The sequence below is a fragment of the Amycolatopsis samaneae genome (assembly GCF_039541975.1).
GTDB lineage: Bacteria > Actinomycetota > Actinomycetes > Mycobacteriales > Pseudonocardiaceae > Amycolatopsis > Amycolatopsis samaneae.
The window spans coordinates 279910-335754 of sequence record NZ_BAABHG010000009.1 but is presented as its reverse complement, the minus strand read 5'-3'; the positions used below and the strand labels follow the sequence as shown (position 1 = coordinate 335754).

The window sequence follows — 55845 nt, the reverse complement described above, 5'->3', positions numbered from 1 at the left end:
TGAACGTCGACTACTTCGACGTGCGCGAGCACATCCCCGCGGGCACCCCGACCGTCTACACCGGGCCGCTGGACCGCTACTTCGGCTACTCGGCGGGCCGGTTCACCTGGCGCACCGTCGACTTCGAGTCCGAGGTCGCGGAGACCGGCGACTACCAGGGCACCTCGGTCGTCAACTACAACGACGGGGACGTCCCCTACACCCGCATCATCGAGTTCCGCCACTTCCACCCGGAGCGGGACTACCCGAAGGACAAGACGATCATCTTCCGTGAGTTCTCCCGCTTCGCCGGTGAGAACGACGAGCCGTACTACCCGATCAACACCCCGGAGAACCGCGAGAAGCTCGAGGCCTACCGCGAGCTGGCGAAGACCGAGGCGCGGGAGCGGAACGTGCTCTTCGGCGGACGGCTGGGTACCTACAAGTACCTCGACATGCACATGGCGATCGGGTCGGCGCTCTCGGCGTTCGACAACAAGATCGCGCCGCACCTGACCGACGGCGCGCCGCTCGACGGGTCCCTCGATGCTTGAGAAGGGCACCCCGACGGGCGAGGTGGCCGTCCTCGCGAAGGCGCAGAGCTTTCTGAAGAGTGACATCTCGGTGAAAGCCGCGCGCGGCCTTTCCCACTTCGGCGAGCACAGCGCCGGATGGTTCGCGATTGGCCTGATCGGCGCCGCGGTCGACAAGAAGCGACGTAAGGACTGGCTGGTCGCGGCGGGTGGCGTGGTGGGCGCGCATGCCGCGTCGATCGCGGTGAAACGCGTGGTCAGGCGGCCGCGGCCGGACGACCCGAGCGTCGAGGTTCTGGTCGGTACGCCGAGCAAGCTGAGCTTCCCGTCTTCGCACGCGACGTCCACCACGGCGGCGGCGGTGCTCTACTCCGGATTGACCGGGCGTAACCTGGTGCCCGCCTTGGTACCGCCGATGCTGGCTTCCCGGCTCGTGCTCGGCGTGCACTACCCGACCGACGTCCTGGCCGGAGCGGCCCTGGGAGGCCTGGTCGGTGGTCTAATTCGACGAAAGCTGAAGAAGCGATCATGAGCGAAACGACCGAGCGAATAGAAGACAGCGGTGACGTGCCCGCCGCCGAGTCCGGGAGCTCCACCGAGGAGACCCCGGCCCCGGCTGCACCCGCCACCGCGGCCAAGGGGCCCTTGGGGCTGGTCGGCGGGATCGTCAAGACGGCCCGGCCGAAGCAGTGGGTGAAGAACGTCCTCGTCTTCGCGGCGCCGTTCTTCGCCTTCTCCAAGTCGACCGACCGGGCCGGGCTGCTCTTCGCCGCCGCGATCGCCTTCGTGGCGTTCTCGCTGGTGGCTTCCTCGGTCTATCTCATCAACGACGCGATCGACGTCGAGGCCGACCGCGCGCACCCGACCAAGCGCAACCGGCCCATCGCGGCGGGCATCGTGCCCGTCCCGGTGGCCTTCGCGTCGGCCGCGGTGTTCTTCCTGGTCGGCCTCGGCATCTCGTTCGTGGCGAGCTGGCAGCTCGCCGTCGTGCTGGCGGTGTACGAGGCCGTCCAGCTCGCCTACTGCTTCGGGCTCAAGCACCAGCCGGTGATCGACCTCGCCATCGTCAGCTCGGGCTTCCTGATGCGCACGATCGCCGGTGGTGTCGCGGCCGCGGTCCCGATGTCGCAGTGGTTCCTGCTGGTCACCGCGTTCGGCTCGCTGTTCATGGTGGCGGGCAAGCGGTACGCGGAGGTCATGCTCTTCGAGCGCACCGGCGCGAAGATCCGCTCCTCGCTGAAGAAGTACTCGGCGAGCTACCTGCGGTTCGTCTGGGCGACCTCCGCGGCGATCCTGATCATGTCCTACTGCCTGTGGGCGTTCGAGATCCGCCAGCACGAGCACAACTCGGTGTGGGCGGTCGTCTCGATGGTCCCGTTCGTGGTCGCGGTGCTGCGCTACGCGGTCGACGTCGACAGCGGGAACGGGGGCGAGCCCGAGGAGATCGTGCTGCGTGACCGCATCCTCCAGGTGCTCGGCGGGGTACTGGTCATCACCCTGTTCCTGTCCTTCTACCTGTAGGTAATCAACAGCTCCTGTACAGCGTTCACACAGGAAGCGGGCTCACCCTCGATGGTGGGCCCGGGGCGAAACGCCGGGTCCGGTGAACTCAGGGAGCTCGTGATGACCAACCCCGCCGACCCGCAGCGCGAACCCACGCCGGGTGCCGTACCACCGCCCGCGGGTGCCGATCACCCCACGGCGGACCAGCCCACCGTCGAACAGCCGCCGGCGGCCGCCGGACGGGTGTCCCCGCCCGCCGCACAGCCCGCGGCCGGACAGCCGGTCGCCGACGCGGCCTCCGAGCAGGCATCGCCCAGCTCGCCACCGCCACCAGCGGCCGGTGCGACGCCGCCGCCACCGCCTGGCGTCTGGGGCGCTCCGGCCGCGACACCGGGACCTCGGCAGCCCGGAGGGTTCCGGCGGTTCGCCGGGCACCGCGCGACCCAGCTGGTCGCGGTCGGGGTGCTCGGTCTGGTGGTCGGGGGCGGGGTCGTCGGCATCATCGCCGCCTCGACCCACCACAACGGACCGCGCCCCGGCGTCGCCCGCATGCATCACCCGCGTGACGGTGGCGGTTTCCGCGGCCACGGCAACCCCGCCCCCGGCCAGAACGGTCCGGGCCAGCCCGGCCGCGGCGGCACCGAAACCCCAGGCCAAGGCGGCTGACTCCGCTGGTCCGTGAATGCCACCTTGAGGGACTCAGAGTCCCTCAATGTGGCATTCACGGACTTTGGTGCCGCGGTGTCGAGCGACCACGGGGATTAAGAAGCCGACAGGTCACGAGAAGATCACGATCATTGTGTACGGTGTCCCGTGATGGACACCACCACCGCCGCGACGCCCAGGTTCCTCCTGTCGACGTCCGTCGTGGCGAGAGCGCGTCCCTGGCTGCTGCCCGCCGGGGCCGCGGCGGCGTCCACGGCGGTCTTCTCGCTGGTCAGCGGCCATCTCATCGACGACAGCTACGTCACGCTGTCGTACGCGAAGAACCTCGCCTTCCACGGTCACTGGGGCCTGGTCGAGCAGGGCACCGCCAACACCGCGACCTCGCCGCTGAACGTACTGGCCCTCGCGACGGTGACCTTCCTGGCGCGAGACGCGGTCCTCGCCGCCGGGATCGTCTTCGTGCTGAGCCAGGTCGTGCTGGTGCTCGGGTTGCGGCGCGCCGCGGCCGGCGCGGGGGTCGCGCCCGCGCTCGCGCCGCTCGCGTTCGCGATGCTGCTGGTGAACCCGCTGCTGCTGTCCTCGGTGGGGCTGGAGGTCGCGCTCGGCGCCGCCGGGGCGAGCTGGCTGGTGGTGTTCGCCGTCGAACGCCGTCCGGTCGCGCTCGGGTTCGTCGCGGGCCTGCTGGTGCTCGTCCGGATCGACCTGCTGCTCGTCGCGCTCGTCGTGTTCCTGGCCCGCCGCCGGTTCTGGGCCGGTGTCTGGCGTACCGCGCTCACCCTGCTCGCGGTCACCGTGCCGTGGTTCGCGTTCAGCTGGAGCGTCCTCGGCTCCGCGGTGCCGGACACGCTGGTCATCAAGATCGCCCAGCCGCCGTGGGGAGAGTTCAGCTTCGTCAACGGCCCGCTGCTCTACTTTCGTAGTTTTCCCGCCGCCGCAACGCTTTCCTTCCTGCCGCTGCTGCTCGGTGGCGTCGCGGGTCTACTGTGGACGGTCAAGGTGCGGGCCGGGTCGGCGCGGGCCCGCGCACTGGCGCCGTTCGCCGCGCTGGCCGTCGCGGGCGTGGTGCACTACCTCGCCTACTCCTGGCTCGGGGTGCCGCCGTATCACTGGTACTACGCGCCGAGCATCGTCGGCGCGACGATCTTCCTCGCCGCCGTCCTGTGCGAAGCACCGCAGCGGTCCCGTGCCTGGGCGGCGATCGGCGCCGGTGCGCTCGTGCTGGCCGGCGCCGCCGTGTACGCGCTGCCCGGGCTGCCGCGCCGGTTCGCGCCGATCACCAGCAACCACGCGGCGTCGGCGGAATACCGGAAGATCGGGCAACAGCTCGGCGCGCTGGCCAAGGGGCGGAAGGTCGAGAGCGCCGGTGAGGCGGGCGCGCTGGCCTACGCCTGTGACTGCCAGCTCGTGGACCAGTACTCCGACCGCGGCGCCGTCGACCCGGCGATCGCGGCGACGAAGAGTCGCAGTGGCGATCTGGCGCGCGCGTTGCTGGAGGCCAACTTCCACAACTTCGACCACAGCGTCGCCCCCGCGACCCCCGACCTCGTGCTCGCCACGACCCGCCGCGCGGCGCCGCCGGGCGCGCTGGCGAGCTGGACGATCGACTCGCCGTGGGTGGGCACGCAACGGCTGTACCTGGCGCCCGCGAACGCGTCCCGGTGACCGTTTTCGTTGGTACCTTTGAAGGGGGTGCGACGGACACTCCCGGAATTGACCCAGGGGGTTGGGCCAATGGAGGCCGTCCGGAGATACTTTCGCAACGAGCGCCGGGCATTCGCCAGCATCATCCTGCTCCTCCGCCGCCGCAAGGACGTGCCCGCCGACGGCGTGGCCCTGCCGTATTCGGGACCGCGTACGCCGATGCTCATCGTGTTCGCCGTGGTTTCGCTCGTCGAGACCGGCCTGCTGTTCCTGATCGACCTCGGGATCGTGACCGACCTCGTCCTGCTGGTGCTCGGCCTCTACTCGGTGCTGTTCGTCTTCGGCGTCTTCGCCGCGTCGGTGACCCGTCCGCACGTCGTCTCGCCGCGAGAGGTGTGGATACGGGCGGGCGCCTTCTACGACGTGCGCGTCCCGCTCGCCGACGTGCTTACCCTGCGACGGCACAAGCAGACCCATCCGCCCACCGTGCGGCCCTTCACCGGCGACGAGCTGATCATGCACGAGGACTACGACACCAACCTGGTGCTCGAACTCCGCGAGCCGGTCACCGTGACGCGCCCGCTCGGCGGCACCGAATCGGTGCGGGTGATCCGGTACTACGCCGAGGATCCCGACGTCGCCGTGCGTGCCTTCGACGGGTTCACGCCGCGACAGGCTGCTTGAGCCCGAGCTCCGCCGAGGCGAGCCGGCTCCGGGTGTACCTGAGGCCGCCGACGATCGCGGCGACGGTGACGAGCGTGTCGAGGACCGGCACGGAGTCCACCGGCAGGGTGTAGGCCATCGCGACGACGACGCAGCCGAGCGCCAGGTTGCCCACGCCCCACCACAGCGTGACGACGCGCCACAGCCGCCGGACCTCGGCGTCCTCGGCCCACCGCCGTTCCATCGGTTCGGTGCGGCCGGGCGCCATCGTCCGCGCGGCGTGGTAGATGAACGGCCGCTGCCCGACGGCGAGGCTGACGAGCATCCAGCCGCCCACCAGCAGCCCGAACCAGGCGCTGCGGATCAGCAGCAACCGGGGATCGCCGGAGATCAGTGACACCGCCACGTTGACCACGAGCATCGCGAGCACGAACGTGCCCAGCGGGTCGATCCGGCGCTCCCGCAGCGCCACCCAGCCGACGCGCAGTGCCGGGGGCAGCCCGCCGAGCAGCAGCGCCCAGAGCGCGTCGACCCCGAACGCGCGGAGCCCGTAGAACACCGCCATCGGCACGATGAGGTCTCGGACCAGGGGCAGGAAGCGGGAAGTGTTCGTCATGCCCACCAGGGTGTCCCCGGGAGGGGGACCGGCACATCGACGCGCGGGTTGGTCCGCGCGCCCCTCGGGTGGATCCCCGCGTCAACCCGGGGATTGAGCCCGTCCGGGCTCAGCGTTGCCGGGCGCGGGCGACCTTCAGCGGCGCGAGGACGTCACGCAGGAACACCGCCGAGCCGTCCGCGAAACCGAACCGGAGCACCGGGCGTGGCGGGAAGCTGCGTCCCGGGTGGAGCGCGTCCAGCCCGGTCACGGCCCGGGTGTCGAACTCCTCGCCCGTGGTGAACGGCCCGCTCGCGCCGCCCTCGGCCAGCAGCTTGGCCGGATAGACGACCGCGAGCCGCTGGTTCGTCCAGGTCAGCCGCGCTTCCCCGGCCCCGGCCGCGAAGTGGTCGGCCAGCAGCACGGCGAGCTGTCCCCGCTCCCGCGCGACGGCCCAGTACCCCAGCGCGGGATCGTCGGTCCAGTCCTCCTCCGGCACCGCACCGGGCACCGGCCAGCGCGGCGGCGCGCCGCTCACCTTCGGTGTCTCGCGTGCCGCGGTGTACGGGACGTGGAGTTCGGCGCCGAGCCGTAGCCCGACGTGGCCGTACAGCGGCGGGCAGCCCAGCCGCAGCACTTCGCCCGGCCGCAGCCAGCACTGCGTGAGCTCGCGCTCGACGATCTTGTCGACCTCGGTGGCGGTCCGGACCGCGAGGTCCATCAGCCCGCCCCGTTCGTCCGCGCGAGCAGCCAGGAGAACATCGCGGGATCCTCGACGTCGAAAAGGAAGTCGAGGCCCGAACCGTCCACAAGGGACATGCGGAGGCACGGCCTGCCGCGTAGCTTCCCGCCGTGCCGCGCCGTCGCGACCCCGGCGACACGGGCCGCGGGCAGCTCCGCGGCCACCGTCATCTCGTGCCGGGGCACCGGCTCGCCCTCCCGGTTGTCGCCGTAGGTCTTCGTCCGGTCGGTGATGATCCCGGCGATGTCCTTGCCCGCCTTGGCCAGCCCCTTGCCGAACCCGACCGCCTTCGCCACGAACGACTTCTCCGCCGGGGGTGCCGGCTCCGGCTCGGGCGGCACGAACCGGTGCAGCACCACGAGCCGGGACGAGGTCAGCGCCCAGAGCCGTCCCGCCGGACCGGCGGGGGTCAGCTCGCGCAGGAACGTGTGCGCCAGCACGCCTTCCCGCTCGCCGAACGCCACGACCTGCGGGGGCGGCGGCCGGTCGGGACCACTGTCGTCCCCGCCGCCGAGCATCGCGTCGACGGCGTCGCCCGCGAATCCCGCGACGCCAGAGCCGAGCTTGCGCAGCGCACTCCGCTCCGGCCGTCCCAGCGGCGTCAGGCCACGGATGTGGTAGTTCACCACCCGGCCGTAGGCGGCCCAGAGCAGCCGTTCACCGGGGTGCAGCGACGCCGCGGCCTGGGTGGCCGGGCCGAGCGGATCCGCGAGATTCATCCAGCCACCACCAACGCCCTCTTGACGGCACTCGGGACCGGCTCCGGGCGAACCCGGTCAGATCGGCAGCTTGCGGAAGATCGGACGCGGCACGTGCCGCAGCACCGACATCACCCAGCGGAACGGCGGCGGGGACCACACGAGGTCCTTGCCCGCGCGGGCGGCGGCGACGGAGAGCTCGGCGACCTGCTCGGCGGTCCGCGTCAGCGGGGCGTCCTTGAGCCCGTCGGTCATCTTGGTCCGCACCTGACCCGAGCGGACGACGGTCACCTTGACGCCGTGCGGCGCGAGCGCCTCGCCGAGGCCGAGGTAGAAGCCGTCGAACCCGGCCTTGGTCGAGCCGTAGACGAAGTTCGACCGCCGGACGCGCTCGCCTGCCACCGAGGACAGCGCGATCACCGTCCCGTGCCCCTGCGCCTTGAGCTTCTCCGAGAGCGCGACGCCGACCGAAACCGCGGCGGTGTAGTTCACCGTCGCCGCCTCGACGGCCTTCGCGTGGTCCTGCCAGAGCTCCTCGGCGTCCCCGAGCAGCCCGAAGGCAACGACCGCGACGTCGATGTCCCCGGCCTCGAACGCCTTGTCCAGCACCGCCGGATGGGTGGCCGTGGCCGTCGCGTCGAAGTCCACAGTGGACACCTCGGCGCCCTTGTCCTTCAGGCGCTGCGCCGCGGCCTCCAGCCGGGGCGAGGGCCGCGCGGCCAGCACGACCCGCAGCGGGCGCTCGGCGAGGTACTTCTCCGCGATCGCCAGCGCGATGTCGGACGTGCCGCCGAGCAGCAGCAGGGACTGGGGATTGCCAACCGCGTCGATCACAGTTCGAGCCTCCGGCTCATGTCAGAGGCGAAAACGCCTTCGGGGTCGATGGAAGCGCGGACCTTGCGCCATTCGTCCAGCCGCGGGTACATCTTCGCGAAGGTCTCGGGCGAGGTCCGCGAGTCCTTGGCCGTGTACAACCGCCCGCCGGCGGCCAGCACCATTTCGTCCAGCTCGGTGCACAGCGCGCTCAGCCCGGACTTGATCGGGAAGTCGAGGCAGACCATCCAGCCGGTGTCGGGGAACGACAGCGGCGCCCGGTTGCCCGCGCCCATCTGCTTGAAGACGTTGAGCGCCGAGTAGTGCCCGGAGTGCGCGACCTTCTCCACGATCCGGCGGAGATCCTCGTTCGCGCCGATCGGGGTGCTGAACTGGTACTGGAGGAAGCCCTTGCTGCCGTAGCCGCGGTTCCACTCCCCGACCAGGTCGAGCATGTGATAGAAGGCGGTGATGTTCTGGATCGCGCCCCGGCCCCGCTTCGGGGTCGACCGGTAGTAGAACTCGCCGATCGCGCTCAGCGAGAGCTTGTTCATCAGGCCGTTCGGGAACACGTCCGGCACCGTGAGCAGCTGCGGCGCGGAGAACTTCAGCGGCTCGGCCCGCAGCTTCGGCGGCAGGTCGTCGAGCTTGGCGAGCGAGCCGCGGGCGAAGGCGCCCCGGCCGAGCTTGCGGCCCTTGTTGATCGTGTCGAACCAGACCGACGAGTAGGTGTAGTCGTCGTCGGAGCCGTCGCTGATGAGGGCGAGGGTGCCGTCGAGGTCGTCGGTGCGATCGTTGTCGACGACGAAGTAGGCCGATTCGGTCCTGGTCATCCGGATCGTGGCGCGCACGATGATGCCGGTGAGCCCGATCCCGGCCACGGTCGCCCAGAACAGCTCCGACTCGGGGCCCTCCGGGGTCAGCGTGCGGACCCGCCCGTCCGCGGTGACCAGGTCCATCGAGACGACGTGGTTGCCGAAGCTGCCCGCGCTGTGGTGGTTCTTGCCGTGGATGTCGTTGGCGATCGCGCCGCCGATGGTGACCTGGCGGGTGCCGGGCAGCACCGGGACCCACAGGCCGTACGGCAGCGCCTCGCGCATCAGCTGGTCGAGGCTGACCCCGGCGTCGGCGACGACGAGCCCGCTGTCCGGATCGATCGAGTGGATCCGGTTCAGCGCGGTCATGTCGACCACGAGGCCGCCCGCGTTCTGCGCCGGGTCGCCGTAGGAGCGGCCGAGCCCGCGCGCGATGACACCGCGTTCGCCCGCCCGCGTCACGGCGCGCGCGATAACCTCGACATCGGGAGTGCTCAGCACGTCGGCGATGGTCGGTGACGTCCTCGCCCAGCCGGTGAGCGTCTTCCGCTGTGTCTCGGGTGCTTGGGTCACCCGACCAGGGTAGCCACGCCGAACGCCGCCCGGAACGTGACCCTGAAGAGGCCGCTTCTACACTTTGCGCATCAAGGCACAAGCGCCCAGGTGGTTGAAAGCCGACCGCGAATCGAAGCCGACGAGGTAACAGCAGTGGTGGCGACAGATCCGCAAGCCGACGCGACGGCAGTGCCGCCGTCGAGCCCGGGGCTGCTCGGGCAGCTCATCCGCTTCGCCCTCATCGGGGGATTCTGCGCCCTCGTCGACCTGGGGACCTACTCGCTGCTGCGCGCGCTCGGGATGGACGCGACACCGTGGGTGGACATCGCGCGCGCGATCAGCTTCGTCGTGGGCACGACCACGGCGTTCTTCCTGAACCGGCGGTTCACCTTCGCCGGGGGCAGGCGGGGCGGCGGTGCCCAGGTCGGCGGGTTCGTGCTGCTCTACGCTGTGACGTTCTTCGTCGCGGTCGGGATGAACCGGTGGATGCTGCACCTGCTGCCCGAGTCGGCGTGGAAGGCCACATTAGGTTGGGTGATCTCGCAGGCAACCGCCACGGTGATCAATTTCGTCATGCTCAAGTGGGTCGTTTTCCGTGAACACCCGGTAAAGGAGAACTGAGGATTCTTATGCCCGGTAAAGCAGTAGCCACCGGACAGGCCCCGAGCGTCGACGTGAAGGTGGCTGGAGAGACCACGTTCACCGAGCACACTCCGCAGGGCAGGCTGACCGCGCAGCGAGGTCTGTACGCGGGTCCGGCACCGATCGTGAGCAAGGACCTGTACGCGGAGCTGGAGTGGGGCTCGGCGGTGCGGGATCGCACCGGCGCGACGGTCGAGCCGTCGTCCAGGCTGACGGGGAACACGTACTTCGGCCGGTTCCCGGCCAGTTACTGGCAGCGGTGGACCACGGTGTCCGAGGTCTCGGTCGAGGCGGTCGTCACCGGGGACGGCCAGCTGACGGTCGGCGCCTCCGACGTCGAGGGCGAGCCGCGGGTCGTGGCCGCGGAGCTCGTGTCCGGCGCGAAGCAGCGGCTGGTCACCCTGACCACGAAGCTGGACAAGTTCTACGACGGCGGCGCGCTGTGGCTGGACGTGGAGACCGAGGGCGGGCAGACGCTGCGGATCGAGCGGGTCCGCTGGACGGTCGAGGCGCCGGAGAAGATCCGGCCGACCGCCGTGACGATCTGCACGATGAACCGCGCGGACGACTGCCTGAAGAACCTGCAGGCGCTGGCCGCGGACGTGTCGTCGCTGGAGACGCTGGACGCGATCTACGTCGCCGACCAGGGCACCGACCTGGTCGAGTCCCGTGACGGCTTCGAGCAGGTCGCGAAGGACCTCGGCCAGAAGCTGCACTACATCAAGCAGCCGAACCTCGGCGGCGCGGGCGGGTTCACGCGCGGGCTGTACGAGGTGGCCGGGCACACCGCCACCGAGCACGCGAACGTGCTGTTCATGGACGACGACGTGCTGCTGGAGCCGGATCTGGTGATCCGGATGACCGCCTTCTCGAACCGGCAGGCGAACCCGATCATCGTCGGTGGGCAGATGCTCAACCTGCTGCACCCGAACCAGCTGCACGTGGGCGCGGAGTACGCGAACCTCAACGCGCTGGAGCCGGGCAAGCCGGTCGAGCACTCGCTGGAGACCGCGGACCTGCTCGGGATCGACGAGGACACGCTGAAGCCGAACCGGCAGGACCGGCGGCTCGACGCGGGCTACAACGGCTGGTGGTCGTGCCTGATCCCGTACGAGGTGGTCAAGGCGATCGGGTACCCGATGCCGTTCTTCTTCCAGTGGGACGACGCGGAGTACTCCTACCGGGCGCGGGCGGCGGGCTTCCCGACCGTGACGCTGCCGGGCGCTGGCGTGTGGCACGCGGACTTCCACTGGAAGGACTGGGACGAGTGGCACCGGTACTTCAACCTGCGCAACTCGATCATCACCGCGGCGCTGCACTCGCCGTTCAACCTGAACCTGCTCTCGCGGGTGCTGGTGGCGCAGATCATCCGGTACCTGCTCGGGATGCAGTACGGGCTGACCGCGACGCTGCTCAAGGCGGTCGAGGACTTCCTGGAGGGCCCGGAGATCCTGCGTGACGGCGGGGTCGCGGCGATGCAGGAGATCCGCCGGATCCGGGACGCCTACCCGGAGACCAAGCGGCACAAGGCCACCGACGTCCCCGGCATCGCCTCCAACGACATCGGCATCATCAACGCCGCGCCCCGGCCGAGCATGCAGCGGCTGGTGCTGGTCAAGCGGATCCTCGACCGGGCGCTCGGCCGCACCCGGTTCTCCCTCGGCGCGATCCCGAACGACGAGGCCCACTGGTGGCACATCGCGCAGTTCGACACCGCCGTGGTGACGGACGCGAACCAGGAGGGCGTGCGGGTCCGGTCCTACGACAAGGCGAAGATGCTCGAACTCGCCCGTCGCAGCGCCAAGGTCATCAACCGCCTTCGCAAGGAGGGCGCCGCCGTCCAGGAGCAGTACAAGCGCGCCATGCCCGAGCTGACCGCGCGGGAGAACTGGACCAGGCTCTACGGGCTCTGAGCCACCGCTTCACCACGCACGAAGGCCATCGCCGGATCCCCGGGGATGGCCTTCGGCGTGTCCGGGAACCCGGCCCGCGCGGCGAACTACGCGTGCAGCCCGAAGACGGTCGATTTGCGGTTGAGGTCGTCGAGATAGGCGGCGGCGACGTGCGCGAAGTTGATCGCGACCGTCGAGCCGTCCTTGGTCCGGACGGTGCTCACCGAGCCCGTCTTGACCAGGTCGGTGAGACTTTCCTGGAGCTGACCGGTCTCTTCACCGTCGAGCGCGAACAGCAGCGGTTCGCCGCCGGTGGCCAGGTGCAGCACGAGCGCGGGTTTGGGGTCTGCCATGGGTCCATGGCACCAGCGCCCGATCATCCCGGCAAGCCGGTTCGCGCAGAGCTGAGCGGTCCCGGCGTCCGGCTGCGGAGCCGATCGCCCGTGGTCTACGGTTTCCCGGAGAGCCGGACAGATTCGCAGGGGGCAGAAGGCGATGCCGCATTCGTTCTCGTTGTCGCTGGCAGCGGTGGACATCCTGACCGAGCTGCACAAACTCGGGCGGGCGCCCGTCCCGTTCCAGGTGCCGCACGTCGGGACGACGATCGAGGAGCGGGCGACGATCCGCGACGCGGTGCTGCGCGATCTCGACGGCCGCGGCATGCTCCGGCGGGGCAGGCTCGACGCCGACATCGAGCTGGCGCTGGCCACCTTCGTCCGCAGCGACCTCGCCATCACCGCCGCCGCCCAGCTCGACGACCGCCAGCTGTTCGCGAGGGTCGCCTCGAACGGGCGCTTCGCGGTGCTGGTCCGCCAGGACGAGAACCTGCTCGTGTTCGAGGAGACCAGGCCGACCGGGATCGTGCCCGCGATCGTCGACCTGCTGCCGCTGACCCCGGCCGCGCCGGGCCAGTCGGTGACCATCGCCCGCCCCGCGCCGCAGCCGCAGACCCCGCGTCGCCAGGACGATGGTTACGATCCGTTCGCCGGGGTGAACGCTCCGCGATCGCAGGGTGCCAGTTCGCAGTTGCGCATGGTCGAGCGGATCTTCGAGAAGCCGAAGCAGCGCATCGGCCAGTTCACCGCCTACGTCCGGGGCGGCGACGGCAAGGAGAGCGGGCTGTCCACACTGGCCTGGTTCGACACCGAGGCCGGTCGCTACCTGATGACCAGCAACGACGCCGCCGACGGGCAGCGGTGGCTCACCTACGCGCCGGCCGACAACGCGCGGATCGCCCAGCAGCTCTACTCCCAGCTCGACGGCCGGTTCTGAGCCGGGGAACCGATCCCGCGGCGGCCGCGTCGTACCTTCCGGCGCCAGGGCCGGTGACCAGGTGAATCGGGGCGAAAGCCCGTTGCGCAGCGTGCCCGGCTAGTAGACTGCGGGGCGCAGACGCACAGGCGAGGATGTGGGGCGGCGATGAGTTTCCAGGCTGACGGCGGCGGCACGGGGGGCGGCAAGAGCCTCTTCGATCAGATCAACCCGTTCAGCTCCGGCGGCATGAGCATCGGCGCCATCCAGGGGGTCACCTCCGAGACCCAGAAGCTCGTCGACGCGGCCAAGAGCGGTGGGTTCAAGATCAGCGCGGAAGGCGTCGAGCCGCTGCGCAAGGCCCTCACCGACATGGCCACCAAGCTGGACGGGATGAGCAGGGCGCAGCTCGACCTCGAGCAGGCACCGCAGCTGGGTGGGCACGCGTACGGCAAGACCGTTTCGGCCCATGACCAGAAGACCGCGGCCGAAGGCGCCAACTCGGCGAAGGCGGTGCTGGAGCAGCTCAGCCAGACCCTCCGGCAGGCCGACGAGGCGCTCGCGAGGGCGGCCGGACAGTACAAAGAGACTGAGCAGCAGGCCGCCGATCTCGTGAAGAAACAGGGCTGAGGGAATGTCGAAACTGTCCTTGCGTTCCGTCGTTCCGCTGGTCGCGGGCGTCTTCCTGCTGGCGGGATGCTCTGATTCCCAGCAGGGCACCGCGCTGCCGGGTCCCGGGGCGCCCTCGTCCGGCGCGTCCGCGAGCGGTACCTCCGCACCCGCACCCGGCGGGGGCGGGACCGCTTCCCTCGATCCCTGCGCACTCATCGGCACCGCCGATCTCGCGCAGTACGGCAAGTTCACCGGGCCGACGAAGTCCGACCTCGGCAGCGGCGCGCGTGGCTGCGGTTTCCTCCGGGAACGCGCCAGCGCGAGCGACGAGCGGCTGACCGTCAGCGTGAACGTGCGGGACCAGCAGAGCATCGACACGGTCAACGACAGCGGTGGCGGGAAGATCAACGGGCACCAGGGCGACCGGAAGGCGGTCCAGGCGCCGTCGCCGCCGAACGGATGCACGCTGGCACTCGCCGTCGGCACCACCTCGCGGGTGGACGTCGCGATCGTGTCCACGGATCCGACCAAGGCCTGCGACATCGCCTCGAAGGTCGCCGACATCGTCGAACCGAAGCTACCCAAGGCGTAGGGGGATCAGATGACATCGAAGACGCGCGATCTGTCCCAGCGCGAAGTCGCCGAGCTGTCCCCGGCGCAGCGCGACGACTACTTCCAGAAGAAGGCCGCCGAGGGCGTCGACAAGGACAACTGGCTGTTCGGGGCCATCCAGGGCTGGATCGCCTCGGGGCAGGCGGCGCAGCAGTCGACCAAGGTCGGCGACGACAACGTCAAGAACCTCACCTCCGGCCGGGACGTCGAATACGTCCAGGGCCTGCAACCGTCCAATGCGGACTACCTGGGCCAGAAGCACGAGCAGCTCAAGGACTACCTCGACAAGGACCTCGACGTCTCGCAGGTTTCGAACCTCTCGAACGCGTACTTCGACATCCACAAGGCGTTCGAAGAGTTCTCGACGACGATCAACGACGCGGTCACCAAGTCGAAGGGCACCTGGGAGGGCAACGCGGCGTCGAACGCGCAGGGCTACTTCGCCAGCCTGGGTAAATGGGCCGACGCCAACTCGCAGAACGCGAAACTGGCGTCAGAGACCATCTACGACCAGAGCACCGCCGCGGCCAGCGCCAAGAACAGCATGCCCAAGCCGATCCCCTTCAACTGGGGCGACGAGTTCAAGTCGTGGTTCACCTCGAACCCGCTCGATCTGGGCGACAACATCGACAAGTCGATCCAGAAGCAGAAGGACAGCGACAAGGCGCACGAGGAAGCCGCGCGCGTCATGTCGGGCTACGACAAGCAGCTCTACACCGCCGCGTCGAAGCAGCCGGTGTTCGCCGAGCCCCCGAAGTTCAGCGTCGGCGGCGGGGGTGACGACAAGACGGGGCCGTCGGGCAAGGAGCACGACAAGGGCAACGGGAACGGCGGCGTCAACCTCCCTGGCGGCAACGGTTTCAGCGGGAACACCGGCGGTGGCCCCGGTGGGGGCGGCTCGTCGATCCCCGGCGGCGGCGGATTCCACGTCCCCGGTGGTGGTTCGTCGATCCCCAGCACGCCCGGCTCGATCACCGGCTCGGGTCACCTGCCGGTGGGCAGCACCACCCCGTCCGGCTTCACGCCACCGAACACCTCGATGCCGATATCGAACAACCCCAACACCTCGATGCCCATGGGCGGGCCGATGCCGATGGGCATGGGACCGATGGGTGGCATGGGCGGCGGCGAATCCGACTACAACAGCAAGGTCGGCCGCGGTGGCGGCTTCGGTCCCGGTGGGAGTTCCGGGTCGACGCCCGGTGCCGGCGCGAGTTCGGGCGCCGCGCGGCCGGGCGGCATCGGTGCCGCCGAGACCGCGGCGGGCCGCGGTATGGGTGGTCTCGGTTCCGGCGCGGGTGGCCGCGGTGGCATGGGATCCGGCGGTATGGGCGGTGCCCGCGGCCAGCGTGGTGAGGGTGACGAGGACACCGAGCACCAGCGGCCGACCTACCTCGTCGAGGGGGACCCGGACGAGGTCTTCGGCACCGACATGCGGACCGCGCCCCCGGTCATCGGCGAATAGCGTTCCCGCACGAGGCCGCCCCGTCCCTTACCGGACCGGGCGGTCTCGTCGTCCCCATGACCGGGAGTCCGGCGAAGGCCGCTACCGCCTCGCGTTTCGAATGACCACAGTGGACAGACGACGGTCAGTAGCGGAAGAACTTCTCCTGCCGCCCCTGGCGGACCAGCTTCAGCCACTGCAGGAACGCCTTCGGATCCCGCTTCACGCCGACGAAGTAGAGACCGAAACGGATCACTTCGAGCGCGCCGATCTTGCGCATGCCCGGCTGGGAAAGCAGGTAACCCCGGTTGCGGTAGGTGTAGTAGCGCTTGACCTCGTTCTCCGGGTCCTGCGCGTGGAACTTCCCGCCGAGCATCGGCTTGAACTCGTCCGAGCCGTCCGGGTGCAGGTAGGTCGCCTTGAGCGAGGTGCCGAACGGCAGCCCGGACCGCGCCAGCCGCCGGTGCAGCTCGACCTCGTCGCCGCGGAAGAACAGCCGCAGATCCGGCACGCCCACGACGTCCAAAGTGGACGCGCGGAACAGGGCGCCGTTCATCAGCGAGGCGATGCCGGGCAGGAAGTCCGTGCCGAGCTCGGCCGAGGACCGTTTCCAGGTGAGACCGCGGCGCAGCGGGAAGGCGAGCTTCGCCGGCGCGTCGATGTTCGCCACCACCGGGGAAATCTCGGCGAGACCGCGTTTCTCGGCCTCGTCCAGCAGTGTCGCGAGCACGTGTTCGTCGGCGGGGCGGCCGTCGTCGTCGGCCAGCCAGATCCACTCCGCGCCGAGCGACAGCGCGTGCAGCATGCCGAGCGCGAACCCGCCGGCGCCGCCGAGGTTCCGGTGCGAGGGCAGGTACGTGCAGGGCAGCGGGTACCCCTCGACGATGTCGCGCGCGGACTGGTCCGGCCCGTTGTCGACCACCACAAGGTGATCGACCGCGCGGGTCTGGGCGGCGATGACCTTGAGCGAGTCCGCGAGCAGTTCGCGCCGGTGCCGCGTGACCACCACGCCGACGACGGCGCCCTCGGGCAGCTGCCGGGTCTCGCTGGCCATCTACTCTCCGCCGTTCGTCGTCGTCACCGGCTCGATGCCGAAGCGCTCCAGGGTTTCCTGGCTCATGTTCTCGAAGGGATCGCGGCCCTTGTACCCGGTGAGGACGTCTCGCAGCGAACCGCGTTGCTTGATGTGGCCTTCGTCCATCCAGAGCGCGGAGTCGCACAGCTCGAACAGGAACTCGTCCGAGTGACTGGCGAACACCAGGATGCCGGAACGCTTGACCAGGTCCTTGAGCCGGTCGCGGGCCTTGTTGAGGAACGCCGCGTCGACCGCGCCGATGCCCTCGTCCAGGATCAGGATCTCCGGGTCGATCGAGGTCACCACGCCCAGCGCCAGCCGCACCCGCATACCCGTCGAGTACGTGCGCAGCGGCATCTTCAGGTAGTCGCCGAGCTCGGTGAACTCGGCGATGTCGTCGACCCGCTTCTCCATCTCCTTGGCGGTCATGCCGAGGAACAGACCGCGGATGATGATGTTCTCCTCGCCGGAGATCTCCGGGTCCATCCCGATGCCGAGGTCGAAGACGGGCGCGATCTTGCCGACGATCCGCGCCGAACCGCGAGTTGGCTCGTAGATCCCGGCGAGCAGCCGCAGCAGCGTCGACTTCCCGGCGCCGTTGTGCCCGACCAGGCCGACCCGGTCGCCTTCCCGCAGGGTCAGGCTCACGTCGTGCAGGGCCTCGATGATCGGGACCTTGGTGTCGGTGCCGATCCTGCCGCCGACCTTGCCGAGGACCTTCTTCTTCATCGACCGCGTCTTGGCGTCGAAGATCGGGAAATCCACGAACGCGTTGTGGACGTCAATGCTGACCATGTGTCACACCCAATACGAGACGCGGGCACGGTAGTTGCGCATCGCGACGAGCGCGAGCGCCCAGCCGACGATGGTGATCGAACCGACCACGATCCAGTTGCCGACGGTGAAGGTCTGTCCGAGCAGCGGCGCGCGGACCACCTGCATGAAGTGGTAGAGCGGGTTCGCCTGGATGATCGGCAGGACGACGTTCGAGAGGCCTTCGCGCGTCCCGCCCGCGAGCAGCTGGTCCACCGGCCAGACGATCGGCGTGCCGTAGAACATCAGCTGGATCAGCGAGTTGATCACCTGCGGGATGTCGCGGAAGCGGGTCGAGACGATGCCGAGCAGCAGGGTCACCCAGCCCGCGTTGAGCGCCAGCAGGAGGAAACCGGGGATCGCGAGGAAGATGTTCCAGCTGAGCCCGGGGTGGCAGAGGTGGGCGGCGTCGCAGGCACCGTGCTGGGTACCCAGCGAATACGGGCTGTCGAGGGTGGCGAAGAAGATCGCCACCACGATCACGTAGACGATCAGGTTGTGCGCCAGCAGCAGCGTCTGGCGCCACACCGTCCGCAGCGCGTACACGCTCAGCGGCGCCGGGAGCTGCTTGATCAGCCCCTCGTTCGCGATGAACGTCTCCATGCCCTCGGAGAGGCAGCCGCTGATGAAGCCCCAGATGATGAAGCCGGTGGACAGGTAGGGCAGGAACACCCCGATCGACAGGTGGAACAGCTGCGAGTACAGCAGTCCGAGGCCCAGCGCGATGACGGCCTGGCTGATGGTGATCCAGAACGGCCCGATCACCGACCGGCGGTAACGCTGCTTGATGTCCTGCCAGCCCAGGTGGCCCCACAGTTCACGAGCGCGGAACCCCGCCTTGATATCGGCGAAAGCACGCGTGAACGTCTTGCTGTCCGACACCGGCGGGACCGGTGTCACAACGCTGGATTCGGCTGTGTGAACCGTGCTGGTCGCATGCACGTGGACGAGGGTACCGATGGGGTGAGCGGCGTTTGGTTCGCCCCGCCTTGTCGGCGTAACCGCAGCGTTTCCGGCGCGACACGAAGAGTGTTCCCCGGCGTCCTTCCGGGCACACCTTCGGGCGAGCCCGGCGAATCGGGCACCGGCCTTCCTACGGTGGGGAAATGACTCTCGAAAGCAAGCCGTTCCAGGTCGACATCCCACAGGACCGGCTCGACGACCTCGCCGCGCGGCTGGCGAACACCCGGTGGCCGGACCAGCCCGCCGGGCTCGGCTGGCGGCTCGGCGCGCCGGTCGGTTACGTCCGCGAACTGGCCGAGTACTGGCGGCTGGACTTCGACTGGCGGGCGCGGGAGCGGTGGCTCAACGGGGTTCCGCAGTGGACGACGACGATCGACGGCGCGAACGTCCACTTCGCGCACCTGCGCTCACCGGAACCGGACGCGGTGCCGCTGCTGCTCACCCACGGCTGGCCGGGGTCCTACGTCGAGTTCCTCGACCTCGCCCGGCCGCTGGCGGACCCGAGGGCGTACGGCGCCGATCCCGCCGACGCCTTCCACGTCGTCGTGCCGTCGATCCCGGGGTTCGGGTTCTCCGGGCCGCCCGAGGACCCGGACTGGGGGCCCGAGCGGGTCGCGGACGCGTTCGCCGCGCTGATGAGCGGGCTGGGGTACGCGCGGTTCTGCGCGCACGGCGGCGACTGGGGCGCGATCATCACCCGGCACCTCGGGGTGCGGCATCCGGAGCGGCTGCACGGCGCGCACCTGACCACCATGCTCGGCGCGGTCGCGAAGACCCCGACCGATCTGGAGGGGCTCGGCGGGGACGACCTCGCGTGCGCGGAGCGGTCACTGGCGAAGTTCACGCGGTTCACCCGGGACGGCATGGGCCACGTGTTCATCCAGGGGACCAGGGCGCAAACGCTTTCCTACGGCCTGACCGACTCGCCCGCCGGGCAGCTCGCGTGGATCGCCGAGAAGTTCCGGGGCTTCTCGAGCGTCCCCGAAGGCAGTGCCGACGCCGTGGACCGCGACACCCTGCTCACCAACGTCGCGATCTACTGGTTCACCGCGACCGCGAACTCGTCGGCGCGGATCTACCAGAGCGCGCTCGCCGCGGTGGGCGCCCAGCCGTCGTCGACCGTGCCGACCGCCGTCACGCACTTCGCGGACGACACGACCCTGCCGGTACGGGCGCTGGCCGAACGCACCGACCGGATCGTGCGCTGGACGGAGTTCGACCGGGGCGGCCACTTCCCCGGACTGGAGCAGCCGGACCTGCTGCTGGGCGATCTCCGGGCGTTCTTCCGCGAGGTCGCGCGGCGCTAGCGAAGGTCCCTTGCTCCCGCCTGGGGCACTGGGCCGAAGCGCTGTTAAGGCCACCTTACGGGCGTCTGACGCCCGTAAGGTGGCCTTAACGGCAAGTGAATGACTACAGGTACTGGCCGGTGCCGGAGATGCCGTGGCCGTGGCCCTCGCCACCCGGCACGGCCGCCGAGCCCGTCGAGCCGGCGGGCAGCCCGCGGCGCATCTGTTCGAGCTGCACCCGCGCGGCCATCTGCTGCGCGAACAACGCGGTCTGGATGCCGGAGAACAGCCCCTCCAGCCAGCCGACGAGCTGGGCCTGCGCGATCCGCAGCTCGGCGTCCGACGGCGTGGAGTCCTCGGTGAACGGGTGGACCAGCCGCTCCAGCTCGTTCTGCAGCTCCGGCGCGAGGGCCTGCTCCAGCTCACGGACGGAGGTCTGGTGGATCTCGCGCAGCCGGTTGCGGCTCGCGTCGTCGAGCGGCGCGGCGCGGACCTCCTCCAGCAGCTGCTTGATCATCGTGCCGATCCGCATCACCTTGGCGGGTTCCTCGATGAGCTCGCCGACACCGTCCGCTTCGGCGCCCTCGCCGTCGGGCGAGAGCCGCGCGGTGCCCACCGGGGTGCCGTCCGGGCCCACGACCACCACGTGCGGTGTGGACTCGGCGCCGGCGTCACCGGCCGTGCTGGTTTCCCGGGGGTTGGGCTCGGTCATGTGCTCCATCCTGACGTGCGGCCGACACGTCGGCGCATCGGGTGTTCGTGTCCGTCTCCGAGCGTAGCGGCAAACCCTCCGTGATGTGGCCTTCTGCCCAACCCCGGGCGCGACGCGGAATGGCACGTCCGTACGGTGTCACCATGGCGTTCGACGTCGCTCGTATCCGTGGCTTGTTCCCCGCGCTGGGTGACGGCTGGATTCACTTCGACGGCGCCGCCGGAATGCTGGTCCCCGAGCAGGTCGCTTCGGCCGTGTCCACCGCGATGCGGGCCCCGGTTTCCGGGCCGGGCGGGGCTTTCCCCGCTTCCCAGCGCGCGGAAAGCATCGTCACCGCGGCGCGGCGCGCGGTCGCCGATCTGGTCGGCGCCGATCCGGGCGCGGTCGTGCTCGGGCCGAGCGCGCCGGTGCTGTTGCGCCGCCTCGTCGACGCGCTCGCCGAACGCTGGACGATCGGCGACGAGGTCGTCGTGTCCCGGCTCGACGAACAGGCGAACCTGGCACCGTGGCAGCGCGCCGCGAAACGCGTCGGCGCGGTCGTGCGCTGGGGCGAGATCGACATCGAAACCTGCGAACTGCCCGCGTGGCAGTACGAGAACCTGGTCACCGCGCGGACCAAGGCGGTCACGGTCACCTGTGCCTCGGGTTCGGTCGGGACGCGGCCGGACGTGCCGACGGTGATCGAGTTCGCCAAGCGCGTCGGCGCGCTGGTGGTGGTCGACGCCACCTACGCCGCGCCGTTCGTGCCGCTCGACCTCAACGCGCTCGGCGCCGACGTGCTCGTCGTGTCCGCGCAGGCCTGGGGCGGGCCCTCGGTCGGCGCGCTGGTGTTCCGCGATCCGGAGATGCTGGAACGCGTGCCGTCGGTGTCCCTCGACCCGCTCGCCCGCGGTGCCGCGCGGCTGGAACTCGGCCCGCATGCGTACCCGCTGCTCGCCGGGCTCATCGCCTCGATCGACTACCTCGCCGGGCTCGACGACGCGGCCTCCGGCTCCCGCCGCGAGCGGCTGGTCACCTCGCTCGGCTCGGCGAAGTCCTATCACGCCGGTCTGCTCGCGCAGTTGTCCACCGAACTGCGCTCGATGCGGCACGTGATGGTCATCGGCGACGCGATGCGGCGCATCCCGGCGCTGGCGTTCGCGATCGCGGGACGGAAGGCGCCGGAGGTCGCGGAGTACCTGGCGTCGCAGGGTTTGTGCGCCTTCGCCGACGACGGGACGAGCGGTGTCTTCGCGTCGCTCGGTGTCGGCGAGGTCGGGGGAGCGGTGCGGATCGGGCTCGCGCACTACTCCAACGTGTTCGAGATCAACCAGCTCGTTCGCGTCCTGGAAGAACTGCGGTAAGCGTTCCCCGTGCCCGCGGGGCTGGGCCGCGGTCGCTGAGCACCGGCCACCGGGTGCCGACGTGTTTCCCCGCGCCGGCGGGGATGAGCCAGGATCCGCGGTGTCGCGTCCGCGATTCCGGCGCCGTTCCCCGCACGAGCGGGGCCGAACCCGGGCACGGTCGTCCTGGCCGGGCGGTCGGCTCACGTACCCAGCGGGTCGGCCGGTAACCGACCGCCCAGGTACGCGAGCCGACCGTCCGGGTACGCGAGCCGACCGTCCGGGTACGCGAGCCGACCGTCCGGGTACGTGGCGGAAGTGCTTGTGTGGTCAGGATTTCGCGGCGAGCAGGACCTTGCCGAACACCGAGCCGTCCTCCAGCGCGCGGTGCGCGTCGGCGGCTTCGGCCATCGGCACGACCTGGCCCACGATCGGCTTGACCGAGCCCTGTTCCACCAGCGGCCACAGCCGCGCGCGCACGTCGGCCACGATCGCCGCCTTCTGCTCCAGCGGACGGGCGCGCAGGCCAGCGGCGAAAACGCTGGCACGCTTGCCCAGCAGCTTCCCCACGTTCAGCTCGCCCTTGACGCCGCCCTGCATCCCGATGATCACCAGCCGCCCGTCCATCGCCAGCGCACTGAGGTTGCGGTCCACATAGGACGCTCCCATGTTGTCGAGGATGACGTCCGCTCCGCCGGTGTGCTTCTTGAGCACCTCGACGAAGTCCTCGTCGCGGTAGTTGATGGTGATGTCGGCGCCGAGCTGGCGGCAGCTCTCCAGCCGCTCGGCCGAGCCCGCGGTGACCGCGACCGTCGCGCCGAGGGCCTTGCCGACCTGGATCGCGTGCGTGCCGATCCCGCCCGCGCCGCCGTGCACCAGCAGGACGTCACCCTCGCCGAGCTTCCCGTGCATCACGACGTTCGCCCACACCGTGCACGCGACCTCGGGCAGCCCGGCCGCGGCGATCGTGTCGACCTCGCCGGGGATCGGCAGCAGCTGTCCGGCGGGGACCGCGACCTTCTCCGCGTAGCCGCCACCGGCGAGCAGCGCGCACACCTCGTCGCCGACCTGCCAGCCTTCGACGCCCTCGCCGAGTTCGGCGATCGTGCCCGAGCACTCCAGGCCGAGGATCTCGCTGGCGCCCGGCGGCGGTGGGTACACGCCGATCCGCTGCAACAGGTCCGCCCGGTTCACCGCGCTCGCCGTGACGTCGAGCAGGACTTCGCCGGGGCCGGGTGACGGATCGGGTACGTCGGTCCATTCGAGAACTTCGGGTCCACCGGGCTCACGGATAGCGATCGCGTACATGGTGTCGACTGTATACCGGCAGTGCGTAAGTGCGCCGAATGCAGCATTGACGTTGCGGACACCGCGAACAAAGGTGTCACCATGTCACATAACCGAAGAAGAAGACTTGTCGCGCCGGTGGCCCTCGCCGCCTGCGCCACGCTCGCTCTGGGGGCGACACCGGCCGCGGCCACCGGGCAACCGGACGGACCCGCGCTCGCGAAGCAGCTCGTCAAGAAGGTCGGCGTCGACGGGATCAACCGGCACCTCGTCGCCTTCCAGCGGTTCGCCGACACCAACAACGGCACACGGGCCGCGAGCACCGAGGGACACAAGAAGTCCGCGGAGTACATCGCCACCAAGCTGGCGGCCGCCGGGTACGACGTCACCCGCCAGGAATTCCCCTTCACCTACAGCGAGACCCTCGCCGAGAAGCTGGCTGTCGCCGGCCAGGCCGTGCCGGTCATCGCGATGGAGTACACGAAGTCGACGCCCGTCGGCGGCGTCACCGCACCGCTCGCGGTCGTCCCGGTCACCGCCGCGACGGGCTGCGCGGCCGCCGACTACGGCGACGTCACCGGCAAGATCGCCCTGATCAAGCGTGGTGGCTGCTCGTTCGCACAGAAGCAGCAGGCCGCCGCGGCGGCGGGCGCGACCGGCGCGATCGTCTACAACAACGAGGACGGTGCGCTCAACGGGACGCTCGGCAGCCCCGCGGACGCCAAGATCCCGACCGGCGGGATCACCCAGGCCGCCGGGGAAGCGCTTGCCAAACAGGGCGGCGCGTCGGTGACCCTGGAACTGCGCGCCTTCCAGGAGGCGCGGACCAGCTACAACGTCATCGCCGAGACCAAGACCGGGCGCAAGGACAACGTCGTGATGCTCGGCGCCCACCTCGACAGCGTCCCGGCCGGGCCGGGGATCAACGACAACGGGACCGGGTCGGCGACCCTGCTCGAAACGGCGTTGCAGCTCGGCAGCAAGCCGAAGGTCAACAACGCGGTCCGGTTCGGGTTCTGGAGCGCCGAGGAGTTCGGGCTCGTCGGCTCGAAGTACTACGTCCGCTCGCTCGGCTTCGAGCAGCAGCTCGACCTCGCGCTGTACCTGAACTTCGACATGATCGGCTCGCCGAACGCCGGGTACTTCGCCTACGACGGTGACAACTCCGACAACGTCGGCGCGGGCCCCGGCCCGTACGGCTCGGCGCAGATCGAGAAGACCTTCGTCGACTACCTCGGTTCGAAGGGCGTCCAGGTGGAGGGCACCGACTTCACCGGCCGTTCCGACTACGGCGAGTTCATCGCCAACGGCATCCCGGCGGGCGGGCTCGACACCGGCGCGGAGGGACTCAAGACCGCCGCGCAGGCCGCGAAGTGGGGCGGCAAGGCGGGCGTCGCGTACGACCCGTGCTACCACCAGGCCTGCGACAACCTCGGCAACATCGACCGCGTCGCGCTCGACCGCAACGCCGACGGCGTGGCGTGGGCGCTCGGCGTCTACGCGACCAGCACCGAGACCGTCAACGGCGTCGCGCCGGGCAAGGCCGTCAAGGCCAAGGCCCAGCGAGCCGCCGAACGAGGCGCGCAGCGGCACTCCCTGGCGGCCCCCTCGGGCAACATGGACCCGCACCACACCGCCGCCTGAACACCGCTCAACGGTCCGTGGGGGCCTCCTTGAGGGACCTAGGTCCCTCAAGGAGGCCCCCACGGACCTTCACGTCAGCCCAGATCGCGGGCGGAGAACGTGTCGCAGCTGGCCGGCTTGCCGGTCTGGAACCCGGTCGTGAACCACTTCTCCCGCTGCTTCGACGTGCCGTGGGTGAACTTCGACCGGTCCACCTGGCCCCCGCCGAGCTTGCTCTGGATGTAGTCGTCCCCGATCCGCGACGCGGTGTCCAGCGCGCGGCTGATGTCGTCCTTCGTGATGTCGGTGATCAACGGTTTCCCGTTCTTCGACGGCGTCTTCGTCGCGTGGTTCGCCCACACCCCGGCGTAGCAGTCGGCCTGCAGCTCCAGCCGCACCGAACCGGACGTCGGCCCGGAACCGCCGCCCTTCTTCGACGCGCCGGTCAGGTTCTGCACGTGGTGGCCGTACTCGTGCGCCAGCACGTAGGCCTCGGGGAACGGTCCGCCCTGCGCGCCGAAACGCGTCTTGAGATCGTTGAAGAACGTCAGGTCGATGTAGACCTGCGAATCCGCGGGGCAGTAGAACGGCCCGGTGTCCGAGGTCGCGCTGCCGCAGCCGCCGGTCCGCACCCCACCGCTGAAGAAGTTCGTCGGCGCCTTCCGGTAGGTCTGGCCGGACCGCGCGAACTCCTGCGTCCAGTAGTCCTGGATCGAGTTGATCGTCGCGACCACCGCGCAGTCGTGGTTGCGGTTCGCGTCCGCGCCCGTCTTGCACTGGCTCGCCAGCTTCGAGTCGTCGAGCTGCTGACCCGACCGCACATCACCGAGACCGAGTCCCCCGCCGCCACTGCTGACATGGCCGGGACTCGCGCCGCCGAACTGCGAGATCAGGAAGTAGATGACCAGCCCGACCAGCCCGACCCCGCCGCCACCGATCGCCAGCCGGCCGCCGACCCCGCCGCCACCACCGCCGCTGCCCCGCAGGTCCTGGACCTCGGAGGTGTCCAGACCCGCGTCGTCGTCGAATCGCACGGCACAAGAGTAGTCGCGGATCCCGCGGCGGCCAGGACATCCGCCGAAGTGGCCCGGACACGCGCCTGGGTGCGGCCACGCGCTGATGGCCGCACCCAGGGTTACCGAGGTTTCACTGTCACAAAAGTGCTTCTGATCGGTTGGCCGCACCCGGGCCGGCGCACTGGCACTGCCGCCGCGGACACCGAGACCACGGCGAGATCCAGGCCGGAACGGCGCCGAATGCGCGAGAAGAATGCCGAGCGCATCGAAGAAGCCCACGCTCTCCAGCTGTTCACAATCACGACCGAACCGGTAGGACACCGTGCCGGCCGTGGGGACACAGCAGGCGGTCAACCGCGAGGATCACCCACCACGCAACCACCTGACCTCTCCCGGGTGGAGATCCGGCAGCGGCGCGCCCCTGCGACGTGCCCTGTACCGGACCGGCCATCCGCTGTAAAGCAGAATGCGCCTTTCCCGGCTGACTCTCAACCTTTTCGTAACCCCCCTTCGGGGGATATCGCCGCGCGCCGCACACCGGACCACCCGGGCCCTGAACAACGTTCTACCCTGCGTTGATGACCGACGACGAGCCGACGGGCCGCTGGCTGAGCGACACCGAAATGGCCGCCTGGCGCTCCTACATCGTCGCCACCCTCCGGCTCCGTCACCGCCTGCACCGCGAACTCGCCGAACGCCACGACATCTCCCTCGCCGACTACGAGGTCCTCGTCTGCATCTCCCTGCAACCCGGCAACCGCATCCGCATGACCGAACTCGCCGCGATGCTCGGCTCCACCAAAAGCCGCCTCTCCCACCAGATCAGCCGCCTCGAAACCGGCGGCATCGTCCGCCGCGCCCGCGACCCCGAGGACAAACGCGGCGTCGTCACCGAGCTCACCGAAACCGGCGAAACCCTCCTCCGCACCGCCGCCCCCACCCACGTCGAAGGCGTCCGCGACCACCTCATCGACCACCTCACCCCCGACGAACAAGCCGTCATCGGCGCCGCCTTCACCCGAGTCCTCGAACACCTGGACGACCTCGAAGGCAGGCGCGATACCCTGAGCCCCTAGGGAAGCGTGGCAGAGCGGCCGAATGCACTCGCCTTGAAAGCGAGCGTGGGGCAACCCACCGGGGGTTCAAATCCCTCCGCTTCCGCCATGGGATGCCTGTGTCCGCGGAAAGCGCGGACCCCTCTGGCGTCCGCCTCTGCCCCGGGGGTCGAACCCCCGGACCCCCGCCAGGGAGGCTTCGCCCCCTGGACCCCCACCAGGAGGGGCTCCGCCCCCCTGGACCCCCCGTGGTGGGTGGGGACGTTGCGTTCGATTGTCGCCTTGTCGTCTAGGTCAGCATCAGGGTTGCTAGGGCGCCTGTCAGGAAGAGGTAGAGGGCGGTTTTGGCGGCGGATTTGCTGGTAAGAATGAGTTTCATGCCCTGAGTTGTACGGTGGCGCGGCCGCCGGGGATAGGGCCTGTGCGGACGGTCGGGGCGGGACCTCCCGGAGCGGAGGTGGTGCGCTAGCGGGGAGGCGCGGACGGTGACTCGTGAGAGCGAAGGCGAGCGGCACGACGATCTCAGTGGGGTGGTGCGGAATGTGCGTCGGCGGACGGAGGCGGTGCGCAGCAGGCTCGCCAACCATCCGCTGACGCGGGCCTACCTCGAGGCCGGGGTGCGGCTGCTCGACCGGGAGTTCTTCGCGGAGGAGACACCCGCGGAGGGGTTCACCCGGCCGCTGTCCACACTGACCCGCGAGAACGTCATCGCCGAGGTCGCCAACGGACCCGCCGAGCTGCCCCGCCACGGCACCCCCGGCTCCTTCCGCGACCGCTGGGCCTACTTCCCCGACTACCTCTCCGACCTCGCCCGCTACACCCTGCGCATCCAGCGCTGGTCCCCGCACCACCTCTCCGACCAGGCCACCCCCGCACTGTCCGACGGGGACTTCGTCGCCGCGATCGAGGAAATCGCCTACCGCGACATGGCCTCGATCGCCGGCGGCGCCGCCACCGCGCTGCGCTTCCGCTTCCTGCTCACCGCGCTCACCGGCCAGGACGAACAACTGCGCGAAGCCATGACGACGGTCTACCGCGACATCACCACGCGCTGGGCGGCCATGTGCGAATCGGTGCTCGAGGCACGCGGGCTGCGGCTGCGGCCCGGCGTCACCTTCGAGGACCTCACGGTCCTGCTCACCGCGCTGGCCGAAGGGCTCGCGCTGCGTGTCTCCGGCGACCCCGAGGCGCGGATCCTCGACCACGACAACCGGCGTTCGGTACTCGGCGTCGCGGCGATGGCGATGTTCGCCGGCTGCGTCGACCCCGGCGACGGCCGCGCGCTCACCGAGGTCGTCGCCGAACTGGCCGAGCGGGACCACCGCCCGGCGCACTGAGTCTCAGGGTTTCTTGAGTTCCTTCAACGCCATCCGCGCCCGGACCTCCGGGCGGCGCAGCGGCGGCACCGTCGTGGGCGGCTGACGGCGCGCGGGCAGCTGCTCCAGCAGGTTCGCGGTGATCTCGGCGATCTGCGCGACAGCGGCCTCGAACGGCTCGCGCGTCGCGTCCGAGACGGACTGCACACCGCTCACCTTGCGGACGTACTGCCGCGCCGCCGCCTCGATTTCCTCACTCGTCGCAGACGGCTGCAAACCACGCAAAGTGGTGATGTTTCGGCACATACCGAACAGGGTACGTGTCCGATGTCGTGGATTCCGCCCTTCGGATCACACAGACGGGTTGTGGCCAGCGAGCCTCGTTGACGTCCCGACACGAGGTTGGGCAGTCTCGGAGAAGTGCAGCTCAGACCGCGTTCTCTCCGCTTGAACCGTTCCGCGCCCACAACGGAAGCCCCGGACACCCCGATTCCGGAACAGGCCTGGCACCGCGTCCCCGCCGACGAACTGCTCACGCTGGTCGCCCACGTCTTCCTCGCGCACGGCTTCCCCGAGTCCCGCGCCCGCATGGCCGCCGAGGCGCTGTGCCACGGCGATCTCACCGGCACCCCGCAGCACGGGGTCGCCGAACTCACCCGGACCCACCTGCCGCTGCTGGAAAGCGGTTTCGTCCGGCCACGCGCGGAACCGCTGATGATCGCCGACCGCGGCGCGGCGGCCCTCATCGACTACCGCCGCGCACCGGGCCTGTGGGCCGTCGGCGACGCCATGGACCGCGCGGTCACCCGTGCCGGCCGCTTCGGCGCCGGACTGGTTTCGCTGCGCGGCATCGGCCCGTTCGGCCGGGCCGGTCACCACGCGGCACGGGCGCTGCCGCACGCGATGATCGGGCTGGTCCTCGCCGCCGCCACCGATCCGGACCTGCCGGTCAACCCGCTGGGCATGGCGGCCCCCGCCGGGGCGTACCCCGAGTTCGTCTTCGACATGGACACCCCGACCCCGACCACCGGCGGCGATCCGGCGATGGCCGGGTTCGCGCTGCTCGTCGAGGTCCTCGCCGGGGTGCTGTCCGGCGTCGCCGACCACGAGCACGACACCGGGCTGCTGGTGCTCGCGATCGCCCCGACGACGCTGCGCAGCGCCGACGGCTTCTACCGCGCCGCCAGCGCGCTCTTCGGCAGCCTGCTCGGCTGGCAGGGCGGCGCGCCGATCCGCTACCCGGGCTGGCACGAGGCGCAGTACCTCGACCAGTGCCGGGCGCTGGGCGTCCCGCTGAGCGCGCCGGTACGGCGGGAGCTGGACAAGCTCGCCACGTCGCTCGGGCGGCCGCCGCTGACCAGCGTCGGCTAGGGGCGCGACGTGGTCTGGCGGTAGAGCGCGGCGACGTCCTCGTCGAAGTAGCTGCTGTAGGACGTGTCGGGGTCGTCGCCGCCGTACTGGAAGCCGCCGATCACGCCGACCACCGTGCCCAGCCGGGTCTTCGGGTCCTGCTGGGCGACCCACGGGCCGCCGCTGGTCCCGTTCGGGAAGCCGGCGCAGTCGACCCGCAGCTGGTAGGTGTCCTGCTGGGACGTGGTGTTCTGGCAGACGGCGGGGACGTCGGCCTCGTCGGGGTAACCGGTCAGGGTGATGGCCTGGACGAAGGCGCCGCCGGTGGCCAGCTTGTTCGCGCCCGTCACGCTTTCCAGCGTTTTCGGGTTGCCCGCCTGGTGCGCGGTCGCGAACCCGACGTCGAGATCCGGGTCGGACGAGGCCGCCCAGCCCGGCGCGACCAGCTCGTTGCCCACGTCCCAGTACCCGAACGGCGCGACGCCGTTGTGGAAACCGGGGGCGAAAGTGATGCCGGAGATGTAGTCGCCGCCCTCGCCGTTGTGGATGCAGTGCGCGGCGGTGAGCAGGACGTCGCCCTGCTCGCTGTGGACGACGCTCGCGGTGCAGTAGTGCGCGCCGTCGACGAACAGCGCGCCGACCGCGGGGCTGGACACCGGGGGCAGCTGCGACTTCGCCCCGCTCCCGGCCGGGGTGGCGGCCACCGCGGAGCCGTCCTCGGCGATCGGGTTCGGCGAGGAGGAGGTCGCGACGATGGTGACCACGACCGCGCCGAGCGCCAGCACGACGACGAGCGCGAGCAACAACGCGGAGCGCCGCACTGGTTCCCCCTCTCGGAGACGATCACCCGCTGTCGAATCCACGTCACCATATTCTGACCGGCCTCGGACAGCGAACGCGAAGAACCCACAGGAAGCTCACAGTTGACATACCACTAGTATCTGTAACCACGGAGTAACACCTTTGACGCACGGGAGTTGGCGATGAAGCGGTTCACGGGCAAGGTCGCGGTGATCACCGGAGCGGGATCGGGTATCGGTAGGGCGCTCGCGCTGGAGCTGTCCCGCCGCGGCGCCAGGGTCGCGCTGTCCGATGTGGACGGTGAAAGGGCGGCGGCCACCGCGGAGCTGGCGGGGTCCGGCGCGCGCTCCTACCGGCTCGACGTCGCCGACCGGGCCGCCGTGCTCGCGCACGCCGAGGAGGTCGTCGCCGACTTCGGCCAGGTCAACCTCGTGGTGAACAACGCGGGTGTGGCGCTCGGCGCGACCGTCGAGGAGATGTCGTGGGAGGACTACGACTGGCTGCTGGGCATCAACCTCGGGGGCGTGGTCAACGGGACCAAGGCGTTCCTCCCGCACCTGATCGCCTCCGGGGACGGGCACGTCGTGAACGTCTCCAGCGTCTTCGGCTTCATCGGCGTGCCGACGCAGAGCGCGTACAACGCCGCGAAGTTCGCCGTGCGCGGATTCACCGAATCGTTGCGCCAGGAAATGCTCATCGCCGGTCACCCGGTCGGGGTCAGCTGTGTGCATCCCGGCGGGATCAAGACGAACATCGTGCGCGATTCCCGGAATGCCGGTGGGGAGGACTCCGAGGAGGCCGCGGCGGGATTCGAGAAGATCGCGCGGACCACCCCGGAGAAGGCCGCGCAGACCATCGTGCGCGGGGTCGAACGCGGTTCCGCGCGGATTCTCATCGGGCCGGACGCCTATGTGCTGGACGCGATCCCGCGTGTGCTCGGCTCGGCCTACCAGCGGCCGGCCGCGATGCTGGCGCGGTTGGGACTCAAGCGGATGGGTGGTCATTGACCCACGGCCGGCCGAATCCGGAAATGGGTTCACCGGTGCTCCCCACGCGATCGGGCGGGTAGCCGGGAACGGCGTGAGAGAGCATGATGAAGGGTCGCGACGTCACACGATTGAGTTACTTTCCGACGTTTTCGCCGGAAAGGCACCAGAATGCTGACGTCCAGACGAGCTTTGCCGTGCCCTGTGTTTGTCCCGGAGGTCCCCCATGCCGCGTACCGCGCAGCGCAGTGCGGCCCGCCCCGCGCCCGCCGACGCCGCTGAGCTGATCGACCGGACCGGGATCATCGCGGCCAGCCTGCCCCAGCGCAGGCGCAGCGCCGACGGGGAGCCGGAGCCGGCGCCGATCTACACGCGCCAGCCGGTGTGCGACCAGGACCTGCGGCCGAAGTCGGTGGTGATCCGGCGCCGCCGCGCGCGGATGTGGCTCGGCGGTGCCGCGGCGTTCGCGCTGCTCGTGGTCGGCTGGTTCGGCGGCGGGATGCTCGGTGGTCTCTCCTCGTCGGAGGACACGGCGCTCGACCCGAGGCCGGCCGTCGCGGTCCAGCCCGCTCCCGCTCCCGCGCAGCCGTCCGCCGCCCCGGCCGTCCAGCCGGAGCCGCGCGTCGAGCACACGCCACCGGTCACCGTCTACGTCCCGGTCCCGGCGCCGCCCCGGCAGCTCCCGGCCGCGAAGAAGTCGCTGCCGCCGCGTCCGGCGCCGGTCCGCTCCGAGGAGCCGCGTGCCGAGACGCCGCCGGTCGCGAGCGAGAGCCCCAAACCGAAGCAGCAGGACACGGTCAAGGAGTTCGTGAAGCCGTTCATGGACAGCATGAACAAGATGCTCGGCCGCCACTGAGTTCCCCGTTCGGGGCCTCCCTCATTCCGTCCAGCGGTACTCGTGCTCCGGGCGGCCGGTCGCGCCGTAGCGCAGCCGCATCCGCACCGCGCCGGACTCCGCGAGCGCGGTGAGGTAGCGCTGCGCGGTCGCCCGCGCCATGCCCAGCTCGCCGGCGACCTCCGCCGCGGACAGCGGCCCGTCCGCCTGCCGCAGCAGGTCCGAAACCAGCCGGGACGTCGCCGTCGACTGGCCCTTCGGCGCCGCGGTGCGGTCCTGCTCGTGCAGCACGCGGAACGCGCGGTCGACGTCGTCCTGGCCGAGCGCGCGGTCCCCGTCGACCAGGCCGCGGTAGCGCGCGTAACCGGCCAGCCGGTCCGCGAGCTGGCGCGTGGTGAACGGCTTGATCAGGTAGTTCAGCGCGCCCGCCCGGATCGCCGCCCGGACCGAGGCGGTGTCCGTCGCCGCGGACAGCACGATCGTGTCGGTGCGCAGGTCCGGGAGCACCGACAGGCCCGGCTCGTCGGGCAGGTAGATGTCGAGCAGCACCAGGTCCGGCGCCAGCTCCCGCACGCGGGCGCGGGCCTCGGCGGCGGTGTGCGCGGTGCCGACCACGGCGAACCCCGCCACCTCCTCGACGAAGCCCGCGTGCACCCCGGCGACCCGGAAGTCGTCGTCGACGATGAGCGTGCGGATCATGCTTGTCCCTCCCGCAGGATGTTCGGCAGTTTCGCGACGAACAGCGCGCCGCCCTCGGCGTTCCCGGCGCCGGCGAGCCAGACGTCCCCGCCGCGCGCGCGGGCCGCCTGCCGGGTCAGCGCGAGGCCGAGTCCGTGGCCGGGTGCGATCTTGGTGGTGACGCCCTCCTCGAACACGGTGTCGCGCAGTTCCTCCGGCACCCCGGGCCCACTGTCCACAACGGACACGTGCAGTGTGGTGCCCTCGGCGAGCAGGCCGACCTCGACGGTGGCGGGGCGGCGAGGGCCCATCCGCGCGGCGTGCAGCGCGTTGTCGACGAGGTTGCCGATGACGGTGTTCGCCGCGATCGGGTCGGTCAGCGTGCCCGGCACCCATGAATCGTCGGACAGCGTCAGCGCCATGCCCTTTTCCTGTGCCTGCTCGGTTTTCGCCAGCAGCAGCGCCTGCAGGTACGGGTCGGCGACCGCGTCGCTCACCTCGCTCGGCCGCGCCGAGGTCGTCTCGGTCAGCGTCTGCAGGTAGTCGACGGCCTCGGCGTGGTGCCCGAGCTGGAGCAGCCCCGACAGCGTGTGCAGCCGGTTGGCGTACTCGTGGCGCTGCGCGCGCAGGCCGTCGGACAGCGCGCGGATGCCGTCGAGCTCGCGGGTGAGGGTGTCGAGATCGGTGCGGTCGCGGAAGGTCAGCACCGTGCCGATGTCGCGCTCGTCGCGCCGCACCGCCCGTGAGTTGATCACGAGCACCCGGTTGCCCGCCACGGCGAGGAGGTTGTCCACCGGGCGTCCTTCGTGGACGGCCTTGTGCACGCGCGGGGAAAGCTCCAGTTCGGACAGTCGCGCGCCGACCGGGAGTTCGGTGCCCAGCAGGCGTTCGGCCTCGGTGTTGCGCACGGTCACCTTGTTGTCCGCGTCGACGGCGAGCATCCCCTCGCCGATCCCGTGCAGGACGGCCTCGCGTTCGTAGAGCAGTTCGGTCAGTTCGTGCGGTTCCAGGCCGTGGGTCAGCCGCCGCAGCCGCCGGTTGAGCAGCGCGGACGCCCCGGCGCCGAGCAGCAGCGCGCCACCAGCGAACGCGAGGACGCTCAGGAGCAGCTTGTCGAAGTCGCCGGTGAGATCGGTGATCTCGAAACCGACGCTGACCTCCCCGACGACGCGATCTCCTTGCCGGATCGGGGTTTTGCTCCGCACCGAGAGCCCGAGCTTGCCCCGCTCGACCGCGCTGACGACGTTCCTGCCCGCCAGCGCCTCGTCGGCGGGCGTGGAGACCTTCTTGCCCACCTCGGCCGGGAGCGGGTGCGCGATCCGGATGCCCTTGTCGTCGGTGATCACCACGAACAGTGGTGCGTCCTTCACGGTGGAATCGGTGTAGCTCCGGACCCAGCGTTCGAGGTCGTCGGTGGGCTTCCGCGCGGCGGCCGCCACGACGACCTGGGGGTCGGTGGCGAACGAGCGGGCGATGGCGAGCGCGCGCTGGCCGTACTGCTCGGTGAGGGTGCCGCGCAGCATCAGGCCGACCAGCGTCACGCCGACACCGACGACGAGCACCACCACACCGATCTGCAACAGCAGGATCTGGCGGCTGAACCGCATCCTCGGAAGTCTGGCCCGCGTTGGCATGGCGAGGACGATACGCCCAGGTCAGGCCGGTGCGCGACGGTGCCGCTCTTTGCCAATCCGACTACAGTCACGGCGGAAATGGGTTTCTCCGGGCAACTCCGCTGCGGTTGGTGTCCGCCTACTTCCGGTCGGATTGGCAAAATGAGCAAAACGCGGAGAACGCGCGAAGCGCACGCAGAACGTCGACAAGCTTCACCTCGTCGACGAGCCGACTTAACGTCCCCGTGACCGGCGGCACTGTGACCCCAGCAACAGCGCCCCGGGCGCCCCCGCACCACCGTGACGAAGGAGTCACCCCGATGACGTCCCCACCACTCATCGAACTCACCGGAGCCACCAAAAGGTTCCCGAGCGGATCCGGTTCGGTCCACACCGCCGTCCGCGACCTCACCATGACCGTCTCGCCGGGCGAGTTCGTCGCCGTGGTCGGCCCGACCGGATGCGGCAAGTCGACCACGTTGTCGCTGGTCTCCGGTCTCCAGCCGCCGTCGGCGGGCCGGGTGCGCGTCAACGGTGAGGACGTCCGGTCCATTCCGGACGGTGTCGGCTACATGTTCCAGACCGACGCGGTGATGCCGTGGCGTTCGGTGCTGGACAACGTCGCGTCCGGGCCCCGTTTTCGCGGAGTGTCCAAAGCGGACGCTCGCGCGCTGGCGACCGACTGGATCGCCCGCGTCGGGCTCGCCGGGTTCGAGAAGTACTACCCGCACCAGCTTTCCGGCGGCATGCGCAAGCGGGTCGCGCTCGCGCAGACCCTGGTGACCGAGCCGAAGATCCTGTTGATGGACGAGCCGTTCTCCGCGCTGGACGTGCAGACCCGCGCGCTCATGCAGGACGAGCTGCTGCGCCTGTGGTCCGGCAGTAATGCCGCGGTGATCTTCGTGACGCACGACCTCGACGAGGCGATCGCACTGGCGGACAAGGTGGTCGTGATGACCGCCAGCCCGGCCACGGTGAAGGACACCTTCGAAATCCCGTTGGCACGGCCGCGCAAGGTCGAGGAACTACGGATCACCGAGGAGTTCCGTGTGCTGTACTCGAATATCTGGGAATCGCTCCGTGGCGAGGTCGACAAGGCCCGCGAGAAGGGAGCGAACCGTGTCGCTTGATACTTCACCCGCTCCGTTGCCGGTGCTGGAAACCGAGCAGGACATCCTGGCGCGGGCCAGGAAGGCCACCGCCCGGCGCAAGCGCAACATCTGGGCGCTGCGCGCGGTGATCGTCGTGGTGCTGCTCGGCGCGTGGGAACTGGCCGCGACGTACTGGATCGACCCGTTCTTCTACTCGAAGCCGTCGCTGATCTGGCACCGGCTGGTCGAATGGATCGGCAAGGGCACCGACTTCGGGTCCATCTGGTACCAGATCCTGGTGACCGTCGAAGAGGCGGTGATCGGCTTCGTGCTCGGCGCGATCGCCGGTGTCCTGGTCGGCGTGGTCCTCGGCCGCAGCGCCTACCTCGCCGAGGTGCTCGCCCCGTTCATCAAGGCGGCCAACGCCCTGCCGCGGATCGTGCTCGCCGCGCTGTTCGTGATCTGGTTCGGCCTCGGGCTCTCCTCGAAGGTCGCGACGGTGTTCGTGCTCGTGTTCTTCGCGGTGTTCTTCAACGCCTTCACCGGCGCCCGCGAGGTCGACCGCAACCTGATCGACAACGCGCGCATCCTCGGCGCCACCCGCCGGCAGGTGCTCACCTCGATCGTGCTGCCCAGCGCGACGTCGTGGATCCTCTCCTCGCTGCACGTCGCGTTCGGGTTCGCGCTGATCGGCGCGGTCGTCGGCGAGTACACCGGAGCCAAGGCGGGCATGGGATTCCTGATCGCCAACGCGCAGGGCACGTTCGACACCGCCGGCGTCTACGCGGGCATGCTGATCATCACCGTGGTCGCGCTGCTGGCCGAATGGGGCATCAGCGGCCTGGAGGGACGTCTGCTCCGCTGGCGCCCGTCGATGTCCACCGGCTCCGCCGCCAACGGGCTCGTCTGAGGCCGCCATGCGTCTCAGAAGGACAGTCGGAATCGTGACCGCGGCCGCGGTCGCCATGGCGGGGCTCACCGCCTGCCGCGACTCGCGGGTCATCGACCTCGGGGACTCGGGCACCCCGCACGTCAAGCTCATGGTCGGCGGCCTGTCGAAGGTGATCTACCTGCCGGGGCAGCTGGCGCAGCAGATCGGCGCCTACCGGAAGCAGGGGCTCGACATCGAGCTGTTCGACCAGCCGTCCGGGGCCAACGCCGAGACCTCGCTGCTGGCGGGCGAGGTGCAGGCGGTGATCGGGTTCTACGACCACACCGTCGACCTGCAGGCCAAGGAACAGTGCATCACCAGCGTGGTGCAGTTCTCGAACGTGCCGGGCGAGGCGGAAATGGTCGCCACGGACAAGGCGGGACAGCTCAGGAGCGGCGCCGACTTCAAGGGCCGCAACCTCGGGGTCACCTCGCTGGGTTCGTCGACGGACTTCCTGACCAAGGCGCTGGCCTCCCGCGGCGGTGTGAGCTCGAAGGAGTACACGCCGGTGAAGGTCGGCGCCGGGCAGACGTTCATTTCGGCGCTGCAGCAGGGATCCATCGACGCCGGGATGACCACCGACCCGACCATCGCGCAGCTGACGAACACCGGACAGGCCAAGGTGCTCTACGACATGCGTAACGAGGAGGGCACCCGCGCGGCGCTCGGCGGGCTGTACCCGGCGAGTTCGCTGTACATGAGCTGCGAGATCGTGAAGCGCTATCCGGATATCGTGCAGAAACTGGCGAACGCGTTCGTCGAAACACTTTCCTGGATTTCTTCGCACACACCGGAACAAATCGCCGACATCATGCCCAAATCGTTCGCGGGCGGGGACAAGGCGCTTTACGTGAAGTCGCTCAGGGACAGCATCGGCATGTTCACCAAGGACGGCCGGATGGATCCGGACGGCGCGAAGAACGTGCTCAAGGTGCTCGGCGAATCGTCCAGCAACGTGAAGCCGCACAAGGACCGGATCGATCTTTCGCAGACCTACACGACCCGGTTCGTCGACGCCGCGCACGCGCAGGTGGCGCGGTAGGAGACCCGCTCACCCGGCCGGGCGGCGGGTGAGCGCGCAGCCGTGGAGGATCCCTTCCCGTTCTCCCCCGCCGGGAAGGGGTTCTTCACGGACTTTCGCCGGGCGAATCGACCCGAAGGTTTCCGCTGTCCGGTGGCTTTCGTGCGGTGAGCGGTAAAAAGGGGCCGTTCACCGCAGAGGCACGTCCGGGCGGTGACAGCGTGGAGCCCGCTGGCTATCGTGGAGTGATATGGGGCAGGGGTAGCGTTTCGTCGGACGTTCACGGCGGGCGAGTTTCGCGCATGGTGATTCCCGGTGCTGCTCCATTCGGGGGTTCGCTCTTGACATCGGGTCGTTCATCCTGCGAGGGGCGATACTCTGAGTCGTGAGCGGAGGGGGCCGGTCACATGAATTCGAGGGGTTCGGCGCCGGCAGGAGTGCCACGCGCCGTCTGGATGGTTTTTGTTGGGGTGGAAGGGACCGCGCTCACGCTGATGACGTGGGCGCTGATCCGTTCGGAGTATCACGTAGCGGATTTCGGGTATTTCGCGGGACTGCTGGCGCTGGCGGTGGTGCAGGCGGAGCTGTCCAGAACCGTCGAGCGCCTCCGGGTGCGGATCGCCGGTGCGCCGCACATCAACATGACCTCGGTGTGGACCTTCGGTGGCGTACTGGTGCTGCCCACTGGGCTCGCCGCGCTGCTGGCGGTACTCGTCTACGGGCACCTGTGGCTGCGGGTGTGGCGCGGGATGTCGCAACGTCCGACGTACCGGGTGATCTACAGCGCGGCCGCGGTGGTGCTCTCGACGCTGGTGTCGGGGGCCTGTGCCGGCGGCCGGTTCGAGACCGGGCTGGCCGGGTCGGCGCTCATCATCGCCGCCGCGGTGGCCTACACCGTGACCAACGCCGGGATCATCGCGGTCTCGGTGCGCCTGCACACCGGTGCCCGTTCCGCGCGGGCGTTGTTCGGCGGCGTCGACGACAACCTGCTGGAGTTCGCCACCCTGGTGCTCGGCGGGATGACGGCGCTGGGGCTGGTGTACGAGCCGTTCCTGGTGCCGCTCGTGCTGCTTCCCGTGCAGGTGCTGCATCGCAGCGTCCTGGTGCGGCAGCTGGAGGTCGCGGCGCGCATCGACGGCAAGACCGGGGTGCTCAACGCGCACGCGTGGCACGAACTGACGCAGCGGGAGTTCGCCGAGGCGGCCGGCGCGCAGGACACGTTCGGGGTACTGATGCTCGATCTCGATCACTTCAAGCGGGTCAACGACACCTACGGCCATCTCGCCGGTGATGCGGTGCTGAAGGCGGTCGCGACGACGATCTCCGAGCAGGTCCGCGACTACGACTCGGTCGGGCGGTTCGGCGGTGAGGAGTTCGTCGTGCTGCTGCCGAGGGCGGCCGAGGACGACGTGCTCGTCGTGGCGGAACGGATCCGCCGCGCCGTGCAGGAACTCGTCGTCGACGTGCCGGGCGCGGAGGGGACGCGGCGGGTCCGCGGGCTGTCGGCGTCGATCGGGGTCGCCATGTATCCGGTGGCGGGACGTGCCGTCGATCGGTTGCTGCACGTCGCGGATTCCGCGCTGTACCAAGCGAAACACACCGGGCGCAACCAGGTGGTGAGCATGGCGGTCGCGGCCTGAGCCGGGGCTATTTGAGGCCGCCGACCGCCCAGGCGACCACCATCAGCGCGAGCATGAGCGAGATCGCCGCCTGCAGCATCATCGTCATCTTCGCCCAGATCCGCAGCGGCATCACGTCGGTCGGGCTGAACGCGGCGGCGTTCGTGAAGGACATGTACAGATAGTCCAGGTAGCGCGGCTCCCAGCTCTTCGCTGTGCGCCCGGGCAGGCCCATTTGCGGGAACAGCAGGTCGGCGCGCTGCCGGGCGCCCAGCGCGCGGCGGCCCGGCCCGCCGCGGTCGAATTCCCAGTACCACAGGGAGAACACCACGACGTTCGTCCAGTAGACGATGCCGCCAGTGATCAGCACCTGCGCCGGATGACCGCCGACGGTGCCGGTGCCGATCCCGACCACCAGGCGGACCGCCGATGCGCCGTTGATGACGCTCACGACCGCGACCATGGCCAGCGAGACGCCGCGTTCGAGACGGCTGAAATGGTCCACCCGGCGAGGGTTGATCAGCAGCAGCGCGACCACGAGCAGGGCGGACACCGCGGGCAGCAGCCACCATGGCCGCAGCACCATCTCGCCGGGCAGCGCCAGTTGCAGCGCGAGCGTCCCGAGCACGACGATCGTCGCGGACCAGCGGGATTCGCCGGTGGTGGCCCGGCGCCACGCCGGGACGTCTTCCCCCGTGGATGCTGCTGAGTTCACCGGATCACGGTAGGGCTTCACCGTTCGCGTTGCCACCGGCCGCCAGCCGGCGGGCCACGTCGGTGCGCGAACGGGCGCCGAGCTTGCGGAGCACCTTCGCGACGTGTTGTTCCACCGTGCGCGGGGAGAGGAACAGGCCGTCCGCGATCTCCCGGTTCGTCCTGCCCTCCGACAACATCCCGGCGACTTCGCGCTCGCGCGGGGACAGTTCGCGGCCGTAGCCACGACGTCCCCGCTGCGACGGCGCCCACGCGCCGTGTTCACGGAGGACGTGCCGGCAGCGACCGGCGTCGCGGGTCGCGCCGAGACACTCGTAGGTCGTCGCGGTCGCGGCCAGTTCGGCGACGGCGTCGCGATGCCCGGCCTTCAGCCGGTTGAGCACGGCGCGTTCGCGGGCCCCGGTGGCGAGGTAGGGCATCGGCAGCCGTTCGTACGCCGTCGCGGCCTCGTCGAACAGCGCCGCCGCCGCGGGGTGCTTGCCGCGCGCGCTCAGCAGGGTCGCGCGGCCCGCGGTCAGCGCGGCGGTGGCGACCGGCGCGTCCAGCGAACCGGTGCCGCGGGCGAACTCCTCGACCACGGTGTCCGCGTCCTGCCACCGGTCCGCCCGGGTGTAGGCCTCCGCGGCCGTGGGCACCAGCGCCGCCGCCCACAGCCAGATTCCCTTGCGCCGGGCCGCGTCCATCGCGTCGTCGGCGGTCCGGCAGGCGGCGTCGACGTCGTCGGTGGCGAGCAGCACGGCGACCAGTGTGGCCGCCGAGGCCAGCGCCACCGGGAGCCGCCCGTGGCCGGGTTCGTGCACCCGGGCGGTCGCGAGGTGCCCGCGCGCGGTGACGAACTCGCCGCGCACGGCGGCCAGGTTGCCGAGCACGAGCGCGGCCTCGGCGACCACCGGCGCGAGTTCGGTGTTGGCGCGCAGGAGCCGTTCCGCCTTGTCGGCGAGCCCGGACCAGCGGCCGAGCAGCCAGTCCAGCCGCAGCCGGGTGCCGTGCGCCTCCGTGGTCTGCCCGGCCGGTGCCCGCTCCGCGCGCTGGAGGTGCCCGGCCCAGACCATGGCGTCGCAGAGTTCGCCGCGGGACAGGTCCGCGTCGGCGGCCGGGAGCGCCTGGAACTCCGGCCACGCGGTGGCCTCCCCGCGACAGGCGGCCGTGGTGATCCGGGTGGCGGTCAGCTCGCGGCGCAGCCCGGGATCGGTCGTCCCCTCGGCCAGTTCCTCCGCGCGCCGCCGCCATTGTTCGTGCCAGGACAACGGCGTAAGCCCGTCGTGCGGCCGGGCGAGCAGCAGGGCCGCGTGGGCGGCGAGCTCCGGTCTGCCGCCGAGTTCGGCGACCGCGCACTCCAGCTCGGCGCGGCCGCGGCACAGCCCACCGGTGGTGCGGACGAGCAACGCGCCGAGGCTCAGCCGGATGACGCCGCGTACCTCGGTCCCGAGTGGCCTCCGGAGGACCCGGTCCAGGGTGCCGATGGCGCCGGGGTGGAAGCCGTGCCGGGTGACCTCGCTCAACGCGGTGGCGGCCCGCGCGAGGCCGGCGACGTCCTCGCCGGGGTCGGCCAGCACCTCGCGCAGCAGCTCGACCGCCGCCGAGGGTTCCCCGCGCGCGGTCGCTTCACCGGCGGCGGCTTCGGCGTACCGGCGCCACCGTTCGACGTCCCCGGCCGCGCGCGCGTGCTGGGCCAGCAGCCGGAGCGGTGGTGCCTGTCGCCTCGCGAGCAGCCGTACCGACTCCGTGTGCAGAAGTGTCCTTTCCGGACTGTCCACAGTGTCCCGGACGGCCTTGCGGGCGAGCGGGTGCCGGAACCCGTAGCGGCCCTCGCCGAGATCGGAGAGCAGGTCGCCGGTCAACGCGGCGAGCAGCGCGGGGCGGAGCGTTTCCCCGGAGAGCCCGGCCAGTTCGCCGAGCAGCGGTGCCTCCGCCTCGGTCCCGAGCACCGCCGCGGCGCGGACGAGCCGGGCCGCGGGCGGGGGCAGGGCGGCCAGCCGCTCGGCGACCGTCTCCCGCAGCGCCGCGGGCACTTCGAGGTTGTCCAGTACGAGTTCGCCGGTCGGTGGCCGGTCGCCGGTGTCGTGCAGCGCGCGCAGGGTTTCTTCCACGACGAACGGGACACCGGCGGTGCATTCGCGAAGCCGCGTCGCGAAATCCTCGGTGACGCCGGGACTTTCGAGCAGCTCCGCCGCCAGCAGCCGAACCGCGCCGGTGCCGAGCGGGCCGAGCGACACGCGGGCGGTGTGCACGGCGGGCGCGACGCGGATCGGCGTGCGCAGCGGGGCCCGGTAGGCGAGAACCAGCGCCAGCTCGGCGGGCATCGCGGTGGTGAGGAAACGCAGCAGGTCGCAGGTGTCCTCGTCGGCCCAGTGCAGGTCGTCGACGAGGAGCAGGACGGGCCCGCAGGCGGCCAGCACCTCGCGGACCGCGCGGAACACGCGATGGCGTTCCGCGCCGGGGCCGGGGAGCGGTTCCGGTTGCGGGGGAAGGATTTCCGCCAGTTCCGGCAGGAGCGGCCGCAGTACGCCGGTGACCGGGCTGAGCGGGCCGAGCGGATGCTCGGCCGCGGTGCGAAGCGCTTCCAGCACCGGCCCGTACGGGAAGGGCTCGCGAAAGCGCTGGCAGGCCCCGGCGAGGACCTTCCCGGCGGCGAACTCGCGGTGGCGCGCGATCTCGGTCAGCAGCCGGGTGCGGCCCATCCCGGGCTCGCCCTCGACCAGGACGGTGGCGGGGCGGTGCCGGAGCACCTCGACGACGGCGTCGAGTTCGTGCTCCCTGCCGACGAACGCGGGCGGACCGGTGCGGACGGAGATCGAGGTCGAACGGGGGATGGCCGGCCACATGACGACCTCCTCGGCAGCAGCGGCGGCGTCCGATGCGCGGGGAGCGTAAGCAGTGCTTCACGTACCCGTAAACCACGCGTTGCCCGCCGTGCGGGCCGGTGCGCTCACACGTCTGCGCGTGCTCGGCACCGGTTGGCGGACATTGCCGGACGGAAAACCACGATGTGTGCGGAATGTCGGCGATTTTCCCGAATAAGCCGGGGTCGGATGCGGTCGGTGATCAACGGATGTCACGCATCGTGTTCGTAAGAAAACCTACTTAAGGACTTGGCCGTCCGGGTGAAGAGCAACGGTGCGTCGGCAGGTGGAGCAGCGGGCTGGTCCACCGGGGAATGCGTATACCTATCCGCGCGCGGTCCGGATTGTGTGGGCCGTCCGGTCCGCGAAGGCTCACACCGGGCCCACGTGGCCACCCCGGCCGCGTGCCAGTCGGTAAGGGAGAACCATGAAGATCAAGAGACCCTTCGGCGGTGTGGCTGTCGCGGTGCTGGCGACCGGTGTACTGGCGGCCACCCCGGCCGCCGCGGAATTCGCTCCCCTGAACCCCGGGATGGTGGCCGCTCTCCAGCGCGACCTCGGACTGAGCCACGACCAGGCGATCACGCGGCTCGGCAGCGAGGAGGCCGCCGGCCGGATCGCGCGGTCGATCACCGGCGCGCTGGGCGATCGGCTCGGGGGCGTCAGCTATGACGCCGCGAGCGGCAAGGCACGGATCGGCGTGACCGACGCGTCGTTGCTCGACCGGGTGCGCGCGGGCGGCGCGGAGGCCGAACTGGTCCGGTTCACCGCGAGGCAGCTCGACTCCACTGTGGACTCCTTGAACGCGAACGAGCCCGCCGCGCCGGACGCGGTGACCGGCTGGGGCGTCGACGCGGCCGCCAACCGGATAACGCTCACGGTGCTTCGTGGGCAGCGTGCGGTCGCTGAGGCGTATGTGGCGAAATCCGGCGTCGACCGCTCGGCGGTCACGATCGCCGAGACCGCCGAGAAGCCGGCCCCGTTCTACGACGTCCGCGGTGGCGACGCGTACTACATCGGCAGTTCTTCGCGCTGCTCAGTGGGTTTCTCGGTCCGGGGCGGGTTTCTCACCGCGGGGCACTGTGCCGCGCTGACCGGCGGCGGCGCGCTGAGCGGCTACAACCACGTCGCGATGGGCCGTTTCGGGAAGTACAAGTTCCCCGGCGAGGACTACGCCTCCGCGACGGTGAACAGCAACTGGACACCGGTGGGGCAGATCAACAACGGCACCCGGGTGTCGGGGACCACGGAGGCCGCGGTCGGCGCCTCGGTGTGCAAGGCGGGCTCGACCACCGGCTGGACCTGCGGCACGATCCAGGCCAAGAACCAGACGGTGCGCTATCCGCAGGGCGCGGTGCGCGGGATGACGCAGACGAGCGCGCACGCCGAGGGCGGTGACTCCGGTGGGTCGTTCATCAGCGGCAACCAGGCGCAGGGGCTCACCTCGGGCGGCGACTCCTCGACGACCTACTTCTACCTGGTGAGCAAGGCGATCTCGGCCACCGGCACGTCGATCGTCCTCGGCTGATCTCCTCCCGCGGAATACCGAAGGGCGGGTTTGAGCGCCTCCAGCGCGCTCAAACCCGCCCGTTCGTTTCCTCGCCGCGGGAATGGGAGGTCGGTTCAGACGTTGCTGATCTCGTCGATCAGCCCGTCGACATCGAAGTGCTCGCTCTCCATGCCGAGCGGCACGAGTTCGTAGGACGAGTCGAGGAACGTCTGGATGTCTTCGCGCTCCAGCTCGAACGACGCGTAGCCGTCCGGCGACTCGATTTCCAGCGTCAGCAGCGCGTCGTCCTCGGACAGGTCGGGGCGGATCCGGACGTCCCCGAGGCCGGCCGGCTTGACCAGCCCGGTCACGAGAAGGTCACGCGCGAACGTCCACTCGATCCAGCGGCCACGCTCGGTCCGGAACGAGACGGTGACCGCGAACGGCTCGTCGGCGCGGTAGGACAGGCGGGACAGCACGGGCGTGGTGCTTTCGTTCAGCAGCACGAACTGGCTCTGGTGTACGGCGTCGGTGTGCACGGCCACTCCTGGTGTTCCTCGTGGTTCGCGCGGCGCGAACTTGTCGGCAAGGAGATGTACGGGCCCGGCGCTCGTGACGGCGAAATGACGACGTTCACGCGATCGGTTGCATCCGTCCACAGTGGTGTAACACCGGCCACATACCCCTTGCGTCCGCGTGAATACCCGTGGTGACCACAGTGGACACGGAGTGGGGTCAGGCGCCGCCGCTCAGCGGCAGGGTCAGCCCGACCTTCACCCGGTCCATCACGACACTGGTGGTGAAGTGCCGGACGTTGGGATTCTCGAAGAACATCCGGCGCGTGAAGGTCTCGAACCCCGCCATGTCCTCGGCGGTCACCACCAGGACGAAGTCGGCGGTTCCGGTGACGTAGTAGCACTGCTGCACGTTGTCCTCGGCGAGCACCTGGCGCCGGAACGCGTCGAGCATCGCGAGATTTTCCCGTTCCATTTCGACCAGCACCACGAACGTCATCGTCAGCCCGAGCGCTCGCGGCGACAACACCGCCACCTCGCGTTCGATGACCCCGGACTCCCGCAGCCGTTTGATCCGCCGCTGCACCGCGGCGGCGGAGAGGCCGACCTTGGTGCCGATCGTTTCGGCGATGGTCCGGGCGTCTTCCTGGAGACAGCTGAGGATGGCCAGATCGAGGTGGTCGAGGTCGGGAGTGTGCACGCTTCAGGCTAACCGGGCGGGCCCGGAAAGCGCCTCGTGTTTAGTGCCGCTCACCCGCCGGGGACCGCGGTCGAGGTGCACCCGATCAGGGCATTTCCGGTGACATGGAACACAACTGACCGGTCTACCGAGGGGTAGCACATACAAGTGGCGTGCTGACTTGTCACCCGTTTTCTGACTGCCCGGGAGGGTTCCCAGTGTCGACGCAAGCCCCTGGCCGGGCCGCCGTACTGGCCGGGCTCGGCGCCTCGCTGCCGGTCAGGATTCTCGACAACCACGAGATCGCCGGCCGGCTGGACACCTCCGACGAGTGGATCCGCACCCGCACCGGGATCGCCGAGCGGCGTGTCGCCGGGCCCGGTGAATCCACTGTGGACCTCGCGGCCGAGGCGGGCCGCCGGGCGCTGGCGTCGGCCGGGCTCACCGGACCGGACGCCGTCGACGCGGTCGTGCTCGCGACGTCCACCGCCGACCAGCTGTGCCCGGCGAGCGCGCCCCAGGTCGCCGCCCGGCTCGGCCTCGGCGGCGCGGCCTTCGACCTCAACGCGGTGTGCAGCGGCTTCGTCTACGCGCTGGCCACCGGTGGCGGGCTCATCGCGGGCGGCGTCGCGCGGCGGGTGCTCGTGATCGGGGCCGACACCTTCAGCTCGCTGGTCGATCCGGCGGACCGCACGACCGTGCCGATCTTCGGCGACGGCGCGGGCGCCGTGGTGCTGCGCGCCGGTCTGCCGGACGAGCCCGGCGCGCTCGGCCCGTTCGACCTGCACAGCGAGGGGGAGCTGGCGGAACTGCTGTGGGTCGAGGCCGGTGGGGCGAAGCGCCGGAGTTCGGACGACCCGCGGGATCACTTCCTCGTCATGCAGGGCACCGCGGTGTTCCGGCACGCGTGCGCGCGCATGGCGGAGTCCTCGCGGGCCGTGCTGGAGCGCGCGGGCTGGATGGTCGGCGACGTCGACCGGTTCGTCGGGCACCAGGCGAACATCCGGATCCTGCAGTCGGCGGCGAAACAGCTCGGCCTCCCCGCCGACGCCGTGGTGGCCAACATCCAGCGCGTCGGCAACACCAGCGCGGCGTCCATCCCGCTCGCGCTCGCCGACGCCTGCGCGGACGGCACGCTCGAACCGGGGCACCGGGTGCTGCTCAGCGCGTTCGGCGCGGGGCTGACCTGGGGCTCGACGCTGCTGCGCTGGCCGGACGTCGTTCCCGGGTGAGGCGTCCTGGCTCAGCAGGTCCAGGCGAGGGTGGGTTCCTGGCGTCCGCGTAGCACGATCTCCCCGTGTTTCGACCAGCGCTCGCGTTCGCTGGTCAGCGCCTCGGTGAGCACCGCGTCGCTCGCCAGGACACGCGACGGCACCGACTTCGCGTGCTCGGTCAGCCGCGCGGCTTCGTTCACGGCGTCGCCGATGACCGTGTATTCGAGGCGGCTGCTCGTGCCGAGCTGTCCGGCGAACACCTGGCCGCTCGCCACCCCGATCCCGAGGTCGAGCTCGCCCGCCTCCCGGACCGCGTCGCGGATCGCCCGCGCCGCGGCCAGCGCCGAGGTCGGCGCGTCCGCGTGCCGGGTGGGCGCGCCGAAGACGCACAGCGCCGCGTCGCCCTGGAACTTGTTCACCAGCCCGCCGCGCGAGTTCACCGCGTCGACGACGCTGGCGAAGAGCCGGTTGAGCTTTCCCACCAGTTCCTCCGGTGGCGTGTGGTAGGCCAGCGCGGTCGAATCGACGACGTCGACGAACAGCGCCGTCACCTCGCGCACGTCACCGGAGAGCGAGGCGCCGTACTCCAGCGCGTGCCGGGCGACCTCGGTCCCGACGTGCCTGCCGAACAGGTCCCGCATCCGGTCCTGTTCGCGCAGCCCGGCGGCGAGTTCGTTGACCGACGTCTGGAGCATGCCGATCTCGCTCGAGTCGTCCACGTCGACCGCGACGTCCGTGCTGCCCCTGGCGATCCGGTCCAGCGCGATCCGGAGCCGGTGCAGCGGCGCCGCGACCGCCCGCGCCAGCAGCGCGGTGCCGAACGCGCCGACCACCAGGCCGATCACCGACAGCATCACCAGGCTCGCGGTGTGATCGCCGCTGCCGAGATCCGGCGGCGTGGCCACGACCAGCACACCGACGAACGGCACGCCGCTGGCCAGTGCCCAGGTCACCACCAGCCGGGTCAGCACGGTGACCGGCAGCGATCCCCGCGGCGGGGTCACCGCCAGCGCGATCGTCATCACCGGCCGCGCGACCCATTCGGCCGCGAGGTAGGTGAGCCCGACCGTGGTCAGCCCGCCCAGCCCGATGGTCAGCGCCATCCCGGCCGCGTCCGCCGGGGAACCGAGCACGCCCGCGAGCACGGCGAGCACGACGGTGCCGATCAGCCACAGCGTGCCGCTGACCACGGCCATGTCGACCGGCAGCCGCAGCGCGCGGCGCGCCTCGGCCTCCGTCGGCGGCCGCCCCAGCACGAACCACACCGCGGTGCGGCGCTGGAGCCACGCGGTCCAGAAGGTGCCGACCATCAGGAACAGCGCCACGATCCCGGCCGCCGTCAGCCCGAGCACCCAGCCGTGGTCACCGACGTCGCTCGGCAGGCCCTGCAGAAGCAGCAGCAGCGCCACCACGCCCGACCCGCAGACACTCGAACCGACGCCGAGCGCCGCGAAGCCCAGGCTGGTGCGCAGCACCACCCGGAACCTCCCCAGCTCGGCGTTCCTGCGCACGCTGTTGATCGTAATGGCGTGCGCGCCGGGGCGGCGAGGACAGACGCCCGCGACCGCGCGTTTCGATGGCCCGTCGCGCTCGCCGCTCACCCGTCGCGTCCGCTCCGGTACGCCTCGCTCAGAACCGCCAGCGGCCGATCCGGGCCATCGTGCGGACGACGGGGAGGTACTTCGACATCCGCAGCTGCATCCGCGTGGCCGGGGACAAGCGCGCCATCACGTCCGGGGTCGCCCACTCCGAGGCGTCCAAGGAGGACATCAGGTCGAGGCCGTACCGCTCGAACTCCCGCGGGTCGTCGACGCCCCAGTACAGGGTCGCCCCCGACTTCCGGACCACGGGGTTGATCTTCTGCAGCTTGATCCCGAGCCGGTTGAACACGTCGCAGATCAGTTCGCCGGACGGGAACTTCGCGACCAGGCGCCGCAACAGTTCCGCCCCGTCCTCGGGCTTCAGGTACATGGTCAGCCCCTCGGCGACGATCAGCGCCGGGCGGTCCGACGGGACCTGGTCGAGCCAGTCGAAGTCGGTGACCGAGGAGCCGATCGTGTGATAGTGCTCCCGCTCGGGAAAGATCTTCCGCCGCAGCTCGACGACCTCCGGGTAGTCGATGTCGAACCATTCGACGGTCGGTGGCGGGTCGAGCCGGTAGACCCTGCTGTCCATCCCGCAGCCCAGGTGCACCACGACGGCGTCCGGGCGCTTGACCAGGTACTCGGCCGCCCAGTCGTCGATCGGCTTCGCCCGCAGCACCACGGCGGAGGCCCGCTCGCCGGTGAGTCCCAACTTCGGGAAGTCGTAGTCGATCCGCCGCACCGCGTCGTCGGCCGCCCGGTCACCGAGGATCGGGTCGTCCAGCCTGCTGTCCAGCGCCCGGCCGTACAGCGTGGCCAGCATGGTCGCCTTCTCTTCGGTGAAGTGCACCTTCTCCATCGTGACTACCCCCGTCATAAGTTTCACAACTTCATGAAGAATGTACTCCCTTCCGTTCGCGATAAGCGCGCGTCTTTACGCGATTCCCGCACCCGGCCGTCGAGCACCAACGGCCGTTGCGTGGCTTGCTCCTGTCGTAGAACACCCAGCCGCAGTCCGGGGCGGCACAGGTCTTCATCCGGGCCCAGCTGCCGTCGGCCGAGGTCAGCACCACGGTCGCGAGCAGTTCGGCGAGGCTGCCGGTGACTCCTTCCTGGTAGGAGGCCAGTTGTAGGCGTCCGTCGGCGTGCAGGGGTAGTTCCTTGCCTGCGCGTTCGAGGTCGCGCGCGGCCTCTTCGCTCGGTTCGCCGGTGCGGTTGACCGTCGCCGCCCCGCGGAGCGCCGCGCGCAGCAGTTCGGCCAGCTCCAGTTCGGCCGCCGTGAACCCGCCTCGCTCGCGGAGCCATTCCGGCAGCCGATCGTCCGGCGTGCGCCCGCCGAACGTTCGCTCGTCGACCGTGTTCACGAAGTCGTACACCGGCACCAACCGCTCTGGGACGCGGTGGAACTCGGTGGCTTCGACCTCCCAATCCCATGCCATCGCAACACCACCTAACGGCTTTACTGTATCATGGACACCGGCAAAGCTGTTTGGTGGTGTCCAGCAGGGAGAATGATGAAGAACGCGGTGGTGACCGGGGCGAGCAGGGGGATCGGGCTCGCGGTGGTGCGGGAGCTGGTGGCGGCGGGGTACCGCGTCGTCGCGGGCGCGCGCACGGTGAGTGCGGAGCTGAAGGCGGCGACCCCGCTGACGTCCCCCGTCGATCTCACGTCGCCGGAGGGGCCCGATCGGCTCATCCGGCACGCGCTGGCCGAGCTGGGCGGGGTGGACCTGCTGGTCAACAACGTCGGCGGCGGAGGCACCCGGCCGGGCGGGTTTCTCAGCGTCACCGACGAGGACTGGCGGCGGACGCTGGATCTCACGCTCTACAGCACCATCCGCGCCACCAGGGCCGCGCTGCCGAGCATCCTCGAACGGCGGGGGCAGGTGGTGAACATCGGCTCGGTGAACGCGCGCCTTCCCGGCGTCGCCGTGCTCGACTACTCGGCGGCGAAGGCGGCGCTGGTCAACCTGGGCAAGTCGCTCGCCGAGGAGTTCGGCCCGCGCGGGGTCCGGATCAACACGATCTCCCCTGGCCCGGTCCGCACCGAGGTCTGGACCGCGCCGGGGTCGGTGGGGGATCACCTCGCGGCTCAGGCCGGGGTGCCGATCGGTGAGCTCGTCGAACGGATGCCGGAGCTGATGGGCTCGTCCACCGGCCGGTTCACCGAGCCGGCGGAGGTCGGCGCGCTGGTGGTGTTCCTGGCCTCCGGGAAGGCGCCGAACATCAGCGGTTCGGACCTCGTGATCGATGGAGGGATGGTGAAGACGGTCTAGGAATCCTTTGTGGACGGATCGGGTCCCGGTGGATCGACGAGAGGGGAGGACGTCGTGGACGCGTAGTCATGGGCGTAGGTCTTGGCGTCCAGCAGGTGCTTCAGGGTGAGCTCGCGGGCCGCCGCGGGGTCGGAGCGGCGGACGGCGTCGAGAATGGCGCGGTGCTCGTCGACGGCCTTGCGGATCTGCCCCGGCAGGCGCAGGGCGGCGCGGCGTTCCTCGCCGACCAGGGAGAGGACGGACCGCAGCAGGTCGGCGACATCGTCGTTGCCCGCGTTCCCGGCGATGACGCGGTGGAACTCGGCGTCGGTGGCGATCACGCGGAGCATGTCCCCGTCGGCGGCGGCCTGTTCCATCTCGGCGACGTTGTCCTCCAGCTTGCTCACGACGCGCGGCGTGTGCTGGCGGGCGAGCCGCTCGGCGAGGGTCGGTTCGACCGTGGCACGCAGGTCGAACAGCTTCTCGACGAGCTGCTCGTGCTCGGAGAACCAGCCACGCAGCGGCCTGCCGCCGGAGCCCTCCTGCTCCCGGACGTAGGTGCCCGAACCGGCGCGGATCTGGACGTACCCGATGGAGTCGAGGACACGTAACGCCTGCCGGAGCGAGCCACGGCTGATCCCGAGCTGTTCGCACAGCACCCGTTCGGCCGGGAGCCGGGAACCGGGTGCGAGCTGCCCGGAGTCGATCATGGCGCGCAGATGGTCGACGGTCGCGCTCCAGACCTGTTCCGGGCGTGCTTCGGGCACGCTGGGCTCACCGGGTTCGACCACGGCCCCATCCTGTCAGGTCGTGGGCGCTCCCGGGAGGACACGGCCCGGCACCGCGGCGCGCGGCCCGTGGGTGGGTCCGGCGCACCGGTACTGGTTGACTTCGACCATGCCGGCGACCTTCAAGGACCTCGCGCTCGACGCCGTCGATCACCAGCGGTTGGCGGACTGGTGGTGCGCCGCCCTCGGCTACGTCCGGCGGGACTCGCGCACCGGTGACGCACGTCCGGCGGACTGGCCCGTGCCGATCGTGGACCCGGCCGGGAAGGGGCCGCTCATCTGGATCAACCCGGTGCCCGAACGCAAGGTCGTGAAGAACCGCATGCACCTGGACGTCTTCGGTGACACCGGGGAGCTGATCGCCGCCGGGGCGACCCTGGTCAGGGCGCGGGACGGCGAGATCGAGTGGGACGTGGTCGCGGATCCGGAGGGCAACGAGTTCTGCGTGTTCGAGCGGACGCGCCGCCCATGAGTGTCTGACCAGACACATCTCCATCGCGTCAGCCGATCACCGTGCTTAGGGTGCCCGACGTGAGCGCTTCATGACGTGGTGGCACGCGGTGATCATCGTGATAGCGGGTGTCTGGGCGGGCACCATCAACGCGGTCGTCGGGTCCGGGACGCTGGTGACGTTCCCGGTCCTGGTCGCGCTGGGATATCCACCGGTGACGGCCACGACGTCGAACGCGATCGGCCTCGCGCCGGGCACGGTCAGCGGCGCGATCGGCTACCGGCACGAGCTCGTCGGGTACTGGCCGCAGGTCGCCCGCTTCGCCGTCGCGTCGTTCCTCGGCGCGATCGGCGGGACAATCCTGCTGCTGTCGCTGCCCAAGGACGCGTTCGAGACCGTCGTGCCCGTCCTGGTCGGGCTCGCCGTGGTGCTGGTGATCATCCAGCCGCGGGTGGCGAAGTGGGTCACCAAACGGCGCGAGGCCAACGGCACCGAGCACAAGCCGGGGCCGCTGCTGATGTTCCTGCTGTTCCTGATCGGCATCTACGGTGGCTACTTCACCGCGGCGCAGGGCGTGATGATGATGGCGGTCATGGGCATGCTGCTGTCGGAACCGTTGCAGCGGCTCAACGGCGTGAAGAACTCGCTCTCCGCCGTCGTGAACATCGTCGCCGGGGTGATCTACGCCTTCACCGCGCCGGTCAGCTGGCCGGTGGTCGGGCTCCTGGCCGTCGGTTCGACCATCGGCGGCCAGCTGGGTGCGAAGATCGGCCGCAGGCTCTCGCCGACGGTCCTGCGCGGGGTGATCGTCGTCGTCGGGGTCGCCGCGGTGATCCAGCTGCTGATCAAGTAGCGGGCCCGGTGCCACCCCGGCGGTGCCGGGCAACCGCCGGGGGCAGCGGGGCCGCGCGTTACCGGAGGAACTCGCGGGCGGCCTCGAGGAAGAGGTCGTTCTCCTCGCGCGTGCCGATCGTGACGCGGACACCGTCGCCCTGGAACGGACGCACGATCAGCTTCCGGTCCATGAGGTACTCGGCGAACGCCGCCGCCCGGTCACCCAGGGGGAGCCAGACGAAGTTCGCCTGCGTGGGCGGCACCTCGTAGCCCGCTTCGAGCAGGGCCGCGTGGACCCGCTCCCGCTCGCCGACGATTTCGCGGCAGCGCGTCAGCAACTCGTCGGCCGCGTCCAGCGACGCGATGGCGGCGACCTGCGCGAGCATGTTGACCGAGAACGCCACATACACCTGCCGCAGCGCGTCCGCGATCGGCTCGGGCGCCACCGCGTAACCGACCCGCAGGCCCGCCAGTCCGTACGCCTTCGAGAACGTGCGCAGCACCGTGACGTTGTCGCGGGTGCGGGTGAACTCGATCCCGTCCGGCACCTCGCGGTCGGTCACGAACTCCCGGTACGCCTCGTCGAGCGCGACGAGCACGTGCCCGGGGACCGCGTCGAGGAAGCGCTCCAGCTCCGCCCGCCGCACCGTCGTCCCGGTCGGGTTGTTCGGGTTGCAGACGAAGATCAGCCGCGTCCTCGGCGTGATGGCGGCGAGCATCGCGTCCAGGTCCAGCCCGTGCCCCGCCGTCAGCGGCACCCGCACGCCGACCGCGTTCGCGACCTGGGTGACGATCGGGTACGCCTCGAACGAACGCCACCCGAAGATGACCTCGTCACCGGGCGCGCACACGGCCTGGACCAGCTGCTGGCACAGCGAAACCGAGCCGCAGCCGACCGCGATCCGCTCGACCGGAACCGCCAGGTCGGCGGCGAGCCGGTCACGCAGCGCCTGCGAACCGGTGTCGGGGTAGCGGTTGATCCCCGTCGCCGCTTCGGCGAGCGCCTTGGCCACACTGGGCAGCGCGCCACCGGGCACTTCGTTGCTCGCCAGTTTGATCGCGCCTTGGATCGTCCGGCCGGGAACGTACTTCGGCAACGATTCGAGATCGGCTCGCGGTGCGACGGTCGACATCTTCGGTGCTCCTCGGTTCAGGCGGGACAACACAATCACCGTATCTTTTCGACGGCCGCTCTCGCGAGCACTTGGACGCGCGGGTGCCCGTGGGTGGCCCGCCACACTGTGTTCCCCCGTTCACCTGGAGGTGCTTGAGTGGCGGCATGACCACGACCAGCACGGTGGAACACCCGCGCGCGGACGGCAGCGCCCTGCACCTGACCTTCGCCCAGCCCGTGGGCGCGGTACGCGGTGGCCTGGTGGTGCTGCACGAAGCGGACGGTGTGACCGACGGTGTCCGGCTCCTGCTGCTGAGCCTCGCGGGTGAGGGCTGGCTCACCGTCACCCCGCATCTCGACGGTGACGACCTCACCCAGCAGGACCTGCTCGACGCCACCGACGCGACGCTCGCCTGGCTTGGCGACCGCGGGGTGCAGGCGGATCTCATCGGTGTCGTCGGGTTCGACCTCGGTGGCACCGCGGCGCTCGTGGTCGCGTCCCACCGCAGGCTGGGCGCGGCGGTGAGCGTCGGCGGCCAGCGGGTCGCGGAGCTGCCCACGCTGGTGGAGATCGCCGGACGCCTCACCAGCCCGTGGCTCGGCATGTACGGCGACGCCGGAGACGAAGCGGGCGGAGCCGAGGTCGAACAGCTTCGGGAGGCCGCCGCGTCGGCCGGTGTCGTCACCAACGTCGTCCACTACCCCGGTGCCCATCACCGTTTCGACGCCGATCCCGCGGCCGCCGCGGAAGCCTGGCAGCGCACCCTCGACTGGTTCGACGCGCACCTGCGCTGACCGGAACCGGACCGGTTTCGTGCTGTGACCGAGGACCTGGTTGGTGCGGTTAGCGAGAGTTAACATCGCGGGGTGACGTACACCGCAGACGCCCCCGAAGTGCTCTGGCGCCCTGAGCCGAGCCACGTGTCCGACACCAAGATCGACGCCTTCCGCCAGTGGCTGCGCGCCGAACGCGACGTCGAGGTGGACGACTACTCCTCCCTGTGGGAGTTCTCCACCCAGCGGGTACCGGAGTTCTGGTCCGCCGTCACCGAGTTCCTCGGCGTGCGCTGGCATGACCGGCCGGGTGCGGTCCTGTCCGGCACGATGCCGTCGGCGAAGTGGTTCGAGGGCGGCACGCTCAACTACGCCGAGCACGCGCTCAGCCCCGGCGTCGCGGGCGCGGCGAAGGATGACGACGAACTCGCGGTGATCTTCCACCGGGAGGACGGCGTCGCCGAACAGCTGACCTACGGCGTACTGCGGGCGAAGGTGGCCGCCGCCAGGGCGGCGTTGCGCGAGCTCGGGGTCGGCAAGGGCGACCGGGTGGTCGCGCTCGCGCCCAACTGCCCGCAGACGCTCGTCGCGTTCCTCGCCGCGGCGAGCCTCGGCGCGATCTGGTCGTCCTGCTCCCCGGACTTCGGTGTCCGCGCGACCGTCGACCGGTTCGCCCAGATCGAGCCGAAGGTCATGGTCGCGGTCAACGGCTACGTCTACAACGGACGTTCCTTCGACGTCCGGACCACCGTGACCGAGCTGCGGGAACGGATCCCGGGGCTCACCGCGACCGTGCTCGTCGACTACGTCGGCGAGGGCGGGCTCGACGGCACCCTCGACTGGGACGCGCTGCTCGCGGAGCACGCGGACGCGGAGCTGGCGTTCGAACCGGTCGAGTTCGGGCATCCGCTGTGGGTGCTCTACTCCTCCGGTACGACCGGCCTGCCCAAGGGCATCGTGCACGGCCACGGCGGGATCGTCCTTGAGCACCTGAAGGCGCTCGCGCTGCAGAGCGACCTCGGGCCGGGCGACCGGTTCTTCTGGTTCACCACCACCGGCTGGATGATGTGGAACCTCCTCGTCTCCGGGCTGCTGGTCGGCACCACCATCGTGCTGTTCGACGGCAGCCCCGGCCATCCGGACCTGAACGTGCTGTGGCACCTGGCCGAGCAGCACCGGGTGACCTACTTCGGCACCTCGGCGCCGTTCATCCAGAGCTGTCTCAAAGCCGGGATCCGGCCGGCGGCCCGCTACGATCTGACCGCGCTGCGCGTGCTCGGGTCCACGGGCGCTCCGCTGAGCACCGAGGGGTTCCGCTGGATCGTCGACGAGGTCGGCCGGGGCGTGCAGATCTGTTCGGTGTCCGGCGGTACCGACCTGTGCGCGGCGTTCGTCGCCGGTGCCCCCGACGTTCCGGTGTGGCTCGGCGAACTGTCGTGCCGGGCACTCGGCGCCGCGGTGTCGGCGTTCGACGAGGCGGGCAAGCCTGTCGTCGAAGAGGTCGGCGAGCTGGTGATCACCGAGCCGATGCCGTCGATGCCGG

The 55845-nt window shown here is 70.4% G+C and carries 56 protein-coding genes and 1 tRNA gene (2 of these 57 cut by a window edge); 32 read left to right on the top strand and 25 right to left on the bottom strand.

All coding sequences use genetic code 11. The annotated features are described in order from the left end of the window. The 6 genes from glf to ABD987_RS25220 all read left to right on the top strand — a co-directional run. On the top strand, positions 1-533 hold the 3' portion of the coding sequence (glf, locus tag ABD987_RS25245) for a UDP-galactopyranose mutase (RefSeq protein ID WP_345398476.1). 691 nt of this gene lie to the left of the window's left edge; only the last 533 of its 1224 coding nucleotides appear in the window; its start codon lies beyond the left edge, outside the window; the stop codon is at positions 531-533. Further along, complete coding sequence (locus tag ABD987_RS25240; protein ID WP_345398473.1) at positions 526-1044, top strand: phosphatase PAP2 family protein; 519 nt, start codon at positions 526-528, stop codon at positions 1042-1044. Before glf ends, ABD987_RS25240 begins: the two co-directional genes overlap by 8 nt. Further along, a complete protein-coding gene (locus tag ABD987_RS25235; RefSeq protein ID WP_345398470.1) occupies positions 1041-2033 on the top strand; it encodes a decaprenyl-phosphate phosphoribosyltransferase in 993 nt (330 codons plus the stop codon). The genes ABD987_RS25240 and ABD987_RS25235 overlap by 4 nt, the downstream gene beginning before the upstream one ends. A 102-nt stretch (positions 2034-2135) precedes the next feature. Beyond that, positions 2136-2681: a hypothetical protein gene (locus ABD987_RS25230; RefSeq protein ID WP_345398467.1), complete on the top strand. Its 546-nt coding sequence runs from the start codon at positions 2136-2138 to the stop codon at positions 2679-2681. Positions 2682-2831: 150 nt separating this feature from the next. Further along, the gene (locus tag ABD987_RS25225) at positions 2832-4343 is read left to right on the top strand and encodes a hypothetical protein (protein ID WP_345398464.1); all 1512 of its coding nucleotides are present in this window, start codon (positions 2832-2834) and stop codon (positions 4341-4343) included. A gap of 69 nt (positions 4344-4412) precedes the next feature. Then, positions 4413-5006: a hypothetical protein gene (locus ABD987_RS25220; RefSeq protein WP_345398461.1), complete on the top strand. Its 594-nt coding sequence runs from the start codon at positions 4413-4415 to the stop codon at positions 5004-5006. On the opposite strand, the gene ABD987_RS25215 is transcribed toward ABD987_RS25220, so the two are convergent. From ABD987_RS25215 to dprE1, 5 genes are all read right to left on the bottom strand, one after another. Beyond that, positions 4984-5601 (bottom strand): VC0807 family protein, encoded by a 618-nt coding sequence (locus ABD987_RS25215; protein WP_345398458.1) that lies wholly within the window; start codon positions 5599-5601, stop codon positions 4984-4986. The two genes, ABD987_RS25220 and ABD987_RS25215, sit on opposite strands and share 23 nt — an antisense overlap. Before the next feature lie 109 nt (positions 5602-5710). After that, entirely contained in the window at positions 5711-6301 is a 591-nt protein-coding gene (locus tag ABD987_RS25210) for a hypothetical protein (protein WP_345398455.1), read from the bottom strand. After that, complete coding sequence (locus ABD987_RS25205; RefSeq protein ID WP_345398452.1) at positions 6301-7041, bottom strand: hypothetical protein; 741 nt, start codon at positions 7039-7041, stop codon at positions 6301-6303. The genes ABD987_RS25210 and ABD987_RS25205 overlap by 1 nt, the downstream gene beginning before the upstream one ends. A 57-nt stretch (positions 7042-7098) precedes the next feature. Further along, a complete protein-coding gene (gene dprE2, locus ABD987_RS25200; RefSeq protein WP_345398449.1) occupies positions 7099-7854 on the bottom strand; it encodes a decaprenylphospho-beta-D-erythro-pentofuranosid-2-ulose 2-reductase in 756 nt (251 codons plus the stop codon). Further along, entirely contained in the window at positions 7851-9221 is a 1371-nt protein-coding gene (gene dprE1 / locus ABD987_RS25195) for a decaprenylphosphoryl-beta-D-ribose oxidase (protein ID WP_345398447.1), read from the bottom strand. The genes dprE2 and dprE1 overlap by 4 nt, the downstream gene beginning before the upstream one ends. A 135-nt stretch (positions 9222-9356) precedes the next feature. Here dprE1 and ABD987_RS25190 point away from each other — a divergent pair, with 135 nt between their 5' ends. Both ABD987_RS25190 and ABD987_RS25185 read left to right on the top strand, forming a co-directional pair. Beyond that, positions 9357-9824, top strand: a complete 468-nt coding sequence (locus ABD987_RS25190) for a GtrA family protein (protein ID WP_345398444.1) — start codon at positions 9357-9359, stop codon at positions 9822-9824. An 8-nt stretch (positions 9825-9832) separates the two neighbouring features. Next, positions 9833-11758, top strand: a complete 1926-nt coding sequence (locus tag ABD987_RS25185) for a glycosyltransferase (protein ID WP_345398441.1) — start codon at positions 9833-9835, stop codon at positions 11756-11758. An 86-nt stretch (positions 11759-11844) separates the two neighbouring features. On the opposite strand, the gene ABD987_RS25180 is transcribed toward ABD987_RS25185, so the two are convergent. After that, positions 11845-12090 carry a hypothetical protein gene (locus tag ABD987_RS25180; RefSeq protein WP_345398438.1) on the bottom strand — a complete coding sequence of 82 codons (246 nt, stop codon included), beginning with the start codon at positions 12088-12090 and terminating at the stop codon, positions 11845-11847. A gap of 142 nt (positions 12091-12232) precedes the next feature. Here ABD987_RS25180 and ABD987_RS25175 point away from each other — a divergent pair, with 142 nt between their 5' ends. The 4 genes from ABD987_RS25175 to ABD987_RS25160 all read left to right on the top strand — a co-directional run bounded on the left by ABD987_RS25175 (position 12233) and on the right by ABD987_RS25160 (position 15677). Beyond that, positions 12233-13009, top strand: a complete 777-nt coding sequence (locus ABD987_RS25175; protein ID WP_345398435.1) for an ESX secretion-associated protein EspG — start codon at positions 12233-12235, stop codon at positions 13007-13009. 147 nt (positions 13010-13156) lie between these two features. Continuing rightward, on the top strand, positions 13157-13618 hold the full coding sequence (locus ABD987_RS25170; protein WP_345398432.1) for a hypothetical protein: 462 nt from the start codon (positions 13157-13159) through the stop codon (positions 13616-13618). 4 nt (positions 13619-13622) lie between these two features. Then, the gene (locus tag ABD987_RS25165; RefSeq protein WP_345398429.1) at positions 13623-14192 is read left to right on the top strand and encodes a DUF3558 domain-containing protein; all 570 of its coding nucleotides are present in this window, start codon (positions 13623-13625) and stop codon (positions 14190-14192) included. A 9-nt stretch (positions 14193-14201) separates the two neighbouring features. Beyond that, on the top strand, positions 14202-15677 hold the full coding sequence (locus ABD987_RS25160) for a hypothetical protein (protein ID WP_345398426.1): 1476 nt from the start codon (positions 14202-14204) through the stop codon (positions 15675-15677). Positions 15678-15801: 124 nt separating this feature from the next. Here ABD987_RS25160 and glfT1 read toward each other — a convergent pair whose 3' ends face one another. The 3 genes from glfT1 to wzm are packed head-to-tail and all read right to left on the bottom strand — an operon-like array spanning position 15802 to position 18486. After that, on the bottom strand, positions 15802-16710 hold the full coding sequence (glfT1, locus tag ABD987_RS25155; RefSeq protein WP_345398423.1) for a galactofuranosyltransferase GlfT1: 909 nt from the start codon (positions 16708-16710) through the stop codon (positions 15802-15804). Further along, positions 16711-17526: a galactan export ABC transporter ATP-binding subunit Wzt/RfbE gene (gene wzt / locus ABD987_RS25150; protein WP_345398420.1), complete on the bottom strand. Its 816-nt coding sequence runs from the start codon at positions 17524-17526 to the stop codon at positions 16711-16713. Between the two features lie 3 nt (positions 17527-17529). Beyond that, positions 17530-18486 (bottom strand): galactan export ABC transporter permease subunit Wzm/RfbD, encoded by a 957-nt coding sequence (gene wzm, locus ABD987_RS25145; RefSeq protein WP_345398417.1) that lies wholly within the window; start codon positions 18484-18486, stop codon positions 17530-17532. Between the two features lie 164 nt (positions 18487-18650). Between wzm and ABD987_RS25140 the strand changes: the two genes are divergently transcribed. Continuing rightward, positions 18651-19814, top strand: a complete 1164-nt coding sequence (locus ABD987_RS25140) for an epoxide hydrolase family protein (RefSeq protein WP_345398414.1) — start codon at positions 18651-18653, stop codon at positions 19812-19814. A gap of 103 nt (positions 19815-19917) precedes the next feature. Here ABD987_RS25140 and ABD987_RS25135 read toward each other — a convergent pair whose 3' ends face one another. Beyond that, entirely contained in the window at positions 19918-20514 is a 597-nt protein-coding gene (locus tag ABD987_RS25135) for a bacterial proteasome activator family protein (RefSeq protein WP_345398411.1), read from the bottom strand. 134 nt (positions 20515-20648) lie between these two features. Between ABD987_RS25135 and ABD987_RS25130 the strand changes: the two genes are divergently transcribed. Beyond that, positions 20649-21848, top strand: a complete 1200-nt coding sequence (locus ABD987_RS25130) for a cysteine desulfurase-like protein (protein WP_345398408.1) — start codon at positions 20649-20651, stop codon at positions 21846-21848. Between the two features lie 309 nt (positions 21849-22157). Here ABD987_RS25130 and ABD987_RS25125 read toward each other — a convergent pair whose 3' ends face one another. Beyond that, positions 22158-23135: an NAD(P)H-quinone oxidoreductase gene (locus tag ABD987_RS25125; RefSeq protein WP_345398405.1), complete on the bottom strand. Its 978-nt coding sequence runs from the start codon at positions 23133-23135 to the stop codon at positions 22158-22160. An 81-nt stretch (positions 23136-23216) separates the two neighbouring features. Here ABD987_RS25125 and ABD987_RS25120 point away from each other — a divergent pair, with 81 nt between their 5' ends. Further along, positions 23217-24758 (top strand): M28 family metallopeptidase, encoded by a 1542-nt coding sequence (locus ABD987_RS25120; protein WP_345398402.1) that lies wholly within the window; start codon positions 23217-23219, stop codon positions 24756-24758. Between the two features lie 74 nt (positions 24759-24832). Here ABD987_RS25120 and ypfJ read toward each other — a convergent pair whose 3' ends face one another. Beyond that, entirely contained in the window at positions 24833-25771 is a 939-nt protein-coding gene (ypfJ, locus tag ABD987_RS25115) for a KPN_02809 family neutral zinc metallopeptidase (RefSeq protein WP_345398399.1), read from the bottom strand. A 560-nt stretch (positions 25772-26331) separates the two neighbouring features. Between ypfJ and ABD987_RS25110 the strand changes: the two genes are divergently transcribed. The 3 genes from ABD987_RS25110 to ABD987_RS25100 all read left to right on the top strand — a co-directional run bounded on the left by ABD987_RS25110 (position 26332) and on the right by ABD987_RS25100 (position 28145). Then, positions 26332-26829 (top strand): MarR family winged helix-turn-helix transcriptional regulator, encoded by a 498-nt coding sequence (locus tag ABD987_RS25110; protein ID WP_345398396.1) that lies wholly within the window; start codon positions 26332-26334, stop codon positions 26827-26829. After that, positions 26830-26917, top strand: a tRNA-Ser gene (locus ABD987_RS25105). It abuts the gene before it with no gap. A gap of 433 nt (positions 26918-27350) precedes the next feature. Then, the gene (locus ABD987_RS25100; RefSeq protein WP_345398393.1) at positions 27351-28145 is read left to right on the top strand and encodes a hypothetical protein; all 795 of its coding nucleotides are present in this window, start codon (positions 27351-27353) and stop codon (positions 28143-28145) included. A 3-nt stretch (positions 28146-28148) separates the two neighbouring features. On the opposite strand, the gene ABD987_RS25095 is transcribed toward ABD987_RS25100, so the two are convergent. Beyond that, positions 28149-28430 (bottom strand): DUF2277 domain-containing protein, encoded by a 282-nt coding sequence (locus tag ABD987_RS25095; RefSeq protein WP_345398390.1) that lies wholly within the window; start codon positions 28428-28430, stop codon positions 28149-28151. A gap of 141 nt (positions 28431-28571) precedes the next feature. Between ABD987_RS25095 and ABD987_RS25090 the strand changes: the two genes are divergently transcribed. Continuing rightward, positions 28572-29495 carry an Ldh family oxidoreductase gene (locus ABD987_RS25090; protein ID WP_345398387.1) on the top strand — a complete coding sequence of 308 codons (924 nt, stop codon included), beginning with the start codon at positions 28572-28574 and terminating at the stop codon, positions 29493-29495. Here ABD987_RS25090 and ABD987_RS25085 read toward each other — a convergent pair. After that, on the bottom strand, positions 29492-30295 hold the full coding sequence (locus tag ABD987_RS25085; RefSeq protein ID WP_345398384.1) for a trypsin-like serine peptidase: 804 nt from the start codon (positions 30293-30295) through the stop codon (positions 29492-29494). The genes ABD987_RS25090 and ABD987_RS25085 overlap by 4 nt on opposite strands. A 162-nt stretch (positions 30296-30457) precedes the next feature. Here ABD987_RS25085 and ABD987_RS25080 point away from each other — a divergent pair, with 162 nt between their 5' ends. Continuing rightward, the gene (locus ABD987_RS25080; protein WP_345398381.1) at positions 30458-31282 is read left to right on the top strand and encodes an SDR family NAD(P)-dependent oxidoreductase; all 825 of its coding nucleotides are present in this window, start codon (positions 30458-30460) and stop codon (positions 31280-31282) included. A 205-nt stretch (positions 31283-31487) separates the two neighbouring features. Then, positions 31488-32117, top strand: a complete 630-nt coding sequence (locus ABD987_RS25075; RefSeq protein ID WP_345398378.1) for a hypothetical protein — start codon at positions 31488-31490, stop codon at positions 32115-32117. Between the two features lie 21 nt (positions 32118-32138). Here the strand turns inward: ABD987_RS25075 and ABD987_RS25070 are convergent, their stop codons facing one another. Together ABD987_RS25070 and ABD987_RS25065 are read right to left on the bottom strand one after the other, a co-directional pair. Then, a complete protein-coding gene (locus tag ABD987_RS25070; protein ID WP_345398375.1) occupies positions 32139-32795 on the bottom strand; it encodes a response regulator in 657 nt (218 codons plus the stop codon). Continuing rightward, positions 32792-34381 carry a sensor histidine kinase gene (locus ABD987_RS25065; protein ID WP_345398372.1) on the bottom strand — a complete coding sequence of 530 codons (1590 nt, stop codon included), beginning with the start codon at positions 34379-34381 and terminating at the stop codon, positions 32792-32794. The genes ABD987_RS25070 and ABD987_RS25065 overlap by 4 nt, the downstream gene beginning before the upstream one ends. A 326-nt stretch (positions 34382-34707) precedes the next feature. Between ABD987_RS25065 and ABD987_RS25060 the strand changes: the two genes are divergently transcribed. The 4 genes from ABD987_RS25060 to ABD987_RS25045 all read left to right on the top strand — a co-directional run bounded on the left by ABD987_RS25060 (position 34708) and on the right by ABD987_RS25045 (position 39070). Further along, positions 34708-35517, top strand: coding sequence for an ABC transporter ATP-binding protein (locus ABD987_RS25060; RefSeq protein ID WP_345398369.1), 810 nt, complete (start codon positions 34708-34710; stop codon positions 35515-35517). Beyond that, positions 35507-36388 (top strand): ABC transporter permease, encoded by an 882-nt coding sequence (locus ABD987_RS25055; protein WP_345398366.1) that lies wholly within the window; start codon positions 35507-35509, stop codon positions 36386-36388. Before ABD987_RS25060 ends, ABD987_RS25055 begins: the two co-directional genes overlap by 11 nt. 34 nt (positions 36389-36422) lie before the next feature. Beyond that, on the top strand, positions 36423-37451 hold the full coding sequence (locus ABD987_RS25050) for an ABC transporter substrate-binding protein (RefSeq protein ID WP_425551091.1): 1029 nt from the start codon (positions 36423-36425) through the stop codon (positions 37449-37451). Positions 37452-37900: 449 nt separating this feature from the next. After that, positions 37901-39070 (top strand): GGDEF domain-containing protein, encoded by a 1170-nt coding sequence (locus ABD987_RS25045; RefSeq protein ID WP_345398360.1) that lies wholly within the window; start codon positions 37901-37903, stop codon positions 39068-39070. Positions 39071-39077: 7 nt separating this feature from the next. On the opposite strand, the gene ABD987_RS25040 is transcribed toward ABD987_RS25045, so the two are convergent. Both ABD987_RS25040 and ABD987_RS25035 read right to left on the bottom strand, forming a co-directional pair. Then, positions 39078-39764 carry a hypothetical protein gene (locus ABD987_RS25040; RefSeq protein ID WP_425551090.1) on the bottom strand — a complete coding sequence of 229 codons (687 nt, stop codon included), beginning with the start codon at positions 39762-39764 and terminating at the stop codon, positions 39078-39080. A gap of 4 nt (positions 39765-39768) precedes the next feature. Continuing rightward, on the bottom strand, positions 39769-42588 hold the full coding sequence (locus ABD987_RS25035; RefSeq protein WP_345398357.1) for an ATP-binding protein: 2820 nt from the start codon (positions 42586-42588) through the stop codon (positions 39769-39771). Between the two features lie 445 nt (positions 42589-43033). Here ABD987_RS25035 and ABD987_RS25030 point away from each other — a divergent pair, with 445 nt between their 5' ends. Next, complete coding sequence (locus ABD987_RS25030) at positions 43034-44134, top strand: S1 family peptidase (protein WP_345398354.1); 1101 nt, start codon at positions 43034-43036, stop codon at positions 44132-44134. Positions 44135-44229: 95 nt separating this feature from the next. Here the strand turns inward: ABD987_RS25030 and ABD987_RS25025 are convergent, their stop codons facing one another. Further along, on the bottom strand, positions 44230-44634 hold the full coding sequence (locus ABD987_RS25025; RefSeq protein ID WP_345398351.1) for an SsgA family sporulation/cell division regulator: 405 nt from the start codon (positions 44632-44634) through the stop codon (positions 44230-44232). A gap of 196 nt (positions 44635-44830) precedes the next feature. Further along, the gene (locus ABD987_RS25020; RefSeq protein WP_345398348.1) at positions 44831-45310 is read right to left on the bottom strand and encodes an Lrp/AsnC family transcriptional regulator; all 480 of its coding nucleotides are present in this window, start codon (positions 45308-45310) and stop codon (positions 44831-44833) included. A 197-nt stretch (positions 45311-45507) separates the two neighbouring features. On the opposite strand from ABD987_RS25020, the gene ABD987_RS25015 reads away from it, so the two are divergent. After that, positions 45508-46521: a beta-ketoacyl-ACP synthase III gene (locus ABD987_RS25015; protein ID WP_345398345.1), complete on the top strand. Its 1014-nt coding sequence runs from the start codon at positions 45508-45510 to the stop codon at positions 46519-46521. Between the two features lie 11 nt (positions 46522-46532). On the opposite strand, the gene ABD987_RS25010 is transcribed toward ABD987_RS25015, so the two are convergent. From ABD987_RS25010 to ABD987_RS25000, 3 genes are all read right to left on the bottom strand, one after another. Next, positions 46533-48014, bottom strand: a complete 1482-nt coding sequence (locus ABD987_RS25010) for an adenylate/guanylate cyclase domain-containing protein (protein WP_345398342.1) — start codon at positions 48012-48014, stop codon at positions 46533-46535. A 118-nt stretch (positions 48015-48132) separates the two neighbouring features. Further along, the gene (locus ABD987_RS25005) at positions 48133-48945 is read right to left on the bottom strand and encodes a class I SAM-dependent methyltransferase (protein ID WP_345398339.1); all 813 of its coding nucleotides are present in this window, start codon (positions 48943-48945) and stop codon (positions 48133-48135) included. 31 nt (positions 48946-48976) lie between these two features. Next, complete coding sequence (locus ABD987_RS25000; RefSeq protein WP_345398336.1) at positions 48977-49525, bottom strand: CGNR zinc finger domain-containing protein; 549 nt, start codon at positions 49523-49525, stop codon at positions 48977-48979. Between the two features lie 75 nt (positions 49526-49600). On the opposite strand from ABD987_RS25000, the gene ABD987_RS24995 reads away from it, so the two are divergent. Beyond that, positions 49601-50362, top strand: coding sequence for an SDR family NAD(P)-dependent oxidoreductase (locus ABD987_RS24995; RefSeq protein ID WP_345398333.1), 762 nt, complete (start codon positions 49601-49603; stop codon positions 50360-50362). Here ABD987_RS24995 and ABD987_RS24990 read toward each other — a convergent pair. Continuing rightward, positions 50359-51132, bottom strand: a complete 774-nt coding sequence (locus ABD987_RS24990) for a FadR/GntR family transcriptional regulator (protein WP_345398330.1) — start codon at positions 51130-51132, stop codon at positions 50359-50361. The two genes, ABD987_RS24995 and ABD987_RS24990, sit on opposite strands and share 4 nt — an antisense overlap. 106 nt (positions 51133-51238) lie before the next feature. Here ABD987_RS24990 and ABD987_RS24985 point away from each other — a divergent pair, with 106 nt between their 5' ends. Then, on the top strand, positions 51239-51601 hold the full coding sequence (locus tag ABD987_RS24985; RefSeq protein ID WP_345398327.1) for a VOC family protein: 363 nt from the start codon (positions 51239-51241) through the stop codon (positions 51599-51601). 70 nt (positions 51602-51671) lie between these two features. Beyond that, positions 51672-52433: a sulfite exporter TauE/SafE family protein gene (locus tag ABD987_RS24980; protein ID WP_345398324.1), complete on the top strand. Its 762-nt coding sequence runs from the start codon at positions 51672-51674 to the stop codon at positions 52431-52433. Between the two features lie 58 nt (positions 52434-52491). Here the strand turns inward: ABD987_RS24980 and hisC are convergent, their stop codons facing one another. After that, a complete protein-coding gene (hisC, locus tag ABD987_RS24975) occupies positions 52492-53547 on the bottom strand; it encodes a histidinol-phosphate transaminase (RefSeq protein WP_345398321.1) in 1056 nt (351 codons plus the stop codon). 146 nt (positions 53548-53693) lie between these two features. On the opposite strand from hisC, the gene ABD987_RS24970 reads away from it, so the two are divergent. Then, the gene (locus ABD987_RS24970; RefSeq protein WP_345398318.1) at positions 53694-54323 is read left to right on the top strand and encodes a dienelactone hydrolase family protein; all 630 of its coding nucleotides are present in this window, start codon (positions 53694-53696) and stop codon (positions 54321-54323) included. 72 nt (positions 54324-54395) lie between these two features. Further along, on the top strand, positions 54396-55845 hold the 5' portion of the coding sequence (locus tag ABD987_RS24965) for an acetoacetate--CoA ligase (RefSeq protein ID WP_345398315.1). 530 nt of this gene lie beyond the right edge of the window; the window shows 1450 of its 1980 coding nt (coding positions 1-1450); its start codon is at positions 54396-54398; the stop codon falls past the right edge of the window.

Coding starts and splice junctions, on each gene's coding strand:
- ABD987_RS25140 (WP_345398414.1), top strand. CDS start 18,651: ATGACTCTCGAAAGCAAGCCGTTCCAGGTCGACATCCCACAGGACCGG.
- ABD987_RS25175 (WP_345398435.1), top strand. CDS start 12,233: ATGCCGCATTCGTTCTCGTTGTCGCTGGCAGCGGTGGACATCCTGACC.
- ABD987_RS25075 (WP_345398378.1), top strand. CDS start 31,488: ATGCCGCGTACCGCGCAGCGCAGTGCGGCCCGCCCCGCGCCCGCCGAC.
- ABD987_RS25080 (WP_345398381.1), top strand. CDS start 30,458: ATGAAGCGGTTCACGGGCAAGGTCGCGGTGATCACCGGAGCGGGATCG.
- ABD987_RS25215 (WP_345398458.1), bottom strand. CDS start 5,601: ATGACGAACACTTCCCGCTTCCTGCCCCTGGTCCGAGACCTCATCGTG.
- ABD987_RS25060 (WP_345398369.1), top strand. CDS start 34,708: ATGACGTCCCCACCACTCATCGAACTCACCGGAGCCACCAAAAGGTTC.
- ABD987_RS25220 (WP_345398461.1), top strand. CDS start 4,413: ATGGAGGCCGTCCGGAGATACTTTCGCAACGAGCGCCGGGCATTCGCC.
- wzt (WP_345398420.1), bottom strand. CDS start 17,526: ATGGTCAGCATTGACGTCCACAACGCGTTCGTGGATTTCCCGATCTTC.
- ABD987_RS24980 (WP_345398324.1), top strand. CDS start 51,672: ATGACGTGGTGGCACGCGGTGATCATCGTGATAGCGGGTGTCTGGGCG.
- ABD987_RS25210 (WP_345398455.1), bottom strand. CDS start 6,301: ATGGACCTCGCGGTCCGGACCGCCACCGAGGTCGACAAGATCGTCGAG.
- ABD987_RS25065 (WP_345398372.1), bottom strand. CDS start 34,381: ATGCGGTTCAGCCGCCAGATCCTGCTGTTGCAGATCGGTGTGGTGGTG.
- glfT1 (WP_345398423.1), bottom strand. CDS start 16,710: ATGGCCAGCGAGACCCGGCAGCTGCCCGAGGGCGCCGTCGTCGGCGTG.
- ABD987_RS24985 (WP_345398327.1), top strand. CDS start 51,239: ATGCCGGCGACCTTCAAGGACCTCGCGCTCGACGCCGTCGATCACCAG.
- ABD987_RS25205 (WP_345398452.1), bottom strand. CDS start 7,041: ATGAATCTCGCGGATCCGCTCGGCCCGGCCACCCAGGCCGCGGCGTCG.
- ABD987_RS25165 (WP_345398429.1), top strand. CDS start 13,623: ATGTCGAAACTGTCCTTGCGTTCCGTCGTTCCGCTGGTCGCGGGCGTC.
- ABD987_RS25005 (WP_345398339.1), bottom strand. CDS start 48,945: ATGGAGAAGGTGCACTTCACCGAAGAGAAGGCGACCATGCTGGCCACG.
- ABD987_RS25240 (WP_345398473.1), top strand. CDS start 526: ATGCTTGAGAAGGGCACCCCGACGGGCGAGGTGGCCGTCCTCGCGAAG.
- ABD987_RS25160 (WP_345398426.1), top strand. CDS start 14,202: ATGACATCGAAGACGCGCGATCTGTCCCAGCGCGAAGTCGCCGAGCTG.
- ABD987_RS25125 (WP_345398405.1), bottom strand. CDS start 23,135: ATGTACGCGATCGCTATCCGTGAGCCCGGTGGACCCGAAGTTCTCGAA.
- ABD987_RS25170 (WP_345398432.1), top strand. CDS start 13,157: ATGAGTTTCCAGGCTGACGGCGGCGGCACGGGGGGCGGCAAGAGCCTC.
- ABD987_RS25070 (WP_345398375.1), bottom strand. CDS start 32,795: ATGATCCGCACGCTCATCGTCGACGACGACTTCCGGGTCGCCGGGGTG.
- ABD987_RS25120 (WP_345398402.1), top strand. CDS start 23,217: ATGTCACATAACCGAAGAAGAAGACTTGTCGCGCCGGTGGCCCTCGCC.
- ABD987_RS25030 (WP_345398354.1), top strand. CDS start 43,034: ATGAAGATCAAGAGACCCTTCGGCGGTGTGGCTGTCGCGGTGCTGGCG.
- hisC (WP_345398321.1), bottom strand. CDS start 53,547: ATGTCGACCGTCGCACCGCGAGCCGATCTCGAATCGTTGCCGAAGTAC.
- ABD987_RS25230 (WP_345398467.1), top strand. CDS start 2,136: ATGACCAACCCCGCCGACCCGCAGCGCGAACCCACGCCGGGTGCCGTA.
- ABD987_RS24995 (WP_345398333.1), top strand. CDS start 49,601: ATGAAGAACGCGGTGGTGACCGGGGCGAGCAGGGGGATCGGGCTCGCG.
- ABD987_RS25180 (WP_345398438.1), bottom strand. CDS start 12,090: ATGGCAGACCCCAAACCCGCGCTCGTGCTGCACCTGGCCACCGGCGGC.
- ABD987_RS25130 (WP_345398408.1), top strand. CDS start 20,649: ATGGCGTTCGACGTCGCTCGTATCCGTGGCTTGTTCCCCGCGCTGGGT.
- ABD987_RS25225 (WP_345398464.1), top strand. CDS start 2,832: ATGGACACCACCACCGCCGCGACGCCCAGGTTCCTCCTGTCGACGTCC.
- ABD987_RS24970 (WP_345398318.1), top strand. CDS start 53,694: ATGACCACGACCAGCACGGTGGAACACCCGCGCGCGGACGGCAGCGCC.
- ABD987_RS25135 (WP_345398411.1), bottom strand. CDS start 20,514: ATGGAGCACATGACCGAGCCCAACCCCCGGGAAACCAGCACGGCCGGT.
- ABD987_RS25035 (WP_345398357.1), bottom strand. CDS start 42,588: ATGTGGCCGGCCATCCCCCGTTCGACCTCGATCTCCGTCCGCACCGGT.
- ABD987_RS25185 (WP_345398441.1), top strand. CDS start 9,833: ATGCCCGGTAAAGCAGTAGCCACCGGACAGGCCCCGAGCGTCGACGTG.
- ABD987_RS25110 (WP_345398396.1), top strand. CDS start 26,332: ATGACCGACGACGAGCCGACGGGCCGCTGGCTGAGCGACACCGAAATG.
- ABD987_RS25235 (WP_345398470.1), top strand. CDS start 1,041: ATGAGCGAAACGACCGAGCGAATAGAAGACAGCGGTGACGTGCCCGCC.
- ABD987_RS25000 (WP_345398336.1), bottom strand. CDS start 49,525: ATGGCATGGGATTGGGAGGTCGAAGCCACCGAGTTCCACCGCGTCCCA.
- ABD987_RS25095 (WP_345398390.1), bottom strand. CDS start 28,430: ATGTGCCGAAACATCACCACTTTGCGTGGTTTGCAGCCGTCTGCGACG.